Source organism: Oceanisphaera sediminis (assembly GCF_039539745.1).
GTDB classification, from domain to species: Bacteria; Pseudomonadota; Gammaproteobacteria; order Enterobacterales; family Aeromonadaceae; genus Oceanimonas; species Oceanimonas sediminis.
On the sequence record NZ_BAABDS010000046.1, the window covers coordinates 1 to 57,414 of the forward strand.

The 57,414-nt window shown below is 57.4% G+C and carries 54 protein-coding genes and 1 pseudogene; 36 read left to right on the top strand and 19 right to left on the bottom strand.

Features of this window, described 5'->3' with window-relative positions; all coding sequences use genetic code 11:
• Positions 1–53 precede the first annotated feature (53 nt).
• Together ABD827_RS15965 and ABD827_RS15970 are read left to right on the top strand one after the other, a co-directional pair.
• Positions 54–1,529 (top strand): amidohydrolase, encoded by a 1,476-nt coding sequence (locus tag ABD827_RS15965; protein WP_344965672.1) that lies wholly within the window; start codon positions 54–56, stop codon positions 1,527–1,529.
• Positions 1,530–1,894: 365 nt separating this feature from the next.
• A complete protein-coding gene (locus ABD827_RS15970) occupies positions 1,895–2,677 on the top strand; it encodes a transporter substrate-binding domain-containing protein (RefSeq protein ID WP_344965673.1) in 783 nt (260 codons plus the stop codon).
• 84 nt (positions 2,678–2,761) lie between these two features.
• Here the strand turns inward: ABD827_RS15970 and ABD827_RS15975 are convergent, their stop codons facing one another.
• Together ABD827_RS15975 and ABD827_RS15980 are read right to left on the bottom strand one after the other, a co-directional pair.
• The gene (locus tag ABD827_RS15975; RefSeq protein WP_344965674.1) at positions 2,762–3,511 is read right to left on the bottom strand and encodes a hypothetical protein; all 750 of its coding nucleotides are present in this window, start codon (positions 3,509–3,511) and stop codon (positions 2,762–2,764) included.
• Between the two features lie 1,029 nt (positions 3,512–4,540).
• A pseudogene (locus ABD827_RS15980) lies at positions 4,541–4,735 on the bottom strand (IS3 family transposase); the annotation flags it as partial.
• A gap of 65 nt (positions 4,736–4,800) precedes the next feature.
• Here ABD827_RS15980 and ABD827_RS15985 point away from each other — a divergent pair.
• Positions 4,801–5,286, top strand: coding sequence for a helix-turn-helix domain-containing protein (locus ABD827_RS15985; RefSeq protein WP_344965675.1), 486 nt, complete (start codon positions 4,801–4,803; stop codon positions 5,284–5,286).
• A gap of 13 nt (positions 5,287–5,299) precedes the next feature.
• A complete protein-coding gene (locus ABD827_RS15990; RefSeq protein ID WP_344965821.1) occupies positions 5,300–5,809 on the top strand; it encodes an IS630 family transposase in 510 nt (169 codons plus the stop codon).
• Between the two features lie 257 nt (positions 5,810–6,066).
• On the opposite strand, the gene ABD827_RS15995 is transcribed toward ABD827_RS15990, so the two are convergent.
• The 8 genes from ABD827_RS15995 to ABD827_RS16030 all read right to left on the bottom strand — a co-directional run bounded on the left by ABD827_RS15995 (position 6,067) and on the right by ABD827_RS16030 (position 18,845).
• A complete protein-coding gene (locus tag ABD827_RS15995; RefSeq protein WP_344965676.1) occupies positions 6,067–7,533 on the bottom strand; it encodes a hypothetical protein in 1,467 nt (488 codons plus the stop codon).
• On the bottom strand, positions 7,527–9,260 hold the full coding sequence (locus ABD827_RS16000) for a hypothetical protein (protein WP_344965677.1): 1,734 nt from the start codon (positions 9,258–9,260) through the stop codon (positions 7,527–7,529). Before ABD827_RS16000 ends, ABD827_RS15995 begins: the two co-directional genes overlap by 7 nt.
• Before the next feature lie 175 nt (positions 9,261–9,435).
• The gene (locus tag ABD827_RS16005) at positions 9,436–9,786 is read right to left on the bottom strand and encodes a hypothetical protein (protein WP_344965678.1); all 351 of its coding nucleotides are present in this window, start codon (positions 9,784–9,786) and stop codon (positions 9,436–9,438) included.
• 103 nt (positions 9,787–9,889) lie between these two features.
• The gene (locus tag ABD827_RS16010; protein ID WP_344965679.1) at positions 9,890–10,300 is read right to left on the bottom strand and encodes a hypothetical protein; all 411 of its coding nucleotides are present in this window, start codon (positions 10,298–10,300) and stop codon (positions 9,890–9,892) included.
• 913 nt (positions 10,301–11,213) lie between these two features.
• Positions 11,214–15,665, bottom strand: coding sequence for a chromosome partition protein MukB (gene mukB, locus ABD827_RS16015; protein ID WP_344965680.1), 4,452 nt, complete (start codon positions 15,663–15,665; stop codon positions 11,214–11,216).
• A complete protein-coding gene (mukE, locus tag ABD827_RS16020; RefSeq protein WP_344965681.1) occupies positions 15,662–16,333 on the bottom strand; it encodes a chromosome partition protein MukE in 672 nt (223 codons plus the stop codon). The genes mukB and mukE overlap by 4 nt, the downstream gene beginning before the upstream one ends.
• A complete protein-coding gene (gene mukF / locus ABD827_RS16025) occupies positions 16,314–17,639 on the bottom strand; it encodes a chromosome partition protein MukF (protein ID WP_344965682.1) in 1,326 nt (441 codons plus the stop codon). Before mukF ends, mukE begins: the two co-directional genes overlap by 20 nt.
• Positions 17,640–18,071: 432 nt before the next feature.
• Positions 18,072–18,845, bottom strand: coding sequence for a methyltransferase domain-containing protein (locus tag ABD827_RS16030; RefSeq protein ID WP_344965822.1), 774 nt, complete (start codon positions 18,843–18,845; stop codon positions 18,072–18,074).
• Positions 18,846–18,937: 92 nt separating this feature from the next.
• Between ABD827_RS16030 and ABD827_RS16035 the strand changes: the two genes are divergently transcribed.
• From ABD827_RS16035 to gloA, 12 genes are all read left to right on the top strand, one after another.
• Positions 18,938–19,732 carry an ElyC/SanA/YdcF family protein gene (locus ABD827_RS16035; RefSeq protein WP_344965683.1) on the top strand — a complete coding sequence of 265 codons (795 nt, stop codon included), beginning with the start codon at positions 18,938–18,940 and terminating at the stop codon, positions 19,730–19,732.
• Positions 19,733–19,827: 95 nt separating this feature from the next.
• Positions 19,828–20,580 (top strand): triose-phosphate isomerase, encoded by a 753-nt coding sequence (gene tpiA, locus ABD827_RS16040; protein WP_344965684.1) that lies wholly within the window; start codon positions 19,828–19,830, stop codon positions 20,578–20,580.
• A gap of 207 nt (positions 20,581–20,787) precedes the next feature.
• A complete protein-coding gene (pfkA, locus tag ABD827_RS16045; RefSeq protein WP_344965685.1) occupies positions 20,788–21,750 on the top strand; it encodes a 6-phosphofructokinase in 963 nt (320 codons plus the stop codon).
• Between the two features lie 184 nt (positions 21,751–21,934).
• Positions 21,935–22,666, top strand: a complete 732-nt coding sequence (locus ABD827_RS16050; protein ID WP_344965686.1) for a TSUP family transporter — start codon at positions 21,935–21,937, stop codon at positions 22,664–22,666.
• Between the two features lie 92 nt (positions 22,667–22,758).
• A complete protein-coding gene (gene rsxA, locus ABD827_RS16055; RefSeq protein WP_298722512.1) occupies positions 22,759–23,340 on the top strand; it encodes an electron transport complex subunit RsxA in 582 nt (193 codons plus the stop codon).
• A gap of 1 nt (position 23,341) precedes the next feature.
• Entirely contained in the window at positions 23,342–23,896 is a 555-nt protein-coding gene (gene rsxB / locus ABD827_RS16060; RefSeq protein ID WP_298722515.1) for an electron transport complex subunit RsxB, read from the top strand.
• 1 nt (position 23,897) lies between these two features.
• On the top strand, positions 23,898–26,069 hold the full coding sequence (rsxC, locus tag ABD827_RS16065) for an electron transport complex subunit RsxC (protein ID WP_344965687.1): 2,172 nt from the start codon (positions 23,898–23,900) through the stop codon (positions 26,067–26,069).
• Positions 26,069–27,118, top strand: coding sequence for an electron transport complex subunit RsxD (gene rsxD, locus ABD827_RS16070; RefSeq protein ID WP_344965688.1), 1,050 nt, complete (start codon positions 26,069–26,071; stop codon positions 27,116–27,118). Before rsxC ends, rsxD begins: the two co-directional genes overlap by 1 nt.
• Entirely contained in the window at positions 27,118–27,750 is a 633-nt protein-coding gene (rsxG, locus tag ABD827_RS16075) for an electron transport complex subunit RsxG (protein ID WP_344965689.1), read from the top strand. The genes rsxD and rsxG overlap by 1 nt, the downstream gene beginning before the upstream one ends.
• Positions 27,747–28,442, top strand: a complete 696-nt coding sequence (locus ABD827_RS16080; protein ID WP_344965690.1) for an electron transport complex subunit E — start codon at positions 27,747–27,749, stop codon at positions 28,440–28,442. The genes rsxG and ABD827_RS16080 overlap by 4 nt, the downstream gene beginning before the upstream one ends.
• Positions 28,439–29,080, top strand: coding sequence for an endonuclease III (gene nth / locus ABD827_RS16085; RefSeq protein WP_344965691.1), 642 nt, complete (start codon positions 28,439–28,441; stop codon positions 29,078–29,080). Before ABD827_RS16080 ends, nth begins: the two co-directional genes overlap by 4 nt.
• 73 nt (positions 29,081–29,153) lie before the next feature.
• Complete coding sequence (gloA, locus tag ABD827_RS16090; protein ID WP_298722537.1) at positions 29,154–29,561, top strand: lactoylglutathione lyase; 408 nt, start codon at positions 29,154–29,156, stop codon at positions 29,559–29,561.
• Between the two features lie 251 nt (positions 29,562–29,812).
• Here gloA and cysB read toward each other — a convergent pair whose 3' ends face one another.
• Positions 29,813–30,787 carry an HTH-type transcriptional regulator CysB gene (cysB, locus tag ABD827_RS16095; protein WP_298722540.1) on the bottom strand — a complete coding sequence of 325 codons (975 nt, stop codon included), beginning with the start codon at positions 30,785–30,787 and terminating at the stop codon, positions 29,813–29,815.
• Positions 30,788–30,993: 206 nt separating this feature from the next.
• Between cysB and ABD827_RS16100 the strand changes: the two genes are divergently transcribed.
• A complete protein-coding gene (locus ABD827_RS16100; RefSeq protein ID WP_344965692.1) occupies positions 30,994–31,758 on the top strand; it encodes a DNA repair ATPase in 765 nt (254 codons plus the stop codon).
• A 14-nt stretch (positions 31,759–31,772) separates the two neighbouring features.
• On the top strand, positions 31,773–32,309 hold the full coding sequence (locus ABD827_RS16105) for a VOC family protein (RefSeq protein ID WP_344965694.1): 537 nt from the start codon (positions 31,773–31,775) through the stop codon (positions 32,307–32,309).
• Between the two features lie 86 nt (positions 32,310–32,395).
• On the opposite strand, the gene ABD827_RS16110 is transcribed toward ABD827_RS16105, so the two are convergent.
• Positions 32,396–33,616: an MFS transporter gene (locus tag ABD827_RS16110; protein ID WP_344965695.1), complete on the bottom strand. Its 1,221-nt coding sequence runs from the start codon at positions 33,614–33,616 to the stop codon at positions 32,396–32,398.
• Positions 33,617–33,705: 89 nt separating this feature from the next.
• On the opposite strand from ABD827_RS16110, the gene ABD827_RS16115 reads away from it, so the two are divergent.
• Genes ABD827_RS16115 through ABD827_RS16135 form a run of 5 tightly spaced genes read left to right on the top strand, consistent with a single transcriptional unit; the run spans position 33,706 to position 37,690 of the window.
• Positions 33,706–34,614: a LysR family transcriptional regulator gene (locus ABD827_RS16115; RefSeq protein WP_344965696.1), complete on the top strand. Its 909-nt coding sequence runs from the start codon at positions 33,706–33,708 to the stop codon at positions 34,612–34,614.
• Positions 34,615–34,635: 21 nt separating this feature from the next.
• Positions 34,636–35,274, top strand: a complete 639-nt coding sequence (locus tag ABD827_RS16120; RefSeq protein WP_344965697.1) for a DUF2796 domain-containing protein — start codon at positions 34,636–34,638, stop codon at positions 35,272–35,274.
• Positions 35,275–35,280: 6 nt separating this feature from the next.
• Positions 35,281–35,967 carry an ABC transporter ATP-binding protein gene (locus ABD827_RS16125; protein ID WP_344965698.1) on the top strand — a complete coding sequence of 229 codons (687 nt, stop codon included), beginning with the start codon at positions 35,281–35,283 and terminating at the stop codon, positions 35,965–35,967.
• Positions 35,961–37,208: an ABC transporter permease gene (locus ABD827_RS16130; protein WP_344965699.1), complete on the top strand. Its 1,248-nt coding sequence runs from the start codon at positions 35,961–35,963 to the stop codon at positions 37,206–37,208. Before ABD827_RS16125 ends, ABD827_RS16130 begins: the two co-directional genes overlap by 7 nt.
• Positions 37,208–37,690: a DUF3299 domain-containing protein gene (locus tag ABD827_RS16135; RefSeq protein ID WP_344965700.1), complete on the top strand. Its 483-nt coding sequence runs from the start codon at positions 37,208–37,210 to the stop codon at positions 37,688–37,690. The genes ABD827_RS16130 and ABD827_RS16135 overlap by 1 nt, the downstream gene beginning before the upstream one ends.
• 228 nt (positions 37,691–37,918) lie before the next feature.
• Here the strand turns inward: ABD827_RS16135 and mtnK are convergent, their stop codons facing one another.
• The gene (gene mtnK, locus ABD827_RS16140; RefSeq protein ID WP_344965701.1) at positions 37,919–39,112 is read right to left on the bottom strand and encodes an S-methyl-5-thioribose kinase; all 1,194 of its coding nucleotides are present in this window, start codon (positions 39,110–39,112) and stop codon (positions 37,919–37,921) included.
• Positions 39,113–39,593: 481 nt separating this feature from the next.
• Here mtnK and ABD827_RS16145 point away from each other — a divergent pair, with 481 nt between their 5' ends.
• From ABD827_RS16145 to ABD827_RS16180, 8 genes are all read left to right on the top strand, one after another.
• Positions 39,594–40,184 carry a sigma-70 family RNA polymerase sigma factor gene (locus tag ABD827_RS16145; RefSeq protein WP_344965702.1) on the top strand — a complete coding sequence of 197 codons (591 nt, stop codon included), beginning with the start codon at positions 39,594–39,596 and terminating at the stop codon, positions 40,182–40,184.
• Positions 40,178–40,396: an anti-sigma factor family protein gene (locus ABD827_RS16150; RefSeq protein ID WP_344965704.1), complete on the top strand. Its 219-nt coding sequence runs from the start codon at positions 40,178–40,180 to the stop codon at positions 40,394–40,396. Before ABD827_RS16145 ends, ABD827_RS16150 begins: the two co-directional genes overlap by 7 nt.
• A gap of 10 nt (positions 40,397–40,406) precedes the next feature.
• Positions 40,407–41,396: an arsenosugar biosynthesis radical SAM (seleno)protein ArsS gene (gene arsS / locus ABD827_RS16155; RefSeq protein WP_344965705.1), complete on the top strand. Its 990-nt coding sequence runs from the start codon at positions 40,407–40,409 to the stop codon at positions 41,394–41,396.
• 5 nt (positions 41,397–41,401) lie between these two features.
• Positions 41,402–42,067 carry a TIGR04283 family arsenosugar biosynthesis glycosyltransferase gene (locus ABD827_RS16160; RefSeq protein ID WP_344965706.1) on the top strand — a complete coding sequence of 222 codons (666 nt, stop codon included), beginning with the start codon at positions 41,402–41,404 and terminating at the stop codon, positions 42,065–42,067.
• Complete coding sequence (locus ABD827_RS16165; protein WP_344965707.1) at positions 42,064–42,717, top strand: TIGR04282 family arsenosugar biosynthesis glycosyltransferase; 654 nt, start codon at positions 42,064–42,066, stop codon at positions 42,715–42,717. Before ABD827_RS16160 ends, ABD827_RS16165 begins: the two co-directional genes overlap by 4 nt.
• Positions 42,701–43,522, top strand: a complete 822-nt coding sequence (locus tag ABD827_RS16170; RefSeq protein WP_344965708.1) for a sterol desaturase family protein — start codon at positions 42,701–42,703, stop codon at positions 43,520–43,522. The genes ABD827_RS16165 and ABD827_RS16170 overlap by 17 nt, the downstream gene beginning before the upstream one ends.
• 426 nt (positions 43,523–43,948) lie before the next feature.
• A complete protein-coding gene (locus tag ABD827_RS16175) occupies positions 43,949–44,899 on the top strand; it encodes a tRNA-dihydrouridine synthase (protein ID WP_344965709.1) in 951 nt (316 codons plus the stop codon).
• 84 nt (positions 44,900–44,983) lie between these two features.
• A complete protein-coding gene (locus ABD827_RS16180) occupies positions 44,984–45,355 on the top strand; it encodes a transcriptional regulator, TraR/DksA family protein (RefSeq protein ID WP_344965710.1) in 372 nt (123 codons plus the stop codon).
• Positions 45,356–45,482: 127 nt separating this feature from the next.
• On the opposite strand, the gene ABD827_RS16185 is transcribed toward ABD827_RS16180, so the two are convergent.
• Positions 45,483–46,493, bottom strand: coding sequence for a porin (locus tag ABD827_RS16185; RefSeq protein ID WP_344965712.1), 1,011 nt, complete (start codon positions 46,491–46,493; stop codon positions 45,483–45,485).
• Between the two features lie 257 nt (positions 46,494–46,750).
• On the opposite strand from ABD827_RS16185, the gene dinG reads away from it, so the two are divergent.
• Positions 46,751–48,877 carry an ATP-dependent DNA helicase DinG gene (gene dinG, locus ABD827_RS16190; protein WP_344965713.1) on the top strand — a complete coding sequence of 709 codons (2,127 nt, stop codon included), beginning with the start codon at positions 46,751–46,753 and terminating at the stop codon, positions 48,875–48,877.
• Positions 48,878–49,045: 168 nt separating this feature from the next.
• Positions 49,046–49,678: a YccT family protein gene (locus tag ABD827_RS16195; RefSeq protein WP_344965714.1), complete on the top strand. Its 633-nt coding sequence runs from the start codon at positions 49,046–49,048 to the stop codon at positions 49,676–49,678.
• 86 nt (positions 49,679–49,764) lie between these two features.
• On the opposite strand, the gene ABD827_RS16200 is transcribed toward ABD827_RS16195, so the two are convergent.
• The 4 genes from ABD827_RS16200 to ABD827_RS16215 all read right to left on the bottom strand — a co-directional run bounded on the left by ABD827_RS16200 (position 49,765) and on the right by ABD827_RS16215 (position 53,237).
• Positions 49,765–50,301 carry a DUF924 family protein gene (locus ABD827_RS16200; protein ID WP_344965715.1) on the bottom strand — a complete coding sequence of 179 codons (537 nt, stop codon included), beginning with the start codon at positions 50,299–50,301 and terminating at the stop codon, positions 49,765–49,767.
• 306 nt (positions 50,302–50,607) lie between these two features.
• A complete protein-coding gene (locus ABD827_RS16205) occupies positions 50,608–51,975 on the bottom strand; it encodes a YjiH family protein (protein ID WP_344965716.1) in 1,368 nt (455 codons plus the stop codon).
• Between the two features lie 341 nt (positions 51,976–52,316).
• The gene (locus ABD827_RS16210; protein ID WP_344965823.1) at positions 52,317–52,970 is read right to left on the bottom strand and encodes a thiopurine S-methyltransferase; all 654 of its coding nucleotides are present in this window, start codon (positions 52,968–52,970) and stop codon (positions 52,317–52,319) included.
• Between the two features lie 69 nt (positions 52,971–53,039).
• Positions 53,040–53,237: a DUF4250 domain-containing protein gene (locus ABD827_RS16215; protein WP_298718817.1), complete on the bottom strand. Its 198-nt coding sequence runs from the start codon at positions 53,235–53,237 to the stop codon at positions 53,040–53,042.
• A gap of 308 nt (positions 53,238–53,545) precedes the next feature.
• Between ABD827_RS16215 and ABD827_RS16220 the strand changes: the two genes are divergently transcribed.
• Positions 53,546–54,010 (top strand): hypothetical protein, encoded by a 465-nt coding sequence (locus ABD827_RS16220; RefSeq protein ID WP_344965717.1) that lies wholly within the window; start codon positions 53,546–53,548, stop codon positions 54,008–54,010.
• Between the two features lie 85 nt (positions 54,011–54,095).
• On the opposite strand, the gene ABD827_RS16225 is transcribed toward ABD827_RS16220, so the two are convergent.
• Positions 54,096–54,497: a phosphate-starvation-inducible protein PsiE gene (locus ABD827_RS16225; protein ID WP_344965718.1), complete on the bottom strand. Its 402-nt coding sequence runs from the start codon at positions 54,495–54,497 to the stop codon at positions 54,096–54,098.
• 397 nt (positions 54,498–54,894) lie between these two features.
• On the opposite strand from ABD827_RS16225, the gene ABD827_RS16230 reads away from it, so the two are divergent.
• Both ABD827_RS16230 and ABD827_RS16235 read left to right on the top strand, forming a co-directional pair.
• Entirely contained in the window at positions 54,895–56,379 is a 1,485-nt protein-coding gene (locus ABD827_RS16230) for a SulP family inorganic anion transporter (protein WP_344965719.1), read from the top strand.
• Between the two features lie 13 nt (positions 56,380–56,392).
• Positions 56,393–57,247: a universal stress protein gene (locus tag ABD827_RS16235; RefSeq protein WP_344965720.1), complete on the top strand. Its 855-nt coding sequence runs from the start codon at positions 56,393–56,395 to the stop codon at positions 57,245–57,247.
• Positions 57,248–57,414 lie beyond the last annotated feature (167 nt).

The following is a 57,414-nucleotide window of genomic DNA, read 5'->3' on the forward strand; positions in this document are numbered from 1 at the left end:
AACACTACACCGCCATGCTCAGCCTCGTATCAACGGTGATATGGCTGGCATGATTGAGAACGCTCCCTAGTGGCCGGCCGTTTGGCGCCACCTTCAATGTTCCGACCCCGGATCAACTCGGTGAGGTGTTAACCGAACAGGCAGCCAAAGTACCGGCCGGTGAATGGCTGGTCGGCGTGATGAACCGTCCTTACTGCCATATGAAAATGCCGAACCGCTGGGAGCTGGATGCCATAGTACCCGATCACCCGGTCATGCTGGCCTGTGGCGTACTGAAATTGACATTAAACTCTCAAGCCATCGGCAAGGCCGGCCTGAGCAAAGACACCCCCGAGCCGAAAGACGGGCTGATCGTCCGTGATGAGCAGGGCGAGCCTCAGGGTGTGCTGACCATGGGCGCCCGCAGTTATGCCCTTGGTGTTATTCCCAAGCCCGCGCTCAGTGATGAGCAAGCCCGGGAAAACCTGCGCGCCCAGCTGAAGAAGTTCCCGCCCATGGGCGTCACCAGTGTCAACGTTGCCGGCGTTCGGCCCAATGAACTTCGCCTGATCCAGGATGTCTATGCCCGCTGGGGTGATGAACTCCCCCGGGCTACGCTACAGATTTTCATGTTTCCCGGTTATGACCATGTTGAAACCAGCCTGGCCGAAATAGAAGGTCTTGGCTTTCGCTCGGGTATCGGGGATGAGCGACTGAAGCTGGGCGCCATCAAGATGGCGATGGATGGTGCCATTGCCGTACCCGACTTCAAGACCATTGAGCCTTACGACAGCCAGGTCAGCTTTGACGAACACGGCCCCTGGGAGAATCATGACGGTCATTTCGATGGTGTCACCGTCATCCCTCAAGACAGCCTGTACAAGGTTGGCAAACGTGCCCATGATCTGGGCTGGCAGCTGGGCATTCACACCATTGGTGATGCCGCTGCTGTGCAGGCGGTAGAGGTGCTGGAGCAAATTCTCACCGAAAGCCCCAAAAAAGACCATCGCCATCACCTGCATCACCTGACCATTCGGCCCCCCGAAGCCACCCTGGCCAAGATCGCCGAGCTGGATATCATTGTCGATACCCAGCCCAACTACACCTACTACAACAACGCCTTTATGCTGGCCGCCGTTAGCGGTGAACGGCTGGAAAGGCAGAATCCCCAACGCTCGCTGCTGGATCACGGCATCAAAATAGCCTACGGGTCTGATGGCCTTCCCCACGGTCCTTTACTCGGCATCTGGGCTGCCACTACCCGCACCGGTTACGATGGCAAGGTTTATGGTGCCGAAGAAGCCCTCAAGGTCGAGGAAGCCATTCGTGCCTATACCCAGGGCCCGGCCTACCTGACCTTCGATGAAGATGAACGTGGCTCAATTGAAGAAGGTAAGGTCGCCGACATGGTGGTACTGGCGGAAGATCCGTTGACCATAGATCCCATGCGGCTGCGGGATGTGGCCGTCGAGAAAACCATCGTTGCAGGTGAAGAGGTATTCACCGGCTCTCATGTAGAGCCCTATTACCAACTACCGCCGGCACCCTGAGCCGAAAGTTACAAGTTGCCCACGCAAAAAGCCCCGCTGCCTTTCGGTTGCGGGGCTTCGTTTTCTAATCAAGGCATTGCCGAAGAACCACTGAAGTCGACCCTACGGCAAGATACGCTATTAACAACATGCCTTAACGGTTGCCTGGGTGTATTCAGCAACCCTTTTGCCGTACATAAGACGCGGCAGCCAATAACAGAAGCGCCAGAATTACCATAAAACAGATAATATCGGGATCCAGGTCTTGTTGCAGAAGTTTCCACTTGACGCCTTTCTTGCGGTAGCATTACTGTCGTTTCACCCTGAATACCATGGCGCTAACGCCAGGATGCAAGGACAGACAGATAACACACAAGGAGTCAGTGATGAGACAGAGTGTTTTGAACGTCGCGCTGTTGGGCATGGCCTTAAGCGCCGCCGGTAGCGCCGTGGCCAAGGACTGGAAGGAAATCAAGTTTAGTGTCGAGGGCACCTATCCGCCGTTCAGCTATACCACCACCGACGGCGAGCTGAAAGGATTTGAAGTGGATCTGGCCCGTGCGCTGTGCGAGGAATTGCAGATAACCTGCACCATTCGCGCCCAGGACTGGGACGGCATTATCCCTGCCCTGCTGTCGCGTAAAAACGACGCCATTATCGCCGCCATGACCATCACGCCCGAGCGCGAAAAAAGCGTGTTGTTCACCATTCCCTACGCGCGAGTGCCTACCCGTTTCGTTACCAAGGCAGAGCGGGAAATTGAATTCAACAATGAAGGAATGGACGGTCTCAAGGTTGGCGTGCAGCGCGCCACCATCGGCGACAAGTACCTTGCCGCCCAGCATCCGGAGGTTGATGTGGCCCGCTATGGCACCTTCGATGAAGCCTTTATGGATTTGCGCTCCGGGCGTATCGATACCGTATTCGGCGGTGCCATCGGCCTGCAGAGCGGCCTGCTGGATATGCCTGACGGCAAAGACTTTCACTTTTCCGGCCCGTCCTTCACCGAAGAAAAATGGTTCGGCAGAGGCATCGGCATTGCCGTGCGCAAGCAGGATGCTTCACTGGCCGAGCTGCTGAACAAGGGCATTCTGGCGCTGCGCGAAAAAGGCATTCATCAGCAAATTGCCGGCAACTACTTCCCCTACGACATCTACGGCGTGGAATAAGCACTAACGCATACTTGGCGTGGCCGCGGGTTTGGGGTCACGCGTAAACGGCTAACGCCTCAAGATTTGTTAGGCTTGGCACAGTTAAAGAGAAACAGCTTTAGCTTCGCTCTGTTGTACAGATTCATAAACCTCTATTGCAAAATGCCTTGGTTTGATTACAGTATCTGATTCTCTCAATTTGGCTTTAACGGCAGCCATAGCCTCGAGTGCATTTTGTATTGAACTTTCACCAATAGTTGGAAGGATGCCAGGCAACAATGCATCAATCTCATTACTTGTAACCCCAATAGCCCTTACTTCTAAAGATCCTGTTAGCTCTTCCTTACTAGCAGCAACACCAATTTTTAGGACTCCATTTAAATCTATGCTCTTCTTTTTTGTTGTTATATTTGCAATTAACCTAAGCCCCACACCTGTTCTGAAGCGCCCAATTTCCTTACCATTTTCAACTATGTCATCAATAGCATACTTGGTGAAATCCATAATTGCTGCATACTTACCTGTTTCAGCTGTAGCGGTTCCAGCAAGATATTGCAGACTCCCATTTGAGTTTACTTTGGCAATAGTCACTTTTGACCATGTATCTGCAAAATAATTTAAAGCTTCCTCATTTGTAAGTAACCTAATGTCTACTTTTACAATTTCACCATTTCTTACAACCTCAACTTCAGATTTTGCGATAATTGGCTCAATAGGTACAAAACCGGCTCCCTTTTCCTGCTCAATTGCTCCAGCTCTAATCAAATCAACTTTCTGGTTCGTCATGTTTGACGTGCATCCTGAAACAGAGACAATCAAAATAAGAATCCCGGAAATAATTTTAAGTTTCATGCATCCATTCTCCATTGGTTTGTTTTTGGTTATTTTAGCCTAACGTCACCTGTAGGAATTTGTTAGACACCGGCATCCTCCAGATTGCTGAGCTGAATAAGAGCACTGAAGATCGCGCCACTATAGTGAAGATAGTTTAAAGCATCGAATTTTTCTATCGACATACGCCTGCTAGCGAAATGCCCCTTTCTATAATTGCATCAGTGGGCTCGAACCCACCCAACTCAATACGCATCTTGTTCTTCAACAATATCGTGAAAGCAGCCTCATCCGGCTTGCCACTCGAATCGAAAAGCATCAAGTCATAATAAGGGCTTGGAGTATTGCCATCCCGTTCGAAGCCGCTGAGCCACTGTTTGGCTAAACGATTTGGGCAGTTGCATGAAGCGCACTGCTTTTCGGTAGGCTCGCCATTCGGCCTTTTGCAGAATGGACCAGCAAATCCGGAAGGTGGTTTCGGATAGTCGCTACAGGAACGCCCCCAACCTTTGTACACTGCGATAGACCCAAGTGTGTCGCACCAAGGTGAGTATGCATTTGCCAGTTCGACCGCACTGCGTATACCGCCTTTGTGCTTCGTGCAATAGTCTCGAACCACAGCTCTTACCGAGTAACCGGGGTCATTGAAGACTGCGTGTCCTTTGCTGTCTCTCCGCCCATCACTTCCATTCCAAGGGGCATCACCTTGCTTGACGCACCCGTAGTTGTTTAAGCGAACACACAAGGGCTTTTTTTCTGTTTCTCTGAATCCACCCCTGTCGCTTAACGTCAATCGCTTGCCCTTGTATGTTAGTGATCGTACAGCCTGTTCTTCCCAATTCGTCGCCTCGGACACGACTTCATTTGCGTTGGTGGCCATTGGGACCAATCCGCTGAAGAAAAGCATGATCACGAGAGCTTTGACACAATTTTTCATAAGTCCTCTAATACGTTTGGGGATTGAATTCTCGGGGCTGGTTGAGGTGCCTAACGCTTCAAGCTGCGGCGCGAAGCGTGATCTTCCCCCGATAAATCGGACACATTCTTCAACTACGCCGCCATGGCTTCATATTCGACTGGGCTCATATAATTCAGGCTTGAGTGCAGTCGAATTCTATTATAGAAGTGCTGTATATACCCAGCCAGTTTATCCCGCAGGTGCAGCTCGCCATAGAAACGATTCTCTTTGATCAATTAGCCCTTCAAGGTATGAAAAAACGATTCCATCTCTGCGTTGTCGGTACACATACTACTGACATAGTTCTTTAATTTTAATATCATGTTTCGCTCGAATTTTGAGCGAGTGAGGCATGATGAAACCGACTGGAGCAGCTAAAGAATATCGTCGAGTGCTGGCGGTACAGTGGGCCGATGAAGGCGTGAAGCAATCGGTCATCGCCGAGAGGTTGGGCGTGACTCAGGGCTGCGTCAGTCAGTGGGTCAAACGTGCTCAAGAAGGGGGCAAAGACGCACTGAAAACCAAGCCCTTTCCCAGGCATCCACCCAAGTTGCCGCAGGCGGCTATCCCGCTCATTTTGAAGGCACTGGAAGAACTGGGCCCACAGGGCTTTGGCTATGAAGATCAGCGCTGGACGACACAACGGATCGCCGATGCAATTGCCACCCTGACCAAGATTCAGTACACCCAGTCGCATATGAGCAAGTTGCTGCGACGCTGGGGATGGTCCTGGCAGAAACCCAAACGTCAGGATGTCAGACGTAATGAGGCAGCGATTACCCATTGGCAGCAGGAGATCTGGCCAACGTTAAAAAAATCAGGCCCAGGAACAGAATGAGACCCTGGTATTTATCGATGAATCCAGCTTTCACCTGTGCTCGCATCACTATAAGACCTTTGCGCCGGTAGGACAGACCCCGGTGGTGAAAGGCAAACGCGGGCGGTCACCTCGCTTCATGGTCACGGGCGCGGTCTCCCCGGAAGGTCGGACGTACTTTAGCTGGACGACCGAGCATGTGACCGGTGAAACCGTGGTCGAATTCTTAAAGAAACTGCTGCGTTATTGGCCCGGTAAGCTACGCGTCATCTGGGATAATGCTCCAGTTCATAGAAGCAATGCCGTGAAATCCTGGCTGTCGACATCTGACGTCCAGCAGCGTTTGAGGCTAGAAGCGCTACCGCCTTACGCACCCGAGCTGAATCCAGCCGAAGCCCTGTGGAGTTGGCTCAAGCAGCGGCGCGCGAACCTAGCCTTCAAAGATGGCCTGGCATTACGTCTGTGGCTGGAAGAGAAAACACAATGGTTAAAGCGCCAACGCGGTTTTGTAACACAGCTGATGAAATCTTCGCCACTATATTAATTTTCAATAATTAGGTCAGTAGCATTAACATCAAGCGGACGTGAATTTTTCTTAAGATATTTAGCAAGCCGCCAAATTGATGATGGTTCCGAAAGCTCTCTACGAATATTCTTAAGCTCATTCAGGGTTTTGCTAAGTCTCTCCATACTCACCTTGAAATATAACGCCGCCAACACAGGTGAGCGTAGCGAGTCCAGCCAGCTTGCTGGCGTTTGTGTTTGGCCTTGTTATAGGGGTTTAATTAATATGCTCACTGCTTACACAGAGTCATCATCTTTTATTACCAATTCAAGTTTAACGCACGGAGTATTCCCAGTTAAATTTACCTTCATCCAGTATTTAAGGATCAGCTTACCAACAGTGTCACTACCTTTATTCAGCTCAAAGTCGACATCTACGTATTGGTCATCAGCTATCTTACGAAAGCTCACAGTGTCAAACAGCTCTTTACTAGTAAGTAGGCAGTAATCAACATCACTAAAACTTAGTGAGTACACCTCGCAGTTACCAATATGGCAAATATATTCATTGTCAAAACCATCTTGACGGCTAATGTCGTGTCTTCCTGCAACTTCTGGTTCATATGATGATCTTCGTAGCGTGCTCTTTAATTTTTGGCTGCCAACAAACAGCACAGGGATAGCCATTGACTCTGAGATTTTCCGGATATCTGAAAGAATGCCATCTATATCAGTGTACTCGTATGATACTGATTGGGGATGTTTTAGTAACGACCGTAATACGTTTAGTTTAAGGTTGTTTGAAATACAGTCGGCCATCCAACTATCTTCATTAATTGCCCGGCTCGTATCGATGCCGGAGGCAACCCGTTCTTTGGCGTAGTCAACGATATTCACACTGAAAGCAGAATTATCATTAAGATCGGCTTCTCGATCAAAATGTTCAAAAAGCCCCAAGGGGAATTCAGGATCACCTTTATTACTTAAAATAGCCGAGCTCGCCACACAAAAATTTGCGAGCCGATCTCTATCTTTATCGGCGTCAGCAACAAGTTGCCTCTGAGCATCACTGATTTTCTGGATTATTCCTTCTACCGATTTAATAAAGTTACCTTTGAAGATTTCTAGGCTACTAGGGTCAACCAAGAGATAGTCGTCGTGCTCATTGGCAATTTTTATCCAGTCATGGAGATCCGAGATGATTGACTGCTGATCCATATGCCTGAAAAAACCAGAAAAAATGGCCTCCTCCCAATCGTTGGGTAATTTCCATATTGTGCCCGACATGGAAATTGCGATTTCGACATAGGCTCTATTCATACTTCGTGGATCGTTTGCCCCCCACCCTGAGTAAATCCGACCAGAGACTCGCCTTTCTTCATAAATGCGACCAAAAGACTCCATTATTGATGATAACCAAGTTCCATAGCTGCCCTCGCCATAATATCGATAATCACGATGCCGAATATAAGCACCTAGCAGATCACCAGCATTGGATATGTTATGGCGGGATTGACCAATTGAGCCTGATGGATGAATACGTGACCCTGTCAGTAGGGCTTTAATATATTTAGCCAAAAGATCAGGTTGGTCATCACCTGGCTTCAAGAGCATGTAGCAAGCTGTAATGACTCTCAAATCGATATGAGCATTTCTTAAAGAGAGATCAAACGCAGCACTATAGTCGTAGTCGTTCCCTCTGAGGACTAACTGCCAAGTATCACTAGTCGACTCCATTGGCAGTAAATAATGATTAATTAGCACTGAGCGCCAACTATACAATGGTCATCACGTGATAGCTGTTCGAGCCAGTTAATAAGCATATCAACACCCCAACCAGCCGCCTCGAAATTACCGAACCGCAGGGCAGAAATTGCCGTAGATGCAGTAAACTCTAAGTGTGTGATAAAAGCTGGGTATGCCTTGTTAATATCCCCAGTTCGCTTTGAACGTGGCTCAATGTACATGAGCCAACTTTCCCAAGCACCAACGAAGTCGTAGAGAATGTCCTCGTACTTGTTAGCAACCCTTAAATCGCTCGACTCCGAATTGTATGAACGCCATTCGACCAACAGATACCACATATAGTAGCTACCCTGTATCAGCGATCTCATTTCTTGTTTGATTAAAGTATCTCTACTTGAGAATATTCGTTTATGTAAATACAGCATATTTGTATAAAATCGAGAATTATCAGGGATTCGCTCAACCGTCTCTCGGGCTAGACGGTAATACTCACCCATAAGTTCATCAAGGTAGCTTCTACCACTCAAGCCACCAGCTGGCAATATTAGCCAGTTATCCAAGTTTCCCTTATCGTTTTTAAAGGATAAAGCTTCTGCAAGCTCGGCATGCCACAGAACCAAATTGGCCACAGCGTCTGAAAATTCTCTGGCATCACCATCTCTAATGGCGTCATTTGCGGGACCAATAAAGCCATTCAGAACAGTTGTTAAGCCAATATCTACCTGAGGAATCTCCTTTTCGAAGGAGAAAGCTACTTTAATGAGCACCTTTACTAACGGGTTTATATTAAAGCCACCATATCGGACTACAGTCATTATATCGCTAGTCCTACTGGCTCGAAGAGGTTGAACCACTAACTTCCCGCCCTGTATCTTTTTCAACCTCAAAATAAAGATTTGTATCCTGATAGCACAGTTAAGAAGCCACAGCTTGATATCTTTCAGGGATTCTTCTCGGTTTACCTTTCGAGTTATGTCTTTATAGTCATCGCTAGAATACTTATATGTAAGAACTTCCATTATATTTTCATCAGGGTTAGCTATCAACTTATGGTGGATGGCATTATCTAATAGAAGCTGCTTAATTCTGCGGCGAACATCGAGTTCACATGCTTCGTGAATGGAGAAACGAAAAACGATCGCCTCACGGGAAGTTTCGTCCAACATTCTGAAAGTTTTGACAAAGAACCAAGCGGTCAATAGCAAATTAGATGCGAACCACAGTGCCGAGGTAAGACAGATAGCCGCATACGTAGTCTCACTTATTGTTGCTCTTAAAAAGTAACCGACAACAATGAACCCTGACAGCGTGAGGCCGCTCAGGCCCGCAAACATAAAGCCGGAGTACTTTTGGTATAGAGGAAAAATGACCCTTTTAGCTGACTTATTCTGAAACAGAACGCTGACAAGACCAACAACCAATGGATAAACGACGCCAATAATAGTTAACTGTCCTCCTAGAAAGGAACCCTGCCACTTAAGAAGCTCTCTCCACTCAGGAATATATTGGATAACGTGGGGTTTAACCCATGGTTGCCAGACAATGAGATTGCTAGTCACTAAACCCGCCAGCATCAACGTTAGCAGAATATATTTTTTATAGTACGTCGACCATCGAACGATACTTCTTTCTGTAAAACTCAAGCGACTATTTAAAAAAACTTTATTTTCGTAAAGTGATTCTTGTATTTCTTTGTTAACTCGAGAAGATAGATTATTAAATAAACACCTGAGAAAACTTTTCATCAATCAGATAGCCCCATAACTTTCACAGATATCCCGAAAGAATATACCAATGAAATGCAATTCATCTTGGTTGTATTTTACCACTTATGCTGCTTTACCTATAACGCTTACAGCAGAGGCTCAAAAACCAGAGCGAAGCGGCGGTTTTTGAGTCCTGCTGCCTGTACTTGTTAGCCTAATTTGGTTTGACCCAGAGCTGATGTTGCATAGCTTCTAGAATGAATGCCATTAACAAGTGCAAACCTGAAGTTTCTATCCCAACTTTTCGTCTTTCCCTACCTTGTAAACCACCAGCAACTTCAGACATTACATTGTGAAAGCCAACGGACTGTTCTTCTCCAGACTTAAATAGACTAAAATCGAATTCGCCTGGTATTTTTTCACTTAGGTCGTCAAGTAATGTGCCGCGCTCTATACCATCATAAATCTCTTCAAACGAAATTTTGTCTGCGTGACCATTTGCGATTGCAGAGTTTACATAGAATCCAATAAATGAAAGTGTACTCAACCATGGTTTTTCGTTCATATCTTATTCTCCTTGATAAGGGTTATTTTTTGCGAGACTAACGCCAGTGGTAATGGGCGCCAACGGAGCGCAGTGAAGTTGGCCGTTGACCACCTTGTTAGCACTATTTGGCATTAGTGAGAAGGCGGATGATTTCGTCAGATTGCTTAGAAAGTGCTGCTACTACATCGCTGGCACAAGAATCAACTCGGGTTGAGCCGCAGTAACCCGTGAAGTGATTTAAATAATAAGGCAGGGGGGTGTCTGGATTGCTCCATGTGATAACCATGGAATAAGCCGTTGAGTAACCTGGATTTTGTGTATTTTGATCAAGCGTAGAGATCCGTGCTTGCATTCGGAGCTTGGTTTGGTCAAAAGTGAGACCCATTGATGAAGATGACCTGATTTTTTCTTTTATTTTATAGATCAGTCTATTACCCACAGAGTCACTTCCTGAATCTATAACTTCGACAGGCATTTCTGCGGATGCAGAAAAAGAGATTAGAAAAATTAAGGTGGCAACGAAGTAATGCATATTCAAACCTCCACTAAATAAGTGCTAACATTTTTAATAGTGCGCATGCGCATATTTCTTCCATCGCACCAGCGCATTTTTCACCTATAAGCTTCTGATAGTAAGATGATTTTTACTCGTCAGTCGTATAAGGTGATGTGCAAAAACACGCATGCGCGATATCAACAATAGCGTGCGCACTATCCACGAAGCCCTGCCGTAACCTGCTCAGATCATGAGCGTTTTCAAGCCCGGCTTGCTGTACACGCGCATGCGTTGTTGATAGTGCGCACCGAGCTCTTGAGTCCGAAAATATGCTGCATAAAACAGCATATATTTGCTTTGGCCACGCTACCGCCCGAACCTTGCGGGCGATCTGGCCTCTCCCTTCCCTGTTTGTGAGGCGCTGTTACCGGTATTACATTAAATCCGAATGGAGCCTTGCATTATACGGGGCAAGAGTTGCAGATTGGAAGCATTGGAGGGATTAGCGATATCGTTTGGCCCATCAACGTGAAGCATCGGGGGCATAAAGGCTGGATTCCTATCTTCGCGGGAATGACGATTGAAGATGCCGGGGTGTACAGGTGGATAAAGGGATCGACTCGGCCGACCATCCGCGCCACGGATGGCGCGGCTGAGCCCCCATGGGGCGAGCTTGCTCGCCGTGACGAGTTGTTTCAGCCTGACCAAACATCCAGTGAATGTTTGCAGCAGGCTGAAACAATGAGTGTCATGTCACACGGCGTGTCGGCGGAGCTGGCCCTTTGTCCGACGGGCATAGCCGTCAGGATATAAAAAAGCCCCGTTGCCTTTCGGTTACGGGGCTTTTTTCATTGAGACTCTATAGAAGGTCCACTGAAGTGGACCCTACGGTAGAACGCGCTGGTATTACTCCGGTTCCGCCAGTTAGCGCTGGCGGAACCGTTCGGCGTTACACCACCGCTTCGCTGGCAAAGCCGCGCAGGCCCACTACGTGTACGTGTTCCTGCTTGCCGTGCACCTTGCGGATCAGCTTGTAGGTGGTGCCTTTTTCCGGGCTGATGTTCTCGGGCGCGGCAATCAGCAGCTGCATGTCCTGCCGTTCGCACAGCTCGAACAGGGTGGCGATTGAGCGGGCATCCAGTCGGGCCGCTTCATCCAGAAACAACAGGCGACAGGGCAATACCTCTTTGCTGCGCAGATGACGGGATTCTTCTTCCCAGCTCTGCAGCACCATCAACAGAATGGCCTGGCCGGTACCAATGGCTTCACCGGTAGACAGGGCGCCGCTTTCGGCACGCAGCCAACCGTCGGCGCCACGCTGCACTTCAATGCCCAGATCCAGATAGTTGCGATAATCCAGCAACGCCTGACCCAGCACCTGCGGGCTGCGATCCCCCTGCTCCAGTTGCGGGTTCAGCCGCTGGAACAGCTTGCCCATCGCTTCCGAGAAGCTCAGCTCCTTGCTGCTGAACAGGTCCTGATGGCGACCTTCGGGGTCGCTCAGCGCCTCCAGCAGGCGACCATAGGTGTCGCGAATGTTCACGTTCAGCCGCACACCGGCCACCAGACCAAAGCTGATGTTCTGCAGGCCCTGGTTAAGCTGGCGAATACGGTTCTGCTCGCGGCGAATAATGGTATTGATCTTGGCCGCCACTTCCACCGACGACAGCGACAACTGGCCTTCGCGCAGTTGCAGCTCGTCCGCCAGCCGGCCCAGCTCCACTTCCATCTCTTCCAGCGCTTCCACCGGATCGTCGGCCCGAATAATGTCGTGCCGAATACGCGCCTTGAGGTGGCGGAACACCAGAATGTAGAACTGCACCTTCTGCAGGGTGTTGCGGTTGCCCTCGCTCAGGCGCAGCGCATCACGCAGCTCTTCGTCGTGAGCCACCGCCAGGCGCAGGGCACCCAGCGCCTTGTCGGAAATGGAACGCAGCTCGTCGGCATCCAGATACGCCAGCTCCGGCCGGGCCAGGCGGCGCACCACGTCGTTGTCGCGCGCCAGTCGCACCACTTTGGCCCAGTTGGCCTTGTGGGCCACCAGTGCCTTGCGGGCGGCAAAATAGCCCTGGCCGTCTTTGCCGAGGCGCTGACTCAGCGATTCGATTTCACGTTTGCTCACCTGGCGCTGGGCCTCGGTCTGGCTGCGCTTGCCACGGGTGTGCACCAGCTCGTTTTCAATGGAACGCTTGGCCTCGCGGGCCTTGTCTTCCATGTCGGACGCAAGAGTTATGCCCAGAGCGGTCAGCTCGTCACGGAATTCGTTGAGGGTCTTGCTTCTGGCATCGCGGCCGGTTACCAGCGCGGTGCGGGCCTGCAGCGCATCGGTCAGGCGACCGTTCAACTGTTCGGCACGCAACCCGGCCTTGCGGCGGGTTTCTTCGGCCTGCACCAGCTTGGCCTTGAGGCTGTCGTTCATGGCCGAGCTTTGATCCAGCAACTGCTCGGCGTCGGCATAGGCCAGGTGCGGCAGTCGGGCCACCAGCTGGGTCAGGGCATAGGTGCGGTTGCGCGCCTCGGTCAGCTCGGCTTCGGCCTCGGCTACCTGCTGTTGCAGGGCGTCGAATCCGGCGGGATCCTGACGCAATACCTGTACCTGCTCGGCCAGGCGGCCCAGCCGCTGGCCGTGGGCAGCCATAAAGTCGCGGGCCAGGTCCAGCTGGGCCATTTCTTCGCGGGCGGCGGCCAGGCGTGGGGCTAGCTCCTCGTCGGCCAGCCAGTCTGCCAATGGCAGCAGCTTGTGCAACAGGCTCTGCTGCTCGCGCAGCTGGTTGCGACGGGCCTGCCACTGATCGCGCTGGGCGGCAATGGCGGCCAGCTCCTGTTCCAGCTGATGCTGCTGGGTGGCCAGTTGTTCCAGTGCCGCTTCCGGGTTGTCGCCAAAGGCCAGTTGCAGGCCCTGACCAACAAATTCACTCAGCTGATGATACAGGCGGCTGTGCTTCTGCTGGGCAAAGGCCGACTCGGCATAACGGGCACTCACGGTTTCCAGTTCGGCGCTCAGTTGCTCTATCTTGGCCTCGCGGGCGGCGCGGCCAAACATCGGCTCGGTCGGAAAACGGGAATAACGCAGCTGGCGTTCGCCGTTTTTCACCCAGATGGCGCCGTCCAGCTCGGTGGCGTGCAGCAGGTCTTCGTCAAAGGCGTCCGGGTTACCCTGGATCAGGTACAAGTCTGCCGGGCACGACTCCAGTGCCTGCAGTTGCTCCAGCGCCGCCTGCGGGTCGGCCACCACTATGCCGTTGCGGGCCGGGCCATACAACGCCTCGTAATAAGGTGCATCGTCTACCGCTATGTCGTCGTATACGTCGGCAAGCAGGGTGCCGCCCAGCTGTTCGCACAGGGCAATCAGGCGTGGGTCGGCGTCAACACCGCTGCTCAGGCCACGAATTTGTTGTTCCAGCTGCTGCTTGGCGGCCAGAGACTGCTGCTTGCTTTGCTCGGCCTGATGCTCGTCGCGCAGCGCCTGCTGCATGGCGGCAGTGACCTCGTTGCTGTCGCTCAGCGGCAGGCCGGACAATTCACGCAGCCGCTCAAGCTGTTGCCGGGCCTTGTGCCAGGCCGGAGCCTGGCCGCGCAACGCCGTCACCTGCGGGGCAATCTGCCCCAGGCGAGACTGGCTCTGGCGCTGGGCGTCGGCACAGTCGGCCAGTTTTTCTTCCAGCTCGGTTTTCTGCTCGTCCAGCTCCGCCAGTTGCAGCTCCAGCTCGGCTTCGTCCTGCACCGGGCGGCCCAGTCGGGCCAGCTCGGCCTGCAGCGCCGTGGCTTTTTCGCGTTTTTCGGCGCCCTGCTCGGCGTCCTGCAACTGGCGACGAATGGCACCGTCGCGCGCCAGCAACGCCTGATATTCCCGACCCTGCTCCAGCAACTGGTTGGCGCGGGCAAAGGCAGACGCCCGGCTAACGTCACCGTCGATGGCCTGCAACAGCGCCAGCGCCTGATCGTATTGCGCCCGGGCCGCTTCGGCGAGCGAGAGCTGCTGGCGTTGTTCCAACACCACGGCGGTTTGGGCCTGCTCGCGTTGCTGGTGCGCCTGCTCCTCGGCTTTGGCCTGCTCCGGGCTCAGCTCCGGCAGGCCGCAGCGCACCTTGGCCTCACCCAGCGCCTGGCGGGCCTGACGATACTGAATGGCCCGGGTCTGTTGGGTGTCGAGCGCCTGCTGATAATCGGCCAGCTGACTCTTGAGGCTGTCTACTTCTTCTTCGGCCGCCACCTTGGTGGCGATGGCTTCCTGCTGTTCGTCCTGCAGCTCGGCCAGGGTTTCTTCCTGAATGGCGAGCTTTTCTTCCAGCTCGTCCAACTCTTGCTGATAACCGGTGATCTTCTCGTTGAGCTTGACCCCGCTCAGCACCCGCGCCAGATGCTCGGAGGCGATATCCAGCTCTTCACCCAGCATGCGCTCGCGGGCGCCCAGGTGTTCCAGCTCGTCGGCCAGATAAATCAGCCGGGCCCGCTCTTCCGCCAGAATGCGGCGTTCTTCGGCCAGCGCCTTGCGCGCCGACAGTGCCTGATCCGACAACCGCTTTTTTTCGGCGCTGTTGCGCACATAGTCGGCGGCCACATAGTGGGTGGTTTCGGTGATCAGCTGGCGAAACAGGTCGCGCTGACGCTGGGTTTCGCGAATGGCTTCCAGGGTGCGGCGGTTCTCGAAAATCGCCGCTTCCATATCGTTGAACGCCTTGCGAATACCGGCGTTTTCCGGCAGCAGGTAGTCTTTGAGGCTGCGGCTGATGGTGCTGGAAATGCCGCCGTACAAAGAGGCTTCGATCAGACGATAGAACTTGACCCGATCGCGCTGATCCTTGAGCTTGCGCGGGGTGACGCCGGTATCGAACAGAAAATTATGATACTCGGACACCGTATTGAAACGGCTAAAACGCAGCCCGTCCTGCTGGGCCACCGCCTTCAGCTCGTTAAGCGAACGCACCTGGCCCCGGCCGTCATCCAGCCGGTGCAGCAGCAGCGCGGTGGGCGTATGTTCGGGCGTGATGCCCTGCACGCTGAACGAGGTCAGGTTGACCTTGTTGTCGCGGTTGGCCACCTGCTCCAGGTGCACGCCAAACCAGACCCGCTCGCCCTGGGAGGTGTCGACCTCAATCATCGAATAACAGTGACCGCGCTGCAGCTTGCCGTACAGGCCCTTGTCGCGGCTGCCGGACTGACTGCCCGCCTCTGTGGTGTTGCGAAAGTGCAGCAGGCTGAGATCGGGGATCAGGGCGGCAATAAAGGCGGCCATGGTGGTGGACTTGCCGGCACCGTTGCCGCCGGACAGCGTGGTCACCAGGGTGTCCAGCTCGAAGGTGCGGGCAAAAAAGCCGTTCCAGTTAACCATGGTCAGGGAATGAAACTTGCCCCGGCTGAAGGTATTCAAGGTGTTTTCGGGCGTCGCTGAGGTGCTCACTGCTCGTTCTCCTGCTCTTCTTCCTGGTCGTGGCCGGCCACCGCCTCGCCGTCTTTGATCATGCGCAGCTGCAGCTCGCGCGGATCTTCGTCAGTGCGCACATCGGCGGCAAAGCGAAACACCGCTTCGGTAATGCGAAACTTGTCCTGGCTGCCGACGGTGCTGACCATGCCCAGGCGCTTGAGCCGGCGAATGGCGCTTTTGAGCTTGTCGGCCAGCTTGCGTTTGTCCAGATCACTGCCGCCGGCACGCTGGTTGACCATGCGCAACAGGGCGGCTTCGTTGGCCAGGGTCAGCACTTCTTCCTGCAGGTCGAGCAGGGAAAAGACGCCCTCGTTGATCAAGCGGTCCGGGCTCAGATACAGGTAGCACAGTACCTTGCCCACCAGCATTTCCAGCTCGGACAGAATCGAGGTGCCCAGCTCGCTGGTTGAGCGCGGGCGCAGGTAATAAAAGCCCTCGGGGGCGCGCACCAGTTCGACGTGGTAGCGCTGATAAAAGGCTTCCAGCTCCGGGTAGTACTCCTGCAGCAGCGAATGCTGCTCCAGCTCGTCGGCGCTGATGTGGCGACCGGCACGCAATTGGTTGTCCAGCGCCGGAAACAGCGGGTTGGCAATGGCCTGAACCAGACGCGGGTCCAGGGCGAGATCAGTATTGGTCGATAACATGTGCTTGTACCTTGGCCCCGTGGGCGTTGATGCGTTGCCAGTCCGGCTGGGCGGCGCCCATGCATTCGGCGTTGGCGTGGCCCAGCTTGACCGCTTCGTCGATCAGCAAACGGGCAATATCGAAATGTTGGTATTGAGGATAATCGTGCAGGTAATCTCGAAGCACCGCCGCCATGTCGAGCGGCTTGCCGGCGAGTGGAAACGCCTGCAGATGATCGCGAATGCGGCCCGACAGTTCGGCCGACACGTCCACCATGTCGTGATATTCCAGCTCCACCGGCAGCTCGCCGGTCACTTCTTCGGCGTAGGCGGCCATGGTTTCGTCGCGCAGCTCCAGCAGCGGCTGGGCCTGGGCGATGCACAGCCGCCAGTTGTGATCTTCAAACTGGCGAATGGACTCGCGCAGCCGCTGGCTGAAGGCACGGTTCTTGTCCATGTCGATGGCGGTACGAATAAAGCGGTGTACGTGCAGGTCGTACCGGGCCCACAACTCGATGCACTGACTGCCCCACAGAATAATGGCGTCCAGCCGCGCCTGCAGCTGCTGGCACAGTGGCGCCAGCGGCTCGCCGCGTTCGCTTTGCTGTAACTGTTCTTCGATGTTGAGCAGGCTTTGCTGCAGGCCGTGGCCGGCCTTGTCGAGCGTATCCTGCAGCTCGCGCAGGGTCAGGCCGGTTTCGCGCAGCAGCTGCTCACAGGCCGAAATGGCTTCGTGCCAGTTCTTGTTGAGCAGCGCGGCGATGTTGGCCTTGACCGCGTTCTGCTGCTCGTCCATGGCGCGCTGGGTGTCGTCGATGCGCGCCAGCTGTTCGGACACCGAATATTTGAGCCGGCCCGCCACGTCCTGCGCCCATTGTTGTTCGTTCGGATTAGCGGCGATGGTCTCGGCAATGGTGTCCAGATCCTGGGCAATCTGCGCCAGCTGCAGTGACAGCTTGATCTGACTGACCTCGCGCTGGGCGACAAAGAATTCGACGATGGCCATGCCCAGTCGCGTCAGCCGGTACAGGCTTTCGCTCTCGCCCGGCTCGCCCTGAAAACGGCTCAGCAGCCGCTGGCGCACCAAATCGTTAATGGCATTGTTGGCCCGGCTGGACTGGGTGTCTTCGGCCTGCTCAAAGCCCTTGCTGACAAAGCCAAAGGCATGGTGCAGCTCGGCCTCGGTCAGCTGCGGCTGCTCGCCACCCCGGCCGAATACCTGTATTGCCAGCAAGAACGCCAGCCGCTCGGGCGGCAGGTTTATGCCTAGATTTTCCTGTTTGACCCAGCCAATCCAGTCCGGCAGGGTGCGGGACATTTCCGTCATCTTGCAGCTCTCTTCAGTTCTTGTTTCTGTACGCCCGAAAATTGAAACGTGGCTGGTATACGAGGCCACAGGGCTCACTCTGCCGACACGCTACGGATAAATGACACTCACTGTTTCAACCTGCTGCGAGCATTCACCGGATGCTTGGCCAGGCTGAAACCGTTCGTCACGGCGAGACAAGCTCGCCCCCTGTACGCTCGCACATGCCATCCATGGCATATGACGGTCGGCCGAGCCGAGCCCTGCACCCTCCTGGCTGACCTTGGCGTGGCTATCAGATCATCATTCCCGGGTTTAATTTCGTCATTCCCGCGCAGGCGGGAATCCATGATATATAGCGCCAGGTCCGAACACTCCGCCTATACCGCAAAGCCCATGGACCCCCGCCTTCGCGAGGGTGACGACCCTAAGGTATGCGCGAACGTGACGACCTCAGTCGCCCTTTTTTGCCAGCACGTGAATGTAGCGCCCCAGGTGCATGAAGGGCTCCTGGCGGGCGTGGGCCAGCTCCATGGCGATCACCTCGTTGGCCTGCTCGACCTTGATGCGTTTTTCCACCATATAGTCGTGGATCACCCGCACCCCACTACGCCCGGTTATAACAAAGCCCAGCTCGTCCAGCCACCGGTAAACCTCATCGGGTTTGCAGGGCCAGCCCGGCGTCAGTTTCTGGCGTCGTTTCTTGACCAGATTGGCGTGCACATAATCAAAGTGCCCCATCACCAGGCTGTGATACAAGAGGCCGTCGCGGTTATAGAACATCAGGGACAAATGGCCGCCGTCGGCCAGCAACGCCTGCAAGCAGGCCAGCAACGAGGCCTGTTCCTGCACCCACTCCAGCACCGCATGGCACAAAATCAGATCGAACTGGCCTAGATCTTCAACAGTTAACGACTGAATCGGCGCCTGAATAAACTCGAATTGCGCAAGCAGACCTTTTTCGGCGACCTGCTCCCGGGCCAGCGCCAGCATTTCGCCGGACAGATCGCACAGCACCACCTGGTGGCCGCCGGCCGCCAGCGGCTGCGACAGCGGGCCGAAACCGCCACCCGCATCCAGAATACGCAGCGGCCGGTCCGGCATGTCGGCCAGCAGCTCGTCGATATCCCGGCTCAACACCGCCAACCGAATGCGACCCTTGGTGGTGCCGTAGATATTGCGGGCAAAGGTATCGCTCTTGCCGTCGAAATTGGTATTGCTCTTTATGACCTTGGGCTTTCTTCTCACCGGGGTGTTTCTTGCTGAGTCTGGGGGCGCTATTCTGGCACAACCGATACGGTTAACAAATGCGTGTGTACATGGGAACGATGTTTTTGGCGAAAAAATGGCTGGGTAGCCTGTTATTACCGCTACCTCTGCTGCTGATACTGGGCTTTTTCGGGTTGATTATGCTGGCAAGGCAGCACAGGCGCAGTGGAAGTGCGCTGATCCTGCTGTCGCTGACCGCCTTGCTGCTGCTGTCTACCCGCCCGGTGGCCAACCGGCTGATAGTGCCGCTTGAGTCACAATACCCGCCCCATGTAATCAATACCAACTCGGGGCAGCCGGTGCAGGACATTATCGTGCTGGGCGCCGCCCAGGTGGCGGATCTGTCGCTGCCGCTGCTGAGCCAGCTGGGCAACGCCGGACTCATCCGCATTACCGAAGGCGTGCGACTGGCCCACGCCTACCCCGAGGCGCGCCTGATAGTAAGCGGCTATGCGGGCGGCGAAGGCCGTTCCAGCGCAGAGCTGTACGGCGCCGTGGCCCGGGCGCTGGGCATAGCGCCCAGCCGGTTGCTGATGTTACCCGAGCCGAAAGACACCGCCGAAGAGGCCGCCGCCATTACCCCGCTGATTGCCGGCCGCCGGGCGCTGCTGGTGACCTCCGCCAGCCACATGCCGCGCGCCATGACGCTGTTCGAGAGCGAAGGCGCACAACCCTGGGCGGCGCCGGTGGGCCACCACGCCAAAGAGAGCAACGCCGCCCTGCCCTTGTACACCTATCTGCCCCGCGGACGTTATCTGGAGCGCAGCGAAATTGCCTGGCATGAATATCTGGGCCTGGGTTGGCAGTGGTTAATGGGCGGAATAAACACCACACAGCACAAATAGCCGAAAAATAACGATATTAGGGGGCGTCGCTTTCTGGTTTCGGCGGATCCCTGCCCCTATAATGCCCTCATTTAACGAATAGGAAACAACACAAGATGCGACAGACTCTGGTAATGGGTAACTGGAAACTCAACGGCAGCAAGACCATGGTGGCCGAGCTGATCAATGCGCTCAAGGCTCCTGCCGCCGAGACCTCAAGCGTGGCCGTGGCGGTATGCCCGCCGGTGCTGTTTCTGGGCCAGGCCCAGGCGCTGCTGACCGACAGCAATATCGCCCTCGGCGCGCAGGATGCCGATATCCATACCCAGGGCGCGTTCACCGGCGAAAACTCCCCGGCCATGTATGCGGAGTTTGGCGTGCATTATGTGCTGGTCGGCCACAGCGAACGCCGCACCCTGCACGGCGAAAGCGATGCCATGGTGGCGGCCAAGTTTGCCGCCGTACAGCAGGCCGGTCTGGTGCCGGTACTGTGCATCGGTGAAACTCTGGAACAGTTTGAAGAAGGTGAAACCCGGGCCGTGGTCGAGCGCCAGCTGCACGAAGTGATCGCCCATTGCGGCATCGACTCGCTGGCCAATGCCGTGATTGCCTACGAGCCGGTGTGGGCCATCGGCACCGGCAAGACCGCTACACCCGAAATTGCACAGAACGTGCACGCTGCCATTCGCGGTTATCTGGCCGGGCAAAACGCCGAGGTCGCCGCCGGGGTACAGATCCTCTACGGTGGTTCGGTCAAGGGCGCCAGCGCCGCCGGCCTGTTTGCCATGGAAGATATCGACGGTGCCCTGGTGGGCGGGGCCGCCCTGCAGGCGGACGAATTTGCCGCTATTATCCGCGCCGGTGCGTAAAACGCGTGTTGGGATTCGCTTCGCTCATCCCAACCTACAGCCCAATCCAAATATCGGGGTGTTTTTGTAGCCGGCGCTTCAGCTGCCGGATCAGACGGTGCCGGGTCATCAGGCACAGCGCCGTCGGTGGGTTTGCGCAGCTAAAGCAGCGCCTACAGCACCATTTGGAATTCACCGGCATTAACACGGAACATGAAAGAGAGAGCCATGATTAAGCGAATTGGAGTACTGACCAGCGGTGGCGACGCCCCCGGCATGAACGCCGCCATTCGCGCCGTGGTGCGAACCGGGCTGCACCATAATCTGGAGGTGTTCGGCATTCACAGCGGCTACCTGGGTTTGCATCAGAATGACATAGTACCGCTGGATCGGCAGTCGGTGTCGGATGTGATCACCCGCGGCGGCACCTTTCTGGGCTCGGCGCGCTTTCCCGAGTTCAAGAATGAAAAAGTTCGGGTAGAAGCGGTCGAGAACCTGAAAAAACACGGCATCGACGCCCTGGTGGTAATCGGCGGCGACGGCTCCTACATGGGCGCCATGTGCCTGACCGAAATGGGCTTTCCCTGTATCGGCATTCCCGGCACCATCGACAACGACATTGCCGGCACCGACTACACCATCGGCTTTGACACCGCGCTTAACGTGGCGGTAGAGGCCATCGACCGGCTGCGCGATACCTGCAGCTCTCATAACCGCATTTCGGTGGTGGAAATCATGGGCCGCCATTGCGGCGACCTGACCTCCTCCGCCGCGGTGGCCGGTGGTGCCGAATACGTTATCGTGCCGGAAGTGTCCTTCGATCAGGCCGAGCTGATTCAACAAATCCACGAGGGCGTGGCCAAGGGCAAGAAGCACGCCATTGTCGCCATCTGCGAGAACATGTGTGACGTCAACCGGCTGGCATTCGATATTCAGGCCGCTACCGGCCGCGACACCCGCGCCACCATTCTCGGCCATATTCAGCGCGGCGGCACCCCCACCGCACAAGATCGCATCATGGCCAGCCGCATGGGCGCCCGGGCGGTCGAGCTGCTGCTCGAAGGCTACGGCGGCCGTTGCATGGGCCTGCAGAGCAATCACATCGTGCATCACGATATTATCGATTGCATCAAGCACCTGAAGCGCCCGTTCAACGAAGAAATGTACCAATTGTCGAACACCCTGTTCTAAACGAGCAGCGGCCAGACCGGTCGAATAAATTCGACCCTACGAACACCAGAACCACATCATCTCTAGCCGGCCCCGTAATGGAGCCAGCTTGCAAAATCGATAAGACCAGCCTGCCCTATGCTTCCCCCGCTCACGGCGATTGGCCATAATGACTCCCATTTTGTGTTTTCAAGGCCATGACCCGATGGATAACCTCGATGTAAATTTCATGGTGCTGCTGCTGGCCGCGCTGGCCTGCTTTGTTGGCGCCTATGTGCAAACCGCCATCGGTTTTGGCATGGCCATAGTGGCCGCGCCGATCCTGTTTTATCTGGATCCGGCGCTGGTGCCCGGCCCGCTGATGGTGGTGCTGCTGGTAATGTGCCTGATGAACGGCTGGCGTTTTCGCAAGGGGCTGGAGCTCAACCTGCTGGCGCCGGCGCTGCTGGCCCGCATTCCCGGCAGTGCGCTGGGGGTCTTGCTGCTGGCGCTGGTGTCCCAGCAGGTGCTGGCCATTCTTATCGCCATCACTATCATGCTCGGGGTGCTGGTGCGGCTGAAAGACATAGCACTGCCGATGACCCGCACCAACATGGCACTGGGTGGCTTTATGTCCGGGGTCATGGGCACCAGCACCACCATCGGCGGGCCGCCGATGGTATTGGTGATGCACGGTGCCGACATGCACCGCATTCGCGCCAACCTGGCCGGCTTTTTCGTGGTGTCGACCATGATGTCGGTGGCGGCCCTGGCGCTGGGCGGTTTTCTTACCCGGGAGCACCTCATACTGGCCCTGCCGCTGGTGCCCGCGACCCTGCTCGGCAACTGGGTGGCGGCCCATACCCTGCATCTGGTCTCCCGGCCCGTGATGCACTACGGCTCTTTGCTGCTTTGTACCTTTGCCGTTATTGGCATGTTAATTAACACTTTTTTCTGAGGCCCACCCTATACCCACAGCATCTGTGGCATTGTTAAACGAGGCATAAAGTCCGATAATAACCGCCGTTATTTATTATCCGCCGAGTGATCATGTCTGAATACCTGCTGCTGTTTGTCGGCACCGTGCTGGTCAATAACTTCGTGCTGGTCAAGTTTCTCGGACTGTGCCCCTTCATGGGGGTGTCCGGCAAACTCGAGACCGCCGTCGGCATGGGGCTGGCCACCACCTTCGTACTGACCCTGGCCGCCGCCTGCTCTTATCTGGTTAACCAGTATATTCTGCTGCCGCTGGATCTGCTGTATCTGCGCACCCTGTCGTTTATTCTGGTTATCGCCGTGGTGGTGCAGTTCACCGAGATGGTGGTGCACAAGACCAGCCCTACCCTGTATCGCCTGCTGGGTATTTTTCTGCCGCTGATCACCACCAACTGCGCGGTGCTGGGCGTGGCCCTGCTCAACATCAACGAACAGCATAACTTCATGCAGAGCCTGGTATACGGCTTTGGCGCGGCGTTGGGCTTTTCATTGGTGCTGGTGCTGTTTGCCGCCATGCGCGAACGTCTGGCCGGCGCCGATGTACCGGCGCCATTCAAGGGGGCGGCGCTGGCGATGATCACCGCCGGCCTGATGTCACTGGCCTTCATGGGCTTTACCGGACTGGTCAAGTTGTAATATGAGCAATATTTTAATCGCCATCGCGGTGCTGGCGTTGCTGGCCCTGATTTTCGGCCTGATCCTCGGCTTTGCCGCCGTGCGCTTTCGGGTAGAGTCCGATCCCATCGTCGAGCAGCTCGACGAGCTGCTGCCCCAGACCCAGTGCGGTCAGTGTGGTTATCCGGGCTGTCGCCCCTATGCGGCGGCGGTGGCCGAGGGCGACGACATCAACAAATGCGTGCCCGGCGGCGATGCCACCATGCGCAAAATGGCCGATCTGATGGGCGTCGAGCCCCAGGCCATGGGTGAAGAAGCCGCCGCCCCCGTGAAAAAAGTCGCCTTTATTCACGAAGACATGTGCATCGGCTGTACCAAATGCATTCAGGCCTGTCCGGTCGACGCCATCGTGGGCGCCACCAAGGCCCTGCATACGGTGATTGCGGATGAATGCACCGGTTGCGATTTGTGCGTGGATCCCTGCCCGACCGATTGCATCGAAATGATACCGCTCTCGGTCACTCCCGATAACTGGAAATGGCAACTGCCGCCCATCGCCATCAAGCAGGTAGATTAAGATGTCGCTGTTACAGGATCTCAATGCAGGCAAACTGCACGGCTTTCATGGCGGTATTCACCCGCCCGAGCGCAAGGCGCCGGCCAACCTCACGCCCATCAGCCATGCCGGCCTGCCGGAAGAGCTGGTGCTGCAGGTACGCCAGCACATCGGCCAGCCGGCCAAAATCAGGATAAAAACCGGCGAGCGGGTGCTCAGGGGCCAGCCCCTGACCGAGCCGCTCAACCCCATGATGATACCGGTGCATGCGCCCACCTCGGGCATCATTGCTGCCATCGAAGACAGACCCCTGTGCCACCCCTCGGGGCTCGACGGCCTGTGCATCGTGCTCAAGCCCGACGGCGAAGATCAGTGGCGCCCTCGCTATCCGGTGGCCGACTTCCGTTTACTCGGCGCCGACGTGCTGCTGGAGCGTATTCATCAGTCGGGCGTCACGGGGCTCGGCGGCGCCGGTTTTCCGGCCCACGTCAAACTGACACCGCGCAAGAAAAAAATAGACACCCTGATCATCAACGGCGTGGAGTGCGAGCCCTATATCAGCGCCGACGACCGGCTGATGCGCGAACACCCGGCCGAAATACTGCTGGGCGTGGAAATACTGCGCCACATAGTGCAGCCGCAGCTCACCATACTGGCGGTGGAAGACAACAAGCCCGAGGCGCTGGCCGCGCTGCGCACCGCCAACCGGGACCAAAACCTTCTCATCGTGGCGGTACCCACCAAGTATCCGTCCGGCGGTGAGAAACAGCTGATCGAAATTCTTACCGGCCTGCAGGTGCCCCGCAACGGCCTGCCTGCCGACATCGGCATCGTAGTGCAGAACGTGGGCACGGCTTATGCGGTCAAACAGGCCGTTATCGACGACGAGCCGCTGACGCGGCGAGTGGTCACCCTGGCCGGAGAGGCCTTTGCCGAGCCCGGCAATGCCTGGGTGCATATCGGTACCCCGATTCGTTATCTGTTGCAGCGCTATGGTCTGACGCCCGAGCCGGAGCAGCGCATCATCATGGGCGGTCCCATGATGGGCTTTACCCTGCACAGCGCCGCCGCGCCCATCATCAAGGGCAGCAACTGCATACTGGCCCCTAAACAGGCCGAGCTGGCGCCGCCGGCGGAAGAAATGGCCTGCATTCGCTGCAGCAACTGCGCCGATGCCTGCCCCGCCAGCCTGCTGCCGCAACAGTTGTACTGGTATGCCCGCAGTCAGGATCACGACAAGCTGAACAGCCATCATCTGTTCGACTGCATCGAGTGCGGCGCCTGTGCCTATGTCTGCCCCAGCAGCATACCGCTGGTGCAGTATTACCGGGTGGCCAAGGCCGAGATTCGCCAGGCCCAGCGCGAAGCCGAGCTGGCCGAGCGCGCGAAGCAACGCTTTGAGGCTCGCCTGCAGCGACTGGCGCGCGAGAAGGAAGAACGTCAGGCTCGACAGGCCAAGGCCGCCGCCGAGCGCAAGGCGCGCATGGCCGAGCAGGCCGCCGCCGGGGGCGAAGATCCGGTCGCCGCCGCCCTGGCTCGGGTGAAGGCCCGCCAACAGGAGCAGGCGCCCGACGACATGGCCGCCGCCCGTGCCGCCCGCAAGGAAGAAGCCCGCCGCAACCGCGAGCTGAAACAGGCGCAGGCCGATGGCACCGCCGGTGAGAAAAATGCCGCCGCCGGCACCGCTGACAGCCCCGACACCGATAAAAAATCCGCCGTGGCCGCCGCCGTCGCCCGCGCCAAGGCGCGCAAGGCCGCACAGGTTGGCACCGAAGCTGACACGCCCGACGCTGCGGCTCCGGCCGACAGTACCAATGAGGATCCGAAAAAAGCCGCCGTGGCCGCCGCCATCGCCCGAGCCAAGGCACGCAAGGCCGAACAGGAAACGGGGGCCACTCCCAAGTCGGAAACGCCGGCTGGAAACACCACAGCAGACGACAAGCAAGCCGCCATCAAGGCGGCAGTCGCCCGGGCTAAGGCTCGCAAGGCCGAACAGGCCGCTGCCGCGGCTAAACCGGCATCCGGCACCGAGGCGGAGCCGGCGAAAACCGAGACTCCGGCCCCGGCCGATGCCGCAGCCGACGACAAGCAAGCGGCCATCAAGGCGGCGGTCGCCCGAGCCAAGGCCCGCAAGGCCGCGCAGGCCGAGAAATCAGCGGCATCCATTTCATCCGATCGAGAAGACGAGTCCTAATGGCGTTTACCATCAGCAGTTCCCCCCATGATCGCGCTCCGCTCGACACCGCCACCCTGATGCGGCGGGTTTGTTACTGCCTGATACCGGGCATTGCCGCCCAGTGGTGGTTTTTCGGCTGGGGCAGCCTGGTACAAATTATGCTGGCGGTTGCCACCGCCTACGGTGCCGAGGCGCTGGTGCTAACCCTGCGCGGCCGGCGCCTGCAGCAACTCAGGGACAATTCGGCACTGCTGACCGCCGTGCTGATCGGCATCGCCCTGCCACCGCTGGCGCCCTGGTGGCTGGTGGTGATCGGTACCGGCTTTGCCATTATCGTGGCCAAACAGCTGTATGGCGGCATCGGTCAGAACCTGTTCAACCCGGCGATGGTGGCCTACGTACTGCTGCTGGTGTCGTTTCCGCTGCACATGACCAGCTGGCTGCCGCCGCTGGAACTGCAACTGTACCCGCCGACCTTTGCCGACACCGTGTCGGCCATTTTCACTGGCTTTACCCTCGACGGTTTCAGCCCGCACCAGCTGCGTGAGCTGGCCGATGGCACCACCATGGCCACCCCGCTCGACACCCTTAAAACCGGCTTTACCCAGGGCCACACCGGCAGCGAAATTCTGGCCAACCCGGTGTTCGGCGGCCTGGCCGGCATCGGCTGGCAGTGGGTCAACCTGGCCTATCTGGCCGGTGGTCTGCTGCTGCTGCGGCTCAAGCTCATCAGCTGGCCCATTCCGGTGGCCATTATCGGCAGCTTGCTGCTATTCAGCCTGCTGGGCTTTCTGATGGCGCCGGACGGCACCGCCAGCTCCATGATGCACCTGTTGTCGGGTGCCACCATGCTCGGCGCCTTCTTTATTGCCACCGATCCGGTGTCGGCCGCCACCACCTTTCGCGGTCGCCTGATTTACGGCGCGCTTATCGGTTTGCTGATTTACCTGATTCGCACCTTCGGCGGCTATCCGGACGCGGTGGCCTTTGCGGTCTTGCTGGCCAACATGACGGTGCCGATGATCGATGCGCTGACCAAACCCACCACCTATGGAGCGGCCCGCTGATGCTGGAGATGATGCGCAAAAACGGGCTGACACTGGCAACCTTTGCCCTCGGCTGTACCGCCGTGGTGGCCCTGACCCACAACCTGACGCAGAGCACCATTATCGAGCAGGAGCAGGCCCAGCTGCTGCGGGTGCTGGATGAACTGCTGCCGCCCGAGAGCCACGACGAACCGCTGTTCGATCACTGCGTGATGCTGAGCAGCGAGTCGTTTCTGGGCACGCGCGAGGCCCTGCCGGTGTTCACCGCCGTGAAGAACGGCGAGCCACAGAGTTATGCCATCGAGGCCATTGCGCCCGACGGCTACAGCGGCGAAATCAAGCTGGTGGTGGGCATCAAGGCCGATGGCACTCTCAACGGCGTGCGGGTGCTCAACCACAATGAAACCCCGGGGCTGGGTGACAAAATCGAGCTGAAAAAATCCGACTGGGTGCTGGACTTCAACGGCCAGTCGCTGCAGGGTGAGGAAGACCCGCGTTGGGCGGTGCGCAGCGATGGCGGCCAGTTTGATGCCTTTACCGGCGCCACCATTACCCCCAGGGCCGTGGTCAAGGCGGTACACAAGGTGCTGCTGCTGGTGAACCAGCAACCCCGATTACTGAGCCAGGCGCCAGCGTGTGGAGAATCCCTATGAACGAACAACACAAAGAGATTATTCGCCAGGGGCTGTGGCGCAACAACCCGGCCCTGGTGCAAATTCTCGGCCTCTGTCCGGTGCTGGCCGTGACCAGCACCCTGACCAACGCCATGGGGTTGGGCATTGCCACCATGCTGGTGTTGATTGGCTCCAATCTTACCGTTTCCCTGGTACGCCAGTGGGTACCGAACGAAGTGCGTATTCCCATCTACGTGATGATTATCGCCAGTCTGGTCACCTGCGTGCAGCTGCTGATGAATGCCTATACCTACGGCCTTTACCAGTCGCTGGGCATCTTTATTCCGCTGATCGTGACCAACTGCGTGATCATCGGCCGGGCCGAGGCGTTTGCCTCCAAGAATACCGCCGGGCTGGCGGCGCTCGACGGTCTGATGATGGGCACGGGCTTTACCGCCGTGCTGCTGGTACTGGGCGGCCTGCGCGAACTGCTGGGCCAGGGCACCCTGTTCGACGGTGCCGAATTGCTGTTGGGCGACTGGGCAACCAGCCTGCGTATCGACCTGCTGCACCTGGATAACGGCTTTCTACTGGCGATACTGCCCCCCGGTGCCTTTATCGGTCTGGGCCTGATGATCGCCGCCAAAAACTGGCTGGACGGTCGGCTTGCTGCCCGCCAGGCGCCGGCACCCAAGGCCGAAGTCACCCGCGCAAGAGTGACCTCGCTATGAACATGGAAAAACGTCGCCAGATCCTGGAGCGGCTGCGGGCCGAAAACCCGCATCCCACCACCGAGCTCAACTTTCGCAACCCGTTTGAATTGCTGATCGCGGTGCTGCTCTCGGCCCAGGCCACGGATGTGAGCGTCAACAAGGCCACGGTCGGCTTGTTTGCCGCCGGTCCCACCCCCGCCGCCATGCTGGCGCTAGGCGTGGACGGCGTGAAGGAGCACATCAAGACCATAGGCCTGTTCAACACCAAGGCGGTTAACGTCATCAAGACCTGCGCCATACTGCAACAGTTGCACGGCGGCGAAGTACCGGAAAACCGGGAGGCGCTGGAAGCCCTGCCCGGCGTGGGGCGTAAAACCGCCAACGTGGTGCTCAACACCGCCTTCGGCTGGCCCACCATAGCGGTAGATACCCATATTTTTCGGCTCTCGAACCGTACCGGCTTCGCCCCGGGCAAGAACGTGGACCAAGTGGAGCACAAGTTGCTGAAATGGGTACCGGCGGAATTCAAGCAGGACGTGCACCACTGGTTTATTCTGCACGGCCGCTATACCTGCATCGCCCGCAAGCCCCGCTGCGGCTCTTGCGTGATCGAAGACTTATGCGAGTTTAAAGAAAAACAATATCCCGATGACTAGGGTCTGTTGACCCTAAGCACCATAACGGGAAATACCCGACCTTTACATCCACACCACTCTGGGAGTGTTAATCATGCGTATTCTTCACACCATGCTGCGCGTCGGTAACCTGGACAAGTCCATCGCCTTTTATACCGATGTCATGGGCATGAAATTGCTGCGTACCAGCGAAAACACCGAATACCAGTACACCCTGGCCTTTGTCGGTTACGGCAAAGAAGAAAACGAAGCGGTACTGGAGCTGACCTACAACTGGGGCACCGAGCAGTATGATCTGGGCAACGCCTATGGCCATATCGCCATTGAAGCCGATGACATCTACGGTATGTGCGAACAGATCCGGGCCGCCGGCGGCAAGGTGACCCGCGAGCCGGGCCCGGTCAAGGGCGGCAGTACCGTTATCGCCTTTGTGGAAGATCCGGACGGTTACAAGATAGAGCTGATTGCCAAGGCCGACGCCGGCAAGGGGCTGGGGGAGTAAAAACAGCTTTAAGCCATAAGCTGTCAGCTGTCAGCTGTCAGCTGTAGGCAGCAAGCCAAAAAAGGAGCCTTACGGCTCCTTTTTACTTGTCGTTTTCCGCATATTCCGTATGGTTTATGTGAGTCTGCTTTTGCCTGCCTGTTTCGTAGGGTCCAATTTATTGGACCGCAAGGCCCGCGTGTAACGCCGTTGGTCGAATGAATTCGACCCTACAAAAAAATCAACACCAGAATATCCACGCCTCACGCCAATCAGCGTACGGGCAACTCCACATCTTCAAACAGTTTGTCTATTTCATCCGGTGATTTCAGGGCCGTGGCTTTGTCTACCCGCTCGCGGGTAAGGTGGGGCGCAAACCGTTCCATAAAGTCATACATGTAGCTGCGCAGAAAGGTGCCTTTGCGAAACCCTATCTTGGTGGTGCTGGCCGCAAACAGGTGGCTGGCATCGATGGCCACCAGATCCGTATCCTGTTCGGGATCCACCGCCATGCTGGCGAGCACACCGATGCCGATGCCCAGCCGTACATAGGTCTTGATCACGTCGGCGTCGGTGGCGGTAAACACCACCCTGGGTTCAAAGCCGGCCTTGTTAAAGGCAGTATCCAGCTCGGAACGGCCGGTAAAGCCGAATACGTAGGTCACCAGCGAATAATGGGCAATCTCGGCAATGTCCGGCTTGTCGATGGTGGCCAACGGATGGTCTTTGGGCACCAGAATACAGCGATTCCAGTGGTAACAGGGCAGCATGATCAGATCCTGATACAAATGCATCGCCTCGGTGGCAATGGCGAAGTCGGACGAGCCTTTGGCTACCGACTCGCTGATTTGTACCGGTGTGCCCTGATGCATGTGCAACGACACCTTGGGATAGCGGTTGATAAAGCCCTTGATCACCTCCGGCAACGCATAACGGGCCTGGGTATGGGTCGTTGAAATATTGAGCGAGCCCTGATCCGGGTGGGTATGCTGACTCGCCACCGCCTTGATGCTCTCGACCTTGCCCAGAATTTCGCTGGAAATACGGATAATATCCTTACCGGCAGGCGTCACTTGAGTCAGATGCTTACCACTACGCTCGAACACCTGAATGCCCAGCTCATCTTCCAGCATCCGCACCTGCTTGCTGATGCCGGGTTGCGAGGTATACAGGCTCTCGGCGGTGGCAGACACATTCAGATTATGGTTGGCAACTTCAACGATATAGCGTAACTGCTGCAGTTTCATGGTGGCTCGATAGTAAGGTGACATAGCTAAATATTATCAGACCCTGCAAAAATATCCTCTTTGGTAATCATTAATAACCAAAGGTTATATGCTAACAGATTAAACAATCAGCGGTTTTATGTCGTTAACCGTATGGGGGTTAGCCAAAGTCCGATGACTGGGGTAACATTTCACTTCACCTTTACCTATCCACGAGCCGCCGACAGATGACGCTGACACTGATCCTCATAGCCATAGGCGCCTTGTTGTTTCTGGTTATTGTTTACAATATTCTGCAGCAGTACCGCCAAAAGCAGGAAGCAGAAAAACGCACCCTGTTACTCAAGCACAAAAACATCATCAACGAGACCGATGAATTGCTGCTGCACGCCGGCCAGCTGCCATACAGCAAGGCGCTGGTGATGATGCTATACAACCGTATTCTGTCCAGCCTGCACATCATGCGGCAACAAGACCCCGCCAGTACCCAGGTAAAATCCCGCACTACCAATATCGAGCAACAGCTGCAGCAGGTAAAAGAACATTATCAGATGGAGCAGGCCAGCCTGCAGCCACCCGAGTCGGATCGGCAGGCCATCCATATGCTGAAGATCGTGAAACGACTCCGTGCCCTGTTACGTATAGAACACAACAACGGCAAGCTGGGAAACCAGACGTTTGTCATCGAAGATCGTCGCCTGGAACTGATACAGCTGAAAATCAATCTGGCCAACCTGACCAAGCGGGCGCATCTTGCGCTGAATAATAAAAACAACCCGATGGCTCGTCAGATGCTGACCAAGGGCCTGAGCGTACTGGAGCAGGTGCCCGACAAGGATGAGCAGCTGAAAAACATCGAAGAAAATCTGCAATTACGGTTGAACGAGCTGAATAACAGCCAGATCAAGGTAGAGCAAGAGCAAAAGGCTCGCGTAGAAGAGCAGGAAAAGTCCGAACTCGATCAGCTGTTCGAGCCCAAACGAAAATGGTAACCCCGATACCGTCAATGGTGGATTTACTGGGCGATGTGCGCGGCTTTATGGCGCAACTGGAGCAGGGCCTGCTCGGTTATGGCCTGCCGCCGACCTTGGGCCACATGGATCACGTCTGTTATCGGGCGGCAACGCCGCAAGAATACCTGCAGCTGCGCAATGCACTGGCCCGGTTTGGAGATTGCCTGGTCGAAGGGATGATCGGCAACCGGCCCATCATCACTTATCGGCTGCATCAACCGCTCACCAGCCCCTTCGGGCCCGTGCCCTGCCTCGAACTGGCCGCGCCCAAGGCCGGTAAACAGCATCTGCACGGCCTGGAACACGGTGAAATAGTGGTGAGCAAGCTGCAGCAGTTACTTATCGATTACCCGAATGTCCCCTTCAATACCAAGGGACTCGCGGGCACCTCGCCCGAGCTGACCCTGACCCTGGCGCCCTATCAGGTCAAGTTTCACCCTCGCAGCCTGGCCGACACCATAGCGCTTGAAATCGCCCGCGGTGAGGTGGTACCCGTACCCGACGATTATTTCATCGGCCACCACATTTAATTGCCACTCTCTGCCTTTGGTAGTAGGGTCGAATTTATTCGACCGACAGTGTTACGTATAGACTTGGCGGTCCAATAAATCGGACCCTACAAAACGCTTTTCGTACCCATGTCGCCTGCCATTACCCGTTCTCGACGCAACAATCGCAGGCTGAGGCCCGCCGTCACCAGCAGTACCAGCATCATGCCCGCCGCTACCCCCGGCAATCCGGCCCACGCCCAGAACGGATACAGATACAGGCCGCCCAGACTGGCGCCCAGATAGTAAAATACCAGATACAAGGACGACGCCAGGGCTCTGTGCTCTCGCACGCTGCGCCCTACCCAACTGCTGGCACAGGCATGGGCCAGAAAGAAGGCGAAGCTGTCCACCAATAACGCCAGCAGGATCAACGGCAAACGATCGCTGAGCAGGCCGAGGTTGCCAACGGCCATGATACCGATGGCGCCCATCAGGGTTCGACACAGACCGAAACGAGTGATCAGCCAGCCGCTGATGCCGGAAGCAAAGGTGCCGGTGAGATAGGTCAAAAACAGCAGCCCCAGCGCCGCCGGTGCCATCTTGATGGGCGGTTCCGATAAATAGAAAGCCACATAGGTGTATTGATTCAAAAACACCATGAAGTTGAGCCCGCCCACCAGATACACAGGCCACAGCAGGGGGTTGCGAATATGCTCAAGCAAGGGCCGAACTCCCTGCCCCTTGCCGGCCGGCACAAAGTGGCGTGACGGCGGCAACCATTTCAGCAACGGCAGCCACAACAACAGGCTGATCGCGCCCAGCACCAGAAAACTGGTCTGCCAGCCTCCGATCCACAGCTCGCCCCATTGCGCCAGCAGACCGCCGAATACCCGCCCGGCGATGCCGCCCATGGAATTGGCGGCAATATAAATGCCGATGCTGGTGACCAGCGCCCTGGGGGTCAACTCTTCACCCATGTAGGCCACCGCCGTGGCCGGTAGTCCCGCCAGAAAAAAGCCCTGCACGCCCCGCGCCGCCAGTAACCAGCCGAAGTTCGGTACCAGCGCCATCAGCAGACTCAACACAATGGCGACCAGCAAACAGCCCAGCATCACCGGTTTACGACCCAGCCGGTCGGCAATCCGCGCCCAGAACAGCAGACCAACAGCCAGCCCCAGGGTAGAAATCGACAAGGCCCAGCTGGCCGACAGCGCCGACACATCAAAGTCCCGGGCCAGCAGCGGCAACAAGGGCTGGGTCAGATACAGATTGATAAACACCAGCATAGAGCCCAGGCCCAGTGTCAGGGTGGCGCGCCACCAGAGCCGGGTTTTCAAATCGATCATGGCTTACTCCCGAATGACAGCCTTGACCTTATTCCTCACCTGCGTATAAATGAAATATATAAAATTTATAAAAAAAATAACAAAACCTTATGCTTGAAACCAAATGGCTTCGCCAGTTCGTTGCCGTCGCGCGAGCAGGTAACATCACCCGCGCCGCCGAGCAGCTGCACCTGGCCCAGCCCGCCGTCACCATGACCATCAAGAAGCTGGAACAACAGCTCGGCATCACGCTGTTCGACCGTCGCCAGGGCCGACTGCAACTGACCGCAGAGGGTGAGCGGCTTTATCAGCATGCCGAAAGCATTATCAATGCCCTCACTCTGGCCGAGCAGGACATGGCGGCACTGCACGATCTCAACAGCGGCGAAGTCAGTATCGGCATTCCCAGCATGCTGGGCTCCTTTTACTTTCCGCCACTGCTGATGGCGTTCAAACACCGGTATCCGGGTCTGTCCATTCGGGTCATTGAGGCCGGTACCCAGGATTTGCTGGCCCGGTTATGCCAGGGGCAGCTTGGGCTGGGCATAATACTGACCTCTTCCCTGCCGTCCACCCTGACCGGCCTGCCGCTGCTGCGAGAAGAAATGGTGGCGGTGGTCAATGGCGAACATCCGGCCCGCCATCAGGCATCCATCGCCATCGACGACTTTCTGGGGCAAGAGCTGGCGGTGTTTCGTCACGGTTTCTTTCACCGGGAATATATCGACGAGATGGCGAAACAGACCGGCATCAGTCCCCATATCGGTTTCGAGAGCAACCTGATCCCGCTGTTAAAAGCAGTGGTGCGCCGAGGCTTTGCCATCACCACCTTTTTACGCATGGTGATCGAGGACGACCCCGACCTGTTTGCCGTGTCGTTTGCCGAGCCCTACTTTCTCGACCTGTGCCTGGCCTGGCCCCGTGACCGCCGCCTGTCCCGGGCCGAGCAGGCTTTTATCGATTTTATTCGAACGGAACCGAGTCTCTTTACAGCTCCAACCAAAAACGTTATAACATAACAAACTTTATCGGAGCCCGTTATGTCCCTCAAACCCTTTGCCCTCGCCCTGCCCCTGTTGCCCTTCGGCCTGTTCGCCCAGAGTTTACCCGGCGTACACGAGCACGGTTTCGGCCGCCTCAGCCTGGCCCTGGATCAACAACAACTGATGCTGGAACTGCTGGCGCCGGCGGCCGACATTATCGGCTTCGAACATGCTCCGACCAACAAGGACGAACAAACCCGACTGACCGCCGCCCTGAGCCGGGTGCAAGAGGCCGACACGCTGTTCAGCCTGCCCGAAGCGGCCGCCTGCCGGCTGATCGACAGCCAGCTGGTTGAAGAAGACGCCCATGAACTGGACGAGCACGAACAGACAGATCATCATGATCACGCCCATGAAGCTGCAGACAAACACGAGCATCATGAGAGCGAGCATGCCGCTGAACATGACCATGAGCACCATGATGACGATCATGAACACCATGATGATGAACATGGCCACAACGACGTGCTGGTGCAATATCGCTACCAGTGCCGGCAGCCCCAGGCGCTGAACAGCCTCTCGACCACCTTGTTCGAGCAGTTTCCCAGCCTGACCCGGGTAGAGCTGCAGGGCATAGTGCCTTCCGGCCAGATTGCCGGCACCCTCACCGCCGAACAGCCTGCCTTCAGCTGGTAAGGGCCCATGAGTACACTGATATCGATAAGGGATCTCCGCTTCGCCTGGCCCGGCCAGCAAGCCATTTTGCAGATACCGCAGTTTGAACTGGCCGCCGGTGAGCGGCTCTTTATCAAGGGCCCCAGCGGCAGCGGCAAAAGCACCCTACTCGGCCTGCTGGCCGGCATACAGCAGGCCAACAGTGGCCAGTTGCAGGTGCTGGATCGGGATCTGTCGCGTCTCTCGGGCCGGGCCCGGGACCGTTTTCGAGCCGATCACCTGGGCTACATCTTTCAGCAATTCAACCTGCTGCCCTTTCTGTCGGTGACCGAGAACGTCACCTCGGCCCTGATTTTCTCCCGTCATAAACGCCGTCGGTTGCAGGCTTCCGCCACCGCCGAGGCCGAACGACTGCTGAGCGAGCTGCAGCTGCCCCCGGCACTGTGGACGCAGCCGGTACACAAGCTGAGTATCGGCCAGCAACAGCGGGTGGCGGCGGCGCGGGCCCTGATTGGTCGCCCCGAACTGGTCATTGCCGACGAGCCCACCTCGGCACTGGACGCCGACAGCCGGGCCGCCTTTATCGAGCTGCTGTTCCGGGAATGCCGCCGCCAGCACAGCACCCTGGTGTTTGTCAGCCACGATCCGGCGCTGGAGCCGCTGTTTTCCCGGGTCGTTTCCCTTCCCGAACTGAACGAGCAGACAAGATGTTGATACTGGCACTGAAAAGTCTCTGGGCCCGGCGGCTGACCGCCGGCCTGACCCTGGCCGCCATCGCCATCAGCGTGATGCTGCTGGTGGGGGTCGAAAAAGTGCGGGTAGAGATGAAAGAGAGTTTTGCCCGCACCCTGTCCGGCACCGATCTCATCGTCGGCGCCCGCACCGGCCAGATCAACCTGCTGCTGTATTCGGTGTTTCGCTTGGGCAACCCCACCAACAACATCAGCTGGGACAGCTATCGGCGCATCAGCCAACACAAGGGGGTGGCCTGGACCATTCCCATCGCCCTGGGTGACTCCCATCAGGGCTTTCGGGTGCTGGGCACCAATCAGGACTATTTTCGCCATTACGCCTATGGTCGCAACCAGCCGTTGCGGCTGGCCGAGGGTCGCCCCTTCAAGGATACCTTCGAGGCGGTGATCGGCGCCGAGGTGGCGCAAAATCTGGGCTACCGATTGGGTGATCCCCTCATCATCGCCCACGGCGCCGGCAACACCTCGTTCAGCCTGCACGACGATCTGCCCTTTACCCTGGTCGGTATTCTGGCGCCCACCGGCACCCCGGTCGACAAGACGGTGCATGTACGGCTGGACGGTCTGGAGGCCATCCATCTCGGCTGGCAGAGCGGCCGCAAGACCCTGACCCTGTCGCCCGAGCAGGCCCGCGCCGCCGATCTTGCTCCCGACTCCATTACCGCCTTTCTGGTGGGCATGCACAACAAGGTACAGGTGTTCGGGCTGCAACGGGCCATCAACGGTTACCGGGCCGAGCCGCTGTCGGCCATTCTGCCGGGCAGCGCCCTGCACGAGCTGTGGAGCCTGCTTGGCATCGCCGAAAAAGCCATCGCCTTCATCGCCCTGTTCGTGGTGGTGGCCGGTTTGCTGGGCATGCTGACCACCCTGCTGGCGGGACTGTCGGCCCGGCGTAGAGAACTGGCCATACTGCGCGCCCTGGGGGCCGGGCCGCGGCACCTCTTTGGTCTGCTGGCGCTGGAGGCCGCCCTGCTCACCGCCCTTGGCGTCTTGCTGGGTCTGGCGCTACTATATGGCGCGCTGCAACTGCTGGCCCCGCTGGTGCAGGCAGAATATGGTCTTATGCTGTACCCGGGTCTGCCCGAGGCGGGTGAATGGCGTCTTATCGGTCTGACCCTGCTGGCGGGCATGTTAATCGGCCTGCTGCCGGCGGCACGGGCCTATTTTTATTCGGTTAACGATGGAATGAGTATTAATCACTGATGAAATATATGACTGTCTTGCTCGCCACCCTGGCGCTGCTGGCCCCCTCGGCCTGGGCCGACGATTATTCGCTGCTGGAATGGAATGATCTTATCCCGCTGGAAGAGCAGCTGAATCCGCCGCCTTTTCCCGAGGTGGATCACGATGATGAATTTGCCATTCCCGGCCAGCCTATCGGCAAGGTGGTGCCAAGCCTGAACGGCCGCAAGGTCCGCCTGCCCGGCTTTGTGGTGCCGCTGGAAGGTGACAGCAAGCAGGTGACCGCCTTCCTGCTGGTGCCCTACTTCGGCGCCTGCATTCACGTGCCGCCGCCGCCCACCAACCAGATCGTCTACGTGGAGTATCCGGCCGGCGCCCAGGTGGACGATCTCTGGGACGCGGTCTGGGTCACCGGCACCCTGCGCACCGTGGGCGCCAGCCATGACATGGCCGACGCCGCCTATTCGCTGCAAGGCACCAGCGTGGAGCCTTATCAAATTTAAGCGAAAGAAAAACCGGAGCAGAAACCCCACCCTAGCCCTCCCCTTGCGTTGCACCCCGCTGGCGTCCTGTCTATTGGGCATTAAAGGGGAGGGAATAAACCAGCGTTGCCTGGAGAGATCGCGGTCTTTCGCCCCTCCCCCTGAGCTGCGGCGCGACAGACACAGCGGCGGGCCGTCGCCAGGGGGAGGCTGGGAGGGGGTGTCACTAAGTGACAGCCTGGTCTTCGGTTAGATCACCCGTTCGAGCAATAGTGCTGTGAATTGTTCTTCAAGCAGCTGCTCCGCCTCCAGGATAAGGGTCTGCCCCAGCGCCAGCGCCTGGCGCTGGCAGGCGGCGCGCCGGGCCGGGTCGTCGATGCCGTCCAGATCTGCCACATGGGCGATGCCGATGGTCCGGCGAATCATCTCGCAGCCCGCGTAGCCCAGGGCGTCTTGCCATACTCGCCCCAGGAAGTCCTGAACATACCCCGGCTCGGCCAGTGCCGCATCATTGCTGTGCGCCGCCAGCTCGACAAAATCGGCCCGAAAGTTCTGCCAGAGGCTGTGTATTTCTTCGATGCGTTGTTGCTGAACACGCCGACTGGCCACCGCCCGGTGCCGCCCCGGCTGGCTGCAGAAATTCAGCAGCAGGTTGGCGAATATCACCCCCAGATCGAAGCCCATGGGGCCATAACCACCAAATTCGGCGTCGATCACCTTGAGCTTGTCTGCCGTTACCATGACAGAGCCGGTATGCAGGTCGCCGTGCAGCAGGGCCTCGCCTTTGCAGCGAAAGTCGTGCTTGAGTGCCGCGACCTTCACTTTTAATGCCGCATCGGCCCACAGTTGCTCCGCCTCGGCACGGATCAAGGGGGCGACGTTATTGCGCTCGTGATCCCGAAACGGGTCGACAAAAAAGACAGCTTCGGTAATGGCCATCAGCTCCGGGTTGGCAAAATCGGTCTGCGCCGCCTGCTGCGCCTGATAATCCAGATGAAAGGCACTGCTGTGGTAGTGCACCCGGGCCAGATACCGGCCCAATTGCGCCGCCGCCTCGGGAAAGCTCAGATCTTCCAGCTGGGTCTGACGCCATACCCGATGATCGGACAAATCCTCCAGCAGCATCACCGACAGCGCCGGATCGTAGTGCAATACCTCTACCGTGTATTCCGGGCAGACGCGGCCATGGTTCAGCAGTATTTGTGCCTCGATGCGGGCCCGATCCCGGGTTAGCGGCCAGGACTCGCCGATGCAGCGAATATAGGGCAGCGCCTGTTTGACGATAACACCGCGCGACTCGCCAGGCTGCCACACTCGAAACACCTGATTCAGGTTGCCGTCGCCGATTTCTTCGCCCAGCAAGGGCACCTCGTCGCCCAGCTTTTCAACCACTCGCACATAAGCGATGGCGTCGTCTACCTTGAAAATTCGATACTGGCTCATCAATCCGCTCCCTGCTGCATAAGGTTATCTTTCCCTAACTTCATCCACACTGTAATAAAACCGATGCTGTTCGCGACTCAACCATAACAACATTGGTTTAAATACCGTGATTTAACGACATGGTTATAACAACACAGACAATGCTGGTAGCACAACGCCGGTGGCGTTAGAGTCTAATCTAGGGTCTGTTGACCTTTCGCGGTTAAATTTTGTTCGAGTTAAACGCGTTTTTATCGCGGCGAGAGGGGTGTAGCCTAGTCATTCTAAGCAAAGCCCTCTCAACAAAGAGAAAAACGCGTTTAGCCGAACCCGCAGGGCAACGCTTGTGGGGGCTTGCTACTGCGTTATCGCTTATTTATGTAGAGTGACTACATGGCATAAGCGATGCCTTGTATCAAGACCCCACAAACTGCTGCAAAAATCATCGCGAAAGGTCAACAGACCCTAGGGGAAGGACCCGCTACCACAAAAAAGAGTCATTATGGATCAGAGACATAGCACTTCAGACCCACTATTGTCCGATGAATTACGCCGCCAGATGTTGCGCTTTGCCACCCTGCAACTGCAAGACGCCGCGTTGGCGGAAGATGCGGTGCAGGAGGCCCTGCTCGGCGCCTTCAAGTATGCAGACAGCTTCAACGGTCGCGCCGCCTACAAGAACTGGGTGTTTGCCATCCTCAAGCACAAGATTGTCGATGTCATCCGCAAAAACCAGCGTCTGGTCACCATCAGCAGCCTGGGTGGTGACGACAGTTCGGATCTGGAAGAGCATTTGTTCAACCGCTTTGGCATGTGGCACAAGGAGGAACGACCGGTGGAATGGAGCGCCCCCGAAAGCAGCCGGGAAGACGACGAGTTCTGGACCCTGTTCGAGCTTTGTTTGGATAAATTGCCGCCCAATCAGGGCCGCACCTTCATGATGCGCGAGTTTGTCGGCCTGGAAAGCCCGGAGATCTGCAGAGAGCTGGATCTGACCGTCAGCAACCTCAACGTCTTGCTGTATCGGGCCCGGCTACGACTACGCGAATGCCTGGAAAACACCTGGCAACAGCAAGGAGACTGCCAATGCTGAGCTGTCACAAAGCCACTCGACTGATGTCCGAAGGTCAGGAGCGAGCCCTGAGTACCGGCGAAAAGCTGTTGCTGGCGCTGCACACCATGATGTGCAAGGGCTGTCGCAATTTCGAACGGCAATTACCGGTCATACGATCATTGTCCCGGGCCTACGTCGCCAAATCGGATGATGACACCAGCGACAAGCCGGAAGACGGCCCCACTCGATAAAGGAATCACGATGCGAGACACCCTGCCTCTGCTTGACTTGACCGACTTCCCTGCCATACGCCGCCAGGCGCTGGATACCCTGCAGGTGAACCTGGGCTACATGTGCAACATGAAATGCGTGCACTGCCATGTGGCCGCCGGGCCGCACCGCACCGAGATGATGGACGACGACAATCTGGCCTTGATCACCAGGGTACTGGCAGCCCGCAAACTCGATACCCTGGATCTGACCGGCGGCGCCCCCGAAATGCACCCGCGCTTTCGCGAGTTGGTGGTGGCCGCTCGACGGCAGGGCGTCACCGTTATCGACCGCTGCAACCTCACCATTTTGTTCGAGCCCGGGCACGAAACCCTGGCCGACTTTCTGGCCGAACAGCAGGTGGAAATCGTCGCTTCCCTGCCTTGCTACGAGATCGACAACGTCGATCGCCAGCGCGGCAAGGGCACCTTCAACAAGAGCATCGCCGCCCTGCAGCAGCTGAACAAGCTGGGTTACGGCCGGCCCGGCTCGGGGCTGGTGCTGAATCTGGTTTACAACCCCCAGGGGCCGACCCTGCCCCCCGAGCAACAAGGGCTGGAAGCGGCCTATCGGCGCGAGCTGATGGAGCACTTCGACATTCGCTTCAATCAGCTGTTCGCCCTGGCCAATATGCCGATCAAACGGTTCGGCGATTACCTGATCACCAAGCGCCAGTTCCACGATTATCTGCGCCTGTTGAAAGACAACTTTTCCGCCGCCAACCTGCCGGGGCTGATGTGCCGCAACCTGGTGAGCGTTGACTGGCAGGGTTACCTGTACGACTGCGACTTTAACCAGCAGCTGGGGCTGCGACTGCCGACTGACGGTAAAGGTAAAGAGCAAGAGCAAGACCCGCCTCATCTGCGGGATCTGTTGCACCGGGAGCTGGAAGGTCAGCCGATACGGGTCGCCGAGCACTGCTATGGCTGCACCGCCGGCCAGGGCAGCAGCTGCGGCGGCGCCCTGCACGACGAGTCCTGAGCGTCATGAGCCTGTCGATCATCATGCCGATGCTGAACGAAGCGAACTCCCTGCCTCAGACGCTGGATGAACTGCGCCCCTATGCCACCTCTGCCGAACTGATACTGGTGGACGGCGGCAGCAGCGACCACTCGGTCGCGCTGGCACAGCGTGCGGGTGTAAAGGTCATATCGTCTGCCCCCGGGCGGGCCCGACAGATGAACGCCGGTGCCGCCGTGGCCAGTGGCGATGACCTGCTGTTTTTGCACGCCGATACCCGATTGCCGCCCGACGCCGACCGGCTGATTGCCGAGGCGCTGAGCCACCATCACTGGGGCCGCTTCGATGTGACCATCAGCGGCCGCCACCCCATGCTGGCGGTCATCGCCTTCATGATGAACCGGCGCTCGCGCCTTACCGGCATCGCCACCGGCGATCAGGCCATCTTCATGCGCCGCAGCAGCTTCGAGGCGGTGGGCGGCTTTCCCGATCAGCCGCTGATGGAAGACATAGAACTCAGCAAACGACTCAAATATCTGGGCTCTCCCGCCTGTCTGGCGCAAAGGGTCGTCACCTCGGGGCGACGTTGGGAGCAAAAGGGCCTGTGGCGCACCGTCTTGCTGATGTGGCGGCTCCGTTTCGCCTACTGGCGGGGTGCCAGCCCCGAGCAACTGGCGAGGGCCTACCGTTGAGCACCCGTATCATCATCTTCGCCAAGGCCCCGGTGGCCGGGCTTGCCAAAACCCGACTCATCCCCGCCCTGGGCGCCGACGGTGCCGCCAATCTGGCACGGCGAATGCTCTCGAGCACCCTGGATGCCGCTATGAGTGCCAACACAGGTCCAGTAGAGCTGTGCATGACACCCGCCCCCGGCGCCATAGAATGGCAAGATGTACCGCTGCCTCCCGGCATCGAGCTCGGCGACCAGGGTGACGGTGACCTCGGTCAACGCATGGCCCGCGCCGCTCGCCGGGGTCTGCTTAACAACGAGCAAGTGCTGTTGATCGGCACCGACTGCCCGCAACTATCGCCGCTGTTATTGCGCCGGGCGGCAAAACGGCTGACCGATAATGACGCCCTGCTGCACCCCACCATGGATGGCGGCTATGCCCTGCTCGGCCTGCGTCGCTTTCATGCCTTGCTGTTCGAGCACATGCCCTGGAGCACAGACAGGGTCGCCAACCTGACTCGTGAATGCATCGCCCGGCTGGGCTGGCATTGTGTACTCGGCGAGCGATTACAAGACATCGACGAGCCGAATGACCTGTTCTGGTTACCGGCTGCCTGGGCGCGCTGGCTGCATCACTCAACCCCAAAGGCCGACCATGATGTTCGAGTTTGAACCCTTGATCCGGCTGGGCTGCTTTGGTGGCGTGCTGCTGCTAATGATGCTGTGGGAGTGGCGGGCGCCACGTCGGCCCCAGCGCATAAGCCGCCTTGGCCGCTGGCCCCATAACCTGCTGCTGGTGGTCATCAACACTGTGCTGTTGCGGCTGTGTTTTCCGCTGGCCGCCGTGGGCGCGGCCCTGCTTGCCGACGAGCGAGGCTGGGGACTGTTCAACGCCTTGTCCGTGCCGTTCTGGGTCTCTGTTATCCTGTCGCTGCTAATTTTGGACCTGCTGATTTATCTGCAACACCGGCTGTTTCATGCGGTTCCCTGGCTGTGGCGGCTGCACCGGGTACACCATGCGGATCTGGAATTCGACGTCACCACCGGGCTGCGGTTTCATCCCGTCGAGATTCTGTTGTCCATGACGCTCAAGCTGGCGGCGGTGACCCTGATCGGCGCCCCGGCGCTGGCGGTGCTGCTGTTCGAGGTGCTGCTGAACGCCACCGCCATGTTCAACCACGGCAACGTGGGTCTGCCCAAACGGCTGGATAAATGGCTGCGACTGATGCTGGTCACCCCAGACATGCACCGGGTGCATCATTCGGTGATCCCCGAAGAGACCGACAGCAACTTCGGCTTCAACCTGCCCTGGTGGGACCGGCTGTTCAACACTTATCGGGCCCAGCCCCAGGCCGGCCAGCTAGGCATGACCATAGGGTTGAACCAGTTTCGCAACCCCACCGAATTGCGCCTGCACCGACTGTTGTTACAGCCGTTTCGGCGATCTTCGATCCCTCCCAAGACCTCAGACTCATAGGCATATCGGACAAAGGGCCCGCTCCGCCGACTCGCTATAAATACCTCCATGTACGCTCTCTGTTTCATCCCTGAAACAGAAGGTCGGCGGAGCAGATCCCTTTGCCCTCCTTCAGAACGTGGAGCGGCCTGTTAGTAGGGTCGATTTCAATCGACCAGTGGGGCAGCTTGCTGCCGTATATCTTTGCTGGGTAATGGACCGAATATCCAGTGAATATTCGCAGCCGTTATCCAGCAAAGATGGCTAACTCAATGGCGTGTCGAGGGAGGCAGCTGTGTTGCCTCTGGTACTTCGCCGGAGCTGACCCTTTGTCCGAGATCGGAAAAGCAGGAATTGAGGCCGAGCTTTGCTCCCCGAGCCCGGCAGGCTACAATCCCCCGCTTTCCGACCTTTTTACCAACCTTTTTTTGCTAACCAAGAGTGACTATGCGCCTGATACTGGCCCCGATGGAAGGGGTGCTCGACCACCTGATGCGGGATCTGCTGACCCGCATCAATCCCTTCGACCTGTGTGTGACCGAATTTGTGCGGGTGGTCGACATGCGCCTGCCGCCCCGGGTGTTCTACCGGCTGTGCCCCGAGCTGCATCACGGCTGTCGTACCCCGTCCGGCACCCCGGTGCGCATTCAGCTGCTGGGTCAGGAGCCGGACTGGCTGGCGGAAAACGCCGATCAGGCCTGTCGCCTGGGGGCCGAGGGCATCGATCTCAACTTCGGCTGCCCGGCCAAGACCGTGAACAAGCACAGAGGGGGCGCCGCCCTGCTCGGCGACAGTGAACAGCTGTATCACATCGCCAGGGCGGTGCGCGCCGCGGTGCCAGCCCAGCTGCCGGTTACCGCCAAAATTCGCCTGGGGCTGGCGGAGCGAGACTCTTATCTGGAAAACAGCCAGGCGCTGGCCGAGGGCGGCATCAGCGAGCTGGCGGTACACGCCCGCAGCAAGCAAGACGGCTATCGCCCCCCCGCCTACTGGCCGTTGGTGGCAGAAATAAAGCAGGCGCTGTCGATACCGGTCGTGGTCAACGGCGAGATCTGGAACGCCGAACAGGCGAAACTGGCGCAGCAACAAAGCGGCTGCAACGACATCATGCTGGGCCGGGGCGCCCTGGCGCTGCCCAATCTGGCCGCCACCATCAAGAACGGCACCGCGCCCATGAGCTGGGAGAAGGTTATCGCATTATTGCTGAACTACTCGTCGCTGGAGGTCGAGGGCAACAAGGCGGTCTATTACCCCAATCGCATCAAGCAATGGTTGAGCTACCTCAAGTTGTATTATCCCCAGGCCCAGGATCTATTCCGCGATATTCGTACCCTTAAGCACACCGATGACATTCGCCTTAAGCTGGAGGAAGTAACGCTTCCGACGATAAGCTGCTAACCGTTTTGCCTTTGATTTGCATCATGATGTTAACAAAGGCACCGCTCTATACTGGCCACCATACTCCCTCGACTGGATGTCATCATGAGCAGCAATATTACCGAATGTGAGCTGGAACAACGGCTGCTGGCAGTCGCTGAAGAACGTCGCCACCACTTTTTACAGACACTGCAGCAGCTGGATGCTGCACTTGCCGCCACGCTGCAGGCAATGCCGGCCGATGAATGGGCCGACTATCCGCCGCTTGCGGCTTGGCCCCAACTGCAACCACAGCTAAATGCCCTCAAGCAGGTGGATGCCGCCCTGTGCCAGTGGCAAATCGGTCTCTATGGCCTGTGCAGCGACTGCGAAGCCGAGCTGACGGCCGAGCAGCTATTGCAAGACCCCTGTCGACAACGTTGCGACCCGTGCGAGCAGAAATACGGTAAAGCCCAGCCCGTAAGCTGGCAGTTATAACGAAAGGCGTGAGGCGTGAGGCGTGAGGCGTGAGGCGTGAGGCAGCAAATCGTTTCACGACTTTAAAGCATTAAAAAAGCCGGCTTGCGCCGGCTTTTTGAACTTCATTGTTTAGCTTAAGCTAACCTTAGAAGTTGTACTGAATACCCATGCCGTACAGGTCGTCATTGTCAGCATCGTCATCATTGATTTCGTATTCGGCGTACAGTTTGGCCTTGCTAGTCAGGTCATACTGAACACCCAGAGTCACGGCATCGACAGAGTCAATGTCAGACAGGTTACCAGCACGCTCTTGCTCTTCTTTAGCGTACTGAGCCAACAGGGTCCACGCATCTACGTTATAAGTAGCGGTGAATTCATAGCCTTTTGCATCCAGTTCACCAGCGACATAATCTTTGGTTTTTTCGGTGTACAGACCGGCCAAGTAGAAACCATCGATGCTGTAGTTGGCACCAGCAAACCACACATCCAGGTCTTCTGTATTACCGAATTCCTGCTTCTGATAAGAAGCAACCAGGCCAACACCTACTGGAAAGGTATATCCGGCGGATAAGGTATACTGGTCTTCTAAGCCATTGTTAATCAAAGCACCTGGCGTTTTCTTCTCGGCATCAGAGAAGGCATAAGCAGAACGCAGATCCAAGCCGTTATTAGCGTAAGACAAACGAACCTGGTCATCAGTCTTGTCAGACACTTCAAAATCACCAGAGCTATAAGCAGTCTTGGCGCCGAACAAATTGAAGATATCACCCAGGTAAATAGACTGAGCCAGCGGATCCTGACTGCGACCGAAGGTCAGCTCGGTGGTATCCATGAAACGGAAACCGGCCCACGCGTAACGAGCGCTGATATCATCTGAACCAGTAGCGTCAGAACTTTCAGCAGTTACCTGCCATTCCAGCTTACCGATCAGGTCCACGTCGTTGTTCAGCATGTATTTCATGTTGACACCGAGACGGGCCTCACCTTCACCACCGAAGTTTTGGGCTTTGTTACCGACATGGTGCATTTCACCGGCTTCGTACTGAATGCGGCCGTAGATATCAACCTGGGCGCCTTCGTCGGAGTATACGGTCACGGCGCTAGCAGAGGTTGCGAACAGCGCAGGAATAGTCAGTGCAAGAATTGTCTTTTTCATGATTTTTATATGCCTACTGTAGTTAAACACTAAGTCCTTGTAATTCCCTGTGTTAGCAACGCATCACGTTACTATGGAAGGCAGACTATCACCGGTTTTTTGGGCTTGCAACAAAACTGCGGGAACTTTTTGTGACAGTTGCACTCGTCTGTGGTGCAACTGTGACCCACGGCGCCTTTCCCCGCTTAACTGCTTGTCACTGGCATAAAAAACGTGGCCGGTTATAATTGCGGCGTCAATTCATCCAGCTCCCGCCTATGCCCCAGCCCAAATCACAAATTCAACCGCTCGCGACGCCACCATCCAAATCAGCCGGTGATTACCAAACTCTGGTGCGCGAAAACTATCGCCGTTTAAGCCAGGCCCTGCCCGGTTTTATTCCCCGCCGAGAGCAAAATTACCTGGTGGCGGAAATCGGCAAGGTACTGCTCGGCCGCTACGACCGCGCCCGGCGCATTCTGGTGGCCGAAGCCGGCACCGGCATCGGTAAATCGCTGGCCTACCTGCAGGCTGGCATTCCCTGGGCGCGCATGAATCAGAAGAAGCTGGTGATCTCTACCGCCACCCTGGCGTTGCAGGAGCAGCTGGTGGACAAGGATCTGCCGCTGTTTCTGCCTCACTGCCAACCGGCCTTTCGCTTCGTGCTGGCCAAGGGGCGGGCCCGCTATTGCTGTACCCGCCGGCTGGAGGCACTGGCGCAGGGCGAGGCCCAAATCGGCATGTTTGAACCGGCTCAGGCACTGAGCCCAAACCAGCAACAGCAGCTGGCCGAGCTGTGGCACGCCTTTATGGCGGGCAACTGGCAAGGCGATCGGGATAGCTGGCCACAGCCCATCGATAATGCGCTGTGGCAGCAACTGCAGGCAGAGCGACACAGCTGCCAGCCGGCCCTTGGCCACCAGCGTTGCCCCTTTCATCTGGCCCGGGCCGAGCTGGAGCAGGCCGATGTGATTGTGGTGAACCATGCCCTGCTGCTGGCCGATTTGAGCATGGGCGGCGGCATAGTTCTGCCCGAGCCCGAGCAGTGCCTCTACATACTGGACGAAGCCCATCATATCGCCCCGGTGGCCCGCGAGCAGGGTTCGGCCCGGCTGGCCCTGCGCCAGAGCCGACGCCAGCTTGAGCAGTTCAACAAATGGCAGGGCGGCCTGAACGAACTGCTGGGGGCAGAAGGCCAGTCGGCACTGGGCCGCCTGCAACAAAGCCTGGGCCAGCTGATCCCAGCGCTGAACGGCGTGTATCGCCAGCTATTTGCTGCCCTGCAACGGCGGGATCTTGAGCCGGACAGCCAGGGTTGCCTGCGCTTCAGCCCCGGCGACTTGCCCGCTGGCCTCGATGAATTACTGGGCGTATTGAAAGAAGATGCGCAGGGATTTTGTCGTGCCCTGGGCCCCCTGCACAGCCAGCTGAGCGAGCAGCTAAAACTCAAACCAAGCCAGGCCGCCACCATAGAGGCGGCACTGGCAACCCTGAGCCAGCAGCAGTTGCATGGCGAGCAGTTACGCGATGGCGCCGAGCTGTTGCTACGCGCCACCGGCCCCAAACAAACGCCCCCGGCCCGCTGGCTAGAGCTTGCTCAGCAAAGCAAGCAAGACAAACAGGAATTGTGGCTGTGTGCCACGCCCCTGGCGGTGGGCCATTTGCTGGAGCAATGGTGCTGGTCGCGGGCGGCGGCGGTGGTCATGGTGTCGGCCACCCTCACCGCCCTCAACGACTTTGGCTATTTTCGCCGCGCCGTGGGGCTCCGGGCTGACGACGGCAGCCATTATCTGCGGCTGAATTCGCCTTTCGATTACCAGAGTGCCCGGCTGATCATACCGCCGCTGGGTTGCGAGCCAACCGACCCGGACTTTGACGACCTGCTGGTGGAGCAAATTCCGCTGTGGCTGATGGAGCAAGGCGCCAGCCTGGTGCTGTTTTCATCTTACCGGCAGATGAACCAGGCCGCCGAGGCGCTGCGGGCCAAGGGCCATTCGCTGCTGGTACAGGGCGAGGCCAGTCGACAGGCGCTGCTGCAACTGCACAAGATGAAATGCGACGGCAAACAACCCAGCGTGCTGTTTGGCACCGGCAGCTTTGCCGAGGGGCTGGATCTGCCCGGCCACTATCTGACCAATCTCATCATCACTAAGCTGCCCTTCGCCGTGCCCACCTCGCCGGTAGAAGAGGCCATGGCCGAATGGATTTCTCTGTGCGGCGGTAACCCCTTCATGCAACTGGCCATGCCCGAGGCCTCGCGCAAGCTGATTCAGGCCTGCGGCCGCCTGCTGCGTACCGAAACCGACACTGGTCGCATCGTGCTGCTGGACAAACGACTGCTCAGCCGGCGTTATGGCCCCGCCCTGCTCGACGCCCTGCCCCCCTTCACCCGGGAGCTGGGTTAAGGTCGCCTTGGCTTGCCGTTATCGGTTATTGCGCTGCCCAGCGTAAATTGTCACAATCCTGGAGTTAACCTAATGTAGATTCAATTACTTGGCAGCTCATTCCGTGCAGGAAACGTGTATAAAAACTGTACATCAGGGATGGGAACATACATGGCTCAGGAGCCCCAGATGAAAACACGCTTTACCCTCGCCGCCCTCGCCCTTGCCGGCCTGTCTTTTGGCGCCGGCGCCGCCACCTTTGAAGCCCAGCAGCCCTACCAGATCCATCTGGTCAATGGCAATAAAACCGCCAACAGCATCACCAAATCCGTGCACAAGGTGGATCTGGCTGAAGGCAAGCAACAGCTTGCGATTTCCTATACCAACGACTTTTCCAATCGCTCCGAGCTGCGCGTGCTCAATGGCGACCCGGTGATCATTACCCTTGATGTGCCTGCGGATGCCGAGTTCACCCTCGACTATAAAGCGCCCATCAACTATCAATTGGCGCGCCAGTTTTTACGCGAGCAAGCGACCGAGCTCAGCATTGTAGACAAGAAAAGCGGTAAAGCCGTGCCGGCCGAACTGACCCTGATCCCGATGCCGGCCGGTCTGGATACCGCCGGCGGCATTCAGGAATATCTGGCAGAGCAAGGCATGGCCTTTAACGGCCGCACCGATGCCGCCGTGGCCGCCGCCGAGGCCAAGTTTGGCGATGCGGTAGTCGATGCCGATGCCCTGGACATGCTCAAGCACTGGTGGAACGCCGCCGACAAAGACACACAGCGCGCCTTCCAGATCTGGACCATACAGCAGCAGTAAAAAGGGCAATAAAAGCATAAAAGGGGTCCATAAAAGGGGTCGGAGTCATTTTTCGAAAAATGACTCCGACCCCTTTTTTTTCTTATTCAGAAGGAGGAGCCCGGCTGCTGCAGAAAGGCGATTTCTTCTGCCGTGGACTCGCGCCCCAGTATGGCGTTGCGATGAGGATAGCGTCCAAAGCGGGCGATAATCTCCCGGTGGCGTATCTCGAAGGCCAGGTTATCGGCCACCTCGTTCTTCTCGAAAAGCGCCAGAGCCACATCGTGCACCTTGAGCGACTCGCTGTGCATCATCGGCATATACAGAAACACCCGCTGCTGCCTTGTTAACCCCCGCTCCGCTCCCGCGCTTATCGCCTCCTGGGCCAGTGCCAAGGCCATGCCGTCGGCGGCAAAGGCCGCAGGCCGGTTACGATAAATATTGCGGGAAAACTGATCGAGCACGATGATCTCCGCCAGCCGCCCCTCGGCCCGGGTACGCCACTCGAACAGCTCCCCCAGACAGGCCCGCCGGTGCAGGTCACCAAAACGGCGGCGAATGTCGTCATCCAGCGCCTTGCTCTTTTGCCACCACCGGGCCGGCGTCAGGGCTTCAAACCAGAATGTCAGAACCGATTGATACATGGCTGCTCCTTGACGTTGCATCGGTAGATCACAACATTAGCAGAGCATAAACCCGGCGCCGAACTTGCTCCTCTCCCTTGGCAGCGGAGATACAGGCACAGCGGCGGCTTCTCTTCAAGGAAAAGCCGCCAGGGGGAGGTTGGGAGGGGGTGTCACTGCAGTAACCCCTCCCCAGCCCTCCCCTTGCGTTGCACCCCGCCATTATTCTGAGGATATCGAGGTCAAGGGGAGGGAGCAGAGCGGCGCCGTTCAAATACAACAAGGCCCCGCATGTGCGGGGCCCGGTACAGCTAAAACGCGCAGTAATCAGAACACCAGGTGGGCAATCAGGGCGATCACCGGCAGGGTCACCAGGGTACGCAGCAGGAAGATGACGAACAGCTCCAGCACGTTCACCGGGATCTTGCTGCCCAGCAGCAGGGCGCCGACTTCCGACATATAGATAAGCTGGGTCACCGACAGGGCGGCAATCACAAAGCGGGTCAGATCGCTCTCGATGGACGTCGCCAGAATGGCGGGAATGAACATGTCGGCAAACCCGACCACCATGGTCTCGGAGGCGGCGGCGGCTTCCGGAATCTGCAGCAGTTCCAGCAGCGGCACAAAAGGCATGCCCAGCCAGCTGAACAGCGGCGTGGTTTCGGCAATCACCAGCGCCAGGGTACCGAAGGCCATGACCACCGGCAGTACCCCCAGCAGCATATCCAGGGCATTGTGAATACCGGTACGCGCCACCTGGCCCAGGCTTTCTACCTTGCCGGCACGAGCCAGTGCCAGATGATAGCCATGACTCAGGCGGGAGTAACCGGCCGGGGTCACTTCGCCATCGGCCGGACGCGCTTCGCCGTTGATGAAGGTATCTTTCTTCCAGCACAGGGGCGGCAGACGTGGCACCACGATGGCCGCCACTATGCCGGCCACACACACCGCGATATAGAAAGGAATAAACATGTGCTCCAGCTTCACCTGAGCCAGCACCACCAGACTGAAGGTGATGGACACCGCCGAGAAGGTGGTGCCGATCACCGCCGCTTCACGCTGGGTGTAATGATGGCCTTCGTACTGTTTGCTGGTCAGCAGAATACCCACGCTGCCATCGCCCAGCCAGGAGGCCATACAGTCTACCGCCGAGCGGCCGGGCAAACGAAACACCGGACGCATGATGCCGGTCAGCAGGGTACCAACAAATTCCAGCAGGCCAAAGTCCAGCAGCAAGGGCAACAGCAGGCCGGCAAAAATGAACACCGCGAACAGCACCGGCATCAAATCGTTCAGCACCAGGCCGCCGGTGTCGCCGCTGTACAGTATCTCGGGGCCGGTCTGGGTATACACCATCACCACGAATACCGCACCCAGCAGTCGGCTGATCAACCACACCGGGCTCACATTGAACAGGGTATTCAAAAAAGAACTACGGGTGATAAAGGTCGGTTTGAACAGGGTGGCAAACACGGACACCAGTGCCGACAGGCTGACAATCGCGGTCACTATGCTGGTCAGCGATCCGGCCAGCAATGCCTGCAGGCTCTTGGCCAGCACCGCTATCATGATGGTCAGATCGCCGTTATAGCTGACCGGGGTCATGAACAGCAGAATACCCAGCAGCGAGGGCAATAAAAACATCAGCAGATTGCGTTTACCGACCGCGGCCTGCCCCTTCAAGGTCTTTTCCATGGTGACTCCTTCCTTATCGGGTCCATACCCAACTCGGCTAAAAAAAAAGTAAAAACTGCTTTTTTATGCAGCTCAGCACGACACAAAGGAATAAAACCAGCCCACAAATGAATAATCTATCAATGAAGGATGGTCTTGCTGAATACTTATTTTACAGCCAAATATATTTAATCAAAAGCAAAAATCAAAACATACCCCCAACAAACAAGGTTATGTTAGATTTTTGTTCCACATTGTTAAAAACAGGCGGGAGTATAGGGGCTTTTGGAGAGCATGGAAACCGACCCAGCGCACAAAAACAAAAAAGGCTGCCGCAGCAGCCTCGAGAACACATGACATATTCACTTTCGATGCAATACAAAACACAATTCATCAAAAAATTGCCGCTCGCCGGACGCTACCCCGGGGTTGCTTGGTCCTTCTTCTATCCGGCCCAGCCGCTCAACGGTGAAATGGGGTTCAAACAGCCGCCGAACGTCCGCCTCCGATACCGCAAAGGGCGGCGATTGTTGCTGAATGGGCGCATAATCCACGGTGATCAGCAGCAGGGTCGCACCCGGATTGAGCAAACGTGCCAGCAAGTCCGCGTAGGCGACCCGCATCGGCTCGGGCAGGGCAATCAGCGCCGCCCTGTCATAGGCGGCATCAAAACGACGCGCCAGGCTGTCGGCCTGAAAGAAGTCGCCTTCATACAACCATATTCGACCGGCGTGCCAGCATCGATAATGACCAGATTGCTCCAGTTCGGGTGCCAGCCCGGCCTCGGTGAAAAAATCCTGCACCGCCAGTGGCGACAGCTCGAACCCCGCCACCGTATGCCCCTGCTCCACCAGCCAGTGCATGTCCCGGCTTTTACCACACAGCGGCACCAGTACCTCGGTCTGCTGCAAGAGCGGTAATTGGGGCCAGAATCGGCTTAACTGAGGGTTAACCTGCTGGCGATGAAACCCGATGCGCGACGACTGCCAACGCTGATGCCAGAACTCCGCTTCCATCTCGACTCCCATGGTTAGGTCTGTTGACCTTAATAAAACCGGCACTATCGCAGCTCGATAGCCTGTCCATCAAGCCCCGGGTTTGAACTGATTGCTGCCCGGATCGTAGCGGTAACCTATTTGCGCCATGCGCGCCATTATTCGGCCGCTGTCCAGCTCGTAACGGGACAGCAAGGCGGTGAGGCTGTCGCACTCCAACCGCAGCTTCTCGTTCAGAATGCTCAGCACCATGTGATTATCCATTCGCTCCAGCAACGTCTTGTCCATCTTGTTCTCCTGTCTGGTATTTTCGCTCGAGATAGCGAGATCAACGAATACTATAGTCGGGTCGAAAAATACTGCCTCGTTAAAACTTACTGTATATTTGAACAGTATCTTGTTGACCGATACGCCATCGACCATTACTGTATATAAAAACAGTAACCGAGCAACAAGGAACCTGTATGGCCACCCTCTTGTTAACCCGTGAACAGTTAACCCGTGAACAGTTATTCCGTGAACAGCTATCTCGTAAGCAGACTGTTTCATCTGCGCCTCAGGGTCCGCTTACGCCGAATGAAACCGACAATAACATCATGCGTATTACACACTGGAGTCGGGTACAACAGGCACGGTTACTGGCCAGCCTGGCCGTCATCAGTCGGCAAAACCGGGGCTGGATACTGATCGCCAATGGCCCGGCACCGCTGTCACGCCGAATACTGATTGACGCCGGCGTCAATCCGGCACGGGTCATAGAAGTAAAAAGGGCATCCGAATCACTGCTGCAACAGGCCAGGGCCTGTACCGGCATTGCCGCCCTGGTGTGCTGGCAGCCAGGCGGCGCGGCGTTGCCTTTACCGGGTCATCGAGGGCAAAGCATGTTCATTATCACGCCGACCGACAGACCCCCGACGCTGGTTCAGCCACGATGTGCCGCCAGCCCGGCCATGATGGACGCTTCGCCCGGCAAAACCGGCATCACCCGATACAGGAGACTCGCGACCGGAGAAACAGCGGGCCGTGGATTGACGAGAGGATACTGTGGTTCGATTCGCTGATACCGAGGGTAAGCCGCCATCCGTGGCGGCATGAAGAAGAGGCGATATCAAGAGGCAATGAGTGCCAGGGATATTCGGTGCATTCTCAGTGCCCGCCTTCATCCTTGTCGTAAGGATATTTGACGTGGCCGTAGCGGATCACCAGTATGGCCACCGCCAGTACCAGAGCGGCACCGGCTACCGTGATCAAACGTAAACTGTCCATGCCCTTCATATCCAGAATCATGTAGCGGGCCAGGGCCACGATGGCAATATACAGCGGTATGCGAATGGGCAACTTGCCGGATCGCAGGTATATGGCCACCATCGCCAGCACTTCCAGATAGATGAACATCAGCAGCAAGTCGGCCAGTGTCACGGTTCCGGCCCGCCACATATGGCCGATTTCGATGCCCACCGCCACCACGGTGGACGCCGCCACTATGATGAGACCAATATGCTGTAACACATCCAGTACCTTACTACCCAGCATGCGGTTATTACTCATAGACTCCCCTTATAAATGATGTAAACAGGATACCTTGCTCGTAGATCCGCTATCCTGACGCTGCCTGCTCTCCGGTCTACACGCAGATCCGCTCGAAAAAGGGACGACCGCGTGACCCATGGCCACCGGATCCGGTCTTGTTACCACCGGTGCAGCCCCCTATAATAACCGCGCTCTCACTCATATAACTTATAAGAAATTAAACTTGTATGAACTTTTTGAATAAAGCGAACACGCCGCCCTAGCCCATATCCTGCATCATTGCGTTTACCCGCGTCTTGCCTCGCCACTGTGCGAGCATTTTGCCTTGTTCATATCTCTGTTGAATCCGTACCGCTGCGCCCGCCTCGATGCCACGCCGGTGCGACACTCACCCACAACCCTGGAACAATTAATAATGCTACCGAACATCAAGCAAACCTGGTTCTTCAACATAAGGGGAGACGTGCTCGCCGGCCTGGTGGTCGCCCTGGCGCTGATCCCGGAAGCCATCGCCTTTTCCATTATCGCCGGCGTCGATCCTAAAATCGGTCTTTATGCTTCCTTCAGCATGGCGGTGGTTATCGCCTTCGCCGGTGGCCGTCCGGGCATGATTTCTGCCGCTACCGGCGCCATGGCGCTGCTGATGGTCACCCTGGTCAAGGAGCACGGCCTGCAATACCTGCTGGCCGCCACGCTGTTGTGTGGTGTACTGCAGATCCTCGCCGGCTATTTACGCCTGGGCGAGCTGATGCGCTTTGTGTCCCGCTCGGTGGTGACCGGCTTCGTCAACGCCCTGGCCATTCTTATCTTCATGGCCCAGCTGCCCGAACTGACCAACGTCACCTGGCATGTCTATGCCATGACCGCCGCCGGCCTGGGCATTATCTACCTGTTGCCGCTGGTCCCGGTGGTGGGCAAGCTGCTGCCTTCGCCGCTGGTGTGCATCGTCAGCCTGACTCTGGTCGCCATTGCCTTCGGTATCGATATCCGCACCGTGGGTGACATGGGCGAGCTGCCCGACAGCCTGCCGGTTTTCCTGTGGCCCGAGGTTCCGCTCAACTTTGAAACTCTCGCCATTATCTTCCCCTACTCCCTGTCGCTGGCCATCGTCGGTCTGCTCGAGTCGATGATGACCGCCACCATAGTGGACGATCTGACCGACACCAAGAGTGACAAAAACCGGGAATGCAAGGGCCAGGGCCTGGCCAACCTTGCCACCGGCGCCCTGGGCGGCATGGCCGGTTGTGCCATGATTGGCCAGTCGGTGATCAACGTTAAATCCGGCGGTCGCGGCCGGCTCTCTACCCTGGTGGCGGGCGTGGTATTGCTGATCATGGTGGTGTTCCTCGGCCCCTGGGTATCGCAGATTCCGATGGCGGCCCTGGTGGCGGTGATGATCATGGTGTCTATCGGTACCTTCAGCTGGAGTTCCATTACCGATCTGAAAGCACACCCGGTCAGCTCCAGTGTGGTGATGGTCGCCACCGTTGCCACCGTGGTATACAGCCATAACCTGGCTTATGGGGTACTGATAGGCGTGCTGCTCAGCGCCCTGTTCTTTGCCAACAAGGTGGGTCAAATTCTGTATATTGGCTCCGATAAGGCCGACGACGGCGCTCGTGTATACAAGGTGGTGGGTCAGGTATTCTTCACCTCCGCCGAGCAGTTTGTCGCCGCCTTCGACTTCAAGGAAGTGGTCGAGCGGGTACGCATCGATCTGAGCCGGGCCCATTTCTGGGACATTACCGCCATCAGCGCCCTGGACAAGGTAATACTGACTTTCCGTCGGGACGGTACCGAAGTGGACGTGATCGGTCTGAACGAGGCCAGCGCCACCCTGGTGGATCGCTTTGCCGAGCATAAGGACCCCAAGGCTGTCGAAAAGCTGATGGGCCACTAAGAGAGGAATGACTATGACAACCAATGTAATGGCCTGTATCGACGGTTCCAGCCACGCCAGTGCGGTATGCGATTGCGCCAGCTGGGCCAGTCTGCGTCTCGAGGCTCCGCTGACCTTTATTCATGTGCAAGACAAGCACGTCGCCGAGGTAAAAAGCGACCTCAGCGGCAGCATCGGCCTGGGTAGTCAGGAACACCTGCTGGCCGAGCTGGCCGAGCTGGATGCCCAGCGCAGCAAGCTGGCCACCGAGCAGGGTTCACTGATGCTGGACGCGGCCCGCACCCGCGCGACTCTGGCCGGCGTGGCCGCGCCGGCCACGCTGCAGCGCCACGGCGAGCTGATCGAAACCCTGCTGGAATTCGAAGCCGATACCCGGCTGCTGGTGCTGGGCCGCCACGGAGAAACCTCCAGCTCCCCTTATGCCCACCTTGGCAGCCATGTCGAGCAGGTGATCCGCGCCCTGCACCGCCCCATACTGGTCACCCAGGGCGACTTCAAGGCACCGAAAAAGGTGATGCTGGCATTCGATGGCAGTGCCACCACCCGCAAGGGCGTGGAGATGCTGGCCCAGAGCCCGCTGTTCAGGGGGCTTGAACTGCACATCGTACTGGTGGGTGCCGACACCGACGATCACCGGGAGCAGCTCAAATGGGCCTTTGATGTGCTAAACCAGTCCGGCATCGATGCTCACACCCATATTGCCGCCGGCGACGTCGACAAGGTACTGCCGGCCTATCAGCAGGAACATGGCATCGACATGATGGTGATGGGTGCCTACGGCCATTCCCGCATTCGTCAACTGCTGGTGGGCAGCACCACTACCGCCATGATCAGCACCGCCCGGGTGCCGCTGCTGATCCTGCGCTAACCCGTACTTTTCATGCACAGTGCAGGGCCGCCCGGTCCTGCACTGCCATTTTGGTCATTAAAGCGTGATGATGAAGGGGGGTAAACGGCCTCCCCGGCCCGCACCCACCTTGTGCTGCATCAAGACACAACAACATTAAAGTATGATAGAGTGACTGCGAATCGGAG

Excerpts from the sequence above, each read along its gene's own strand:
- ABD827_RS15970 (WP_344965673.1), top strand. The coding sequence starts at position 1,895 with ATGAGACAGAGTGTTTTGAACGTCGCGCTGTTGGGCATGGCCTTAAGC.
- ABD827_RS15975 (WP_344965674.1), bottom strand. The coding sequence starts at position 3,511 with ATGAAACTTAAAATTATTTCCGGGATTCTTATTTTGATTGTCTCTGTT.
- ABD827_RS15985 (WP_344965675.1), top strand. The coding sequence starts at position 4,801 with ATGATGAAACCGACTGGAGCAGCTAAAGAATATCGTCGAGTGCTGGCG.
- ABD827_RS16000 (WP_344965677.1), bottom strand. The coding sequence starts at position 9,260 with ATGAAAAGTTTTCTCAGGTGTTTATTTAATAATCTATCTTCTCGAGTT.
- ABD827_RS16005 (WP_344965678.1), bottom strand. The coding sequence starts at position 9,786 with ATGAACGAAAAACCATGGTTGAGTACACTTTCATTTATTGGATTCTAT.
- ABD827_RS16010 (WP_344965679.1), bottom strand. The coding sequence starts at position 10,300 with ATGCATTACTTCGTTGCCACCTTAATTTTTCTAATCTCTTTTTCTGCA.
- mukE (WP_344965681.1), bottom strand. The coding sequence starts at position 16,333 with ATGTTATCGACCAATACTGATCTCGCCCTGGACCCGCGTCTGGTTCAG.
- mukF (WP_344965682.1), bottom strand. The coding sequence starts at position 17,639 with ATGACGGAAATGTCCCGCACCCTGCCGGACTGGATTGGCTGGGTCAAA.
- ABD827_RS16035 (WP_344965683.1), top strand. The coding sequence starts at position 18,938 with ATGGGAACGATGTTTTTGGCGAAAAAATGGCTGGGTAGCCTGTTATTA.
- tpiA (WP_344965684.1), top strand. The coding sequence starts at position 19,828 with ATGCGACAGACTCTGGTAATGGGTAACTGGAAACTCAACGGCAGCAAG.
- pfkA (WP_344965685.1), top strand. The coding sequence starts at position 20,788 with ATGATTAAGCGAATTGGAGTACTGACCAGCGGTGGCGACGCCCCCGGC.
- ABD827_RS16050 (WP_344965686.1), top strand. The coding sequence starts at position 21,935 with ATGGATAACCTCGATGTAAATTTCATGGTGCTGCTGCTGGCCGCGCTG.
- rsxA (WP_298722512.1), top strand. The coding sequence starts at position 22,759 with ATGTCTGAATACCTGCTGCTGTTTGTCGGCACCGTGCTGGTCAATAAC.
- rsxB (WP_298722515.1), top strand. The coding sequence starts at position 23,342 with ATGAGCAATATTTTAATCGCCATCGCGGTGCTGGCGTTGCTGGCCCTG.
- rsxC (WP_344965687.1), top strand. The coding sequence starts at position 23,898 with ATGTCGCTGTTACAGGATCTCAATGCAGGCAAACTGCACGGCTTTCAT.
- rsxD (WP_344965688.1), top strand. The coding sequence starts at position 26,069 with ATGGCGTTTACCATCAGCAGTTCCCCCCATGATCGCGCTCCGCTCGAC.
- rsxG (WP_344965689.1), top strand. The coding sequence starts at position 27,118 with ATGCTGGAGATGATGCGCAAAAACGGGCTGACACTGGCAACCTTTGCC.
- ABD827_RS16080 (WP_344965690.1), top strand. The coding sequence starts at position 27,747 with ATGAACGAACAACACAAAGAGATTATTCGCCAGGGGCTGTGGCGCAAC.
- nth (WP_344965691.1), top strand. The coding sequence starts at position 28,439 with ATGAACATGGAAAAACGTCGCCAGATCCTGGAGCGGCTGCGGGCCGAA.
- gloA (WP_298722537.1), top strand. The coding sequence starts at position 29,154 with ATGCGTATTCTTCACACCATGCTGCGCGTCGGTAACCTGGACAAGTCC.
- cysB (WP_298722540.1), bottom strand. The coding sequence starts at position 30,787 with ATGAAACTGCAGCAGTTACGCTATATCGTTGAAGTTGCCAACCATAAT.
- ABD827_RS16100 (WP_344965692.1), top strand. The coding sequence starts at position 30,994 with ATGACGCTGACACTGATCCTCATAGCCATAGGCGCCTTGTTGTTTCTG.
- ABD827_RS16105 (WP_344965694.1), top strand. The coding sequence starts at position 31,773 with ATGGTGGATTTACTGGGCGATGTGCGCGGCTTTATGGCGCAACTGGAG.
- ABD827_RS16110 (WP_344965695.1), bottom strand. The coding sequence starts at position 33,616 with ATGATCGATTTGAAAACCCGGCTCTGGTGGCGCGCCACCCTGACACTG.
- ABD827_RS16115 (WP_344965696.1), top strand. The coding sequence starts at position 33,706 with ATGCTTGAAACCAAATGGCTTCGCCAGTTCGTTGCCGTCGCGCGAGCA.
- ABD827_RS16120 (WP_344965697.1), top strand. The coding sequence starts at position 34,636 with ATGTCCCTCAAACCCTTTGCCCTCGCCCTGCCCCTGTTGCCCTTCGGC.
- ABD827_RS16125 (WP_344965698.1), top strand. The coding sequence starts at position 35,281 with ATGAGTACACTGATATCGATAAGGGATCTCCGCTTCGCCTGGCCCGGC.
- ABD827_RS16130 (WP_344965699.1), top strand. The coding sequence starts at position 35,961 with ATGTTGATACTGGCACTGAAAAGTCTCTGGGCCCGGCGGCTGACCGCC.
- ABD827_RS16135 (WP_344965700.1), top strand. The coding sequence starts at position 37,208 with ATGAAATATATGACTGTCTTGCTCGCCACCCTGGCGCTGCTGGCCCCC.
- mtnK (WP_344965701.1), bottom strand. The coding sequence starts at position 39,112 with ATGAGCCAGTATCGAATTTTCAAGGTAGACGACGCCATCGCTTATGTG.
- ABD827_RS16145 (WP_344965702.1), top strand. The coding sequence starts at position 39,594 with ATGGATCAGAGACATAGCACTTCAGACCCACTATTGTCCGATGAATTA.
- ABD827_RS16150 (WP_344965704.1), top strand. The coding sequence starts at position 40,178 with ATGCTGAGCTGTCACAAAGCCACTCGACTGATGTCCGAAGGTCAGGAG.
- arsS (WP_344965705.1), top strand. The coding sequence starts at position 40,407 with ATGCGAGACACCCTGCCTCTGCTTGACTTGACCGACTTCCCTGCCATA.
- ABD827_RS16160 (WP_344965706.1), top strand. The coding sequence starts at position 41,402 with ATGAGCCTGTCGATCATCATGCCGATGCTGAACGAAGCGAACTCCCTG.
- ABD827_RS16170 (WP_344965708.1), top strand. The coding sequence starts at position 42,701 with ATGATGTTCGAGTTTGAACCCTTGATCCGGCTGGGCTGCTTTGGTGGC.
- ABD827_RS16175 (WP_344965709.1), top strand. The coding sequence starts at position 43,949 with ATGCGCCTGATACTGGCCCCGATGGAAGGGGTGCTCGACCACCTGATG.
- ABD827_RS16180 (WP_344965710.1), top strand. The coding sequence starts at position 44,984 with ATGAGCAGCAATATTACCGAATGTGAGCTGGAACAACGGCTGCTGGCA.
- ABD827_RS16185 (WP_344965712.1), bottom strand. The coding sequence starts at position 46,493 with ATGAAAAAGACAATTCTTGCACTGACTATTCCTGCGCTGTTCGCAACC.
- dinG (WP_344965713.1), top strand. The coding sequence starts at position 46,751 with ATGCCCCAGCCCAAATCACAAATTCAACCGCTCGCGACGCCACCATCC.
- ABD827_RS16195 (WP_344965714.1), top strand. The coding sequence starts at position 49,046 with ATGAAAACACGCTTTACCCTCGCCGCCCTCGCCCTTGCCGGCCTGTCT.
- ABD827_RS16200 (WP_344965715.1), bottom strand. The coding sequence starts at position 50,301 with ATGTATCAATCGGTTCTGACATTCTGGTTTGAAGCCCTGACGCCGGCC.
- ABD827_RS16205 (WP_344965716.1), bottom strand. The coding sequence starts at position 51,975 with ATGGAAAAGACCTTGAAGGGGCAGGCCGCGGTCGGTAAACGCAATCTG.
- ABD827_RS16210 (WP_344965823.1), bottom strand. The coding sequence starts at position 52,970 with ATGGAAGCGGAGTTCTGGCATCAGCGTTGGCAGTCGTCGCGCATCGGG.
- ABD827_RS16215 (WP_298718817.1), bottom strand. The coding sequence starts at position 53,237 with ATGGACAAGACGTTGCTGGAGCGAATGGATAATCACATGGTGCTGAGC.
- ABD827_RS16220 (WP_344965717.1), top strand. The coding sequence starts at position 53,546 with ATGCGTATTACACACTGGAGTCGGGTACAACAGGCACGGTTACTGGCC.
- ABD827_RS16225 (WP_344965718.1), bottom strand. The coding sequence starts at position 54,497 with ATGAGTAATAACCGCATGCTGGGTAGTAAGGTACTGGATGTGTTACAG.
- ABD827_RS16230 (WP_344965719.1), top strand. The coding sequence starts at position 54,895 with ATGCTACCGAACATCAAGCAAACCTGGTTCTTCAACATAAGGGGAGAC.
- ABD827_RS16235 (WP_344965720.1), top strand. The coding sequence starts at position 56,393 with ATGACAACCAATGTAATGGCCTGTATCGACGGTTCCAGCCACGCCAGT.